Origin of the sequence: Rhizobium sp. WSM4643, from assembly GCF_025152745.1 — a bacterium.
In the GTDB taxonomy this organism is placed as follows: Bacteria; Pseudomonadota; Alphaproteobacteria; order Rhizobiales; family Rhizobiaceae; genus Rhizobium; species Rhizobium leguminosarum_I.
Genome location: NZ_CP104041.1, coordinates 230687 through 287703, shown reverse-complemented (window position 1 = coordinate 287703; position 57017 = coordinate 230687). Strand labels below are relative to the sequence as shown.

The window sequence follows — 57017 nt, the reverse complement described above, 5'->3', positions numbered from 1 at the left end:
CGAAAGCTTCATCGAGACGTTGAAGTCGGCTGAAGCGGCCGCGCCGAAATAGTCCGTGTGCGGATCGACCGAGTTTGAATAGGCGTCCATGAACGACTGGAAAACGTCGTCGCTTTTAAACTTGTAAGCGCGCTCGAGCGTGTTTTCATAACGTTTGTCGAGCGTTTCGCGAATAGCCGCATCGGTTTTGCCGCCCAGCTTCAGCCGCAACCAGTCGCTCTTGACACGCTTGCGCCAGAGCTCATTGCTCTCGGCTTCCGACTGTGGCCACGGTGCTTTATCGCGCAGCACCGAATAATTTTCCTGCGCACTGAAATCGAATCCCTGCTTTAGCAGGCCGCGCGCGTAGTTCATGCGGTCGACAACGCGCTGTTCATAGGCGTTGAAAATCGCGAATGGGATCTTCAAGTCCTTCCGTTCTATTGCATCGTCGATCTCGCTGCGGTCAGCCATGAACCTGTCGATATCAGTCTGCAGGAACAGCATGCGGTCCGGATCAAGTGACTTGATGAACGCATCCATGATCCTGGCCGACAGGGCGTCGTCAAGTGGAACGGGCTTGTAGCTATACCGCGAAAGAAATTGTGCGCTCAAATCCGCGGCTTGTGCCTGTCGCTTCAGCGGCGCCAAAACAGGCGGTGATGCGACTTCAGCATATGCGGACTGTGCAATTGCAAGAAATGCACCAAGGAAAACGTAGGCTATGCGCATTCAGCGTCGATCCAATTCTTAATGCCGAGTGTCGATATGCGATCTATGTGACGCAATCATGGTTTTTTGGCAACCGAGTGGCAAACGACATCGTTTGCAAAGTCGCGGAAACATATGCGGCGCATGGTCGGCGTCTCGGCAGCCGACGCTCAATCCGCCTGCACGTCTTGCCAGGAGTCGAATGTCGCAGCCTGACCGCGACGGCATCCGCTGCGGTCGACGAGATTCCAGACGATGGCCTTCTCGATATAGAAACGCCGTCCTGATTTGGCGATGCGAATTCCGCGATAGTCGGCGATAAAGCCATTCGTTGTTACGGCGCTCAACAGCCTGTCACGTTCGGCGCGATCGGGCGCCTCCGCCGACAGACGGGATGGCAAAGTGATGAACTCGTCCCACGAATATTCGAAGCAAGCCTGGGCCGCGCGGTTTGCATAGATAAAGCGCGGATCGGCGTCGGTGTTGTGGGCAAGGACAACTGCCGGCGACTGGTCGTATAGCCATTCAGCACCCTCGCCTTGCGGCGCCAGGCGGCGTCCCACACTTCGTTCGAAGCTTTCCGCCATCAACGCGTAAAACTGGAGATCGTAAGACAGGTCGAGTCCGGCGTCGTTATAATCGGCAATCATCCTGCACATCCTGGAATTGCGGCGAGAGATCCTCACTTCAAGGGGCTACAAAATCCTTTTGCGCTCCAGAAAATGCAAGCTCCAAATGCAACGCTGTAAAGCATGGCGCGCGAGACTTCAGGCGTCGTCCTGGAGGTAGCGTTCCGTAAGCCTTGCCCACATTGCCGCGCCAACCGTCAGGCTGGCATCGGCGAAGTCGTATTTGGCGCTATGCAGGACGGCGGAATTCATACCATTGCCGAGACGCAGGAAGCTTCCCGGCTTGTGCTCGAGAAAGTGGGCGAAATCCTCGCTGCCGGGGATGAGCGGGCAGGTCGCGACCTTGTCTTCGCCGACTAGTTCCGCCGCCACGATCCGGGCGAAATCCGTCTCGGCAGGCGAGTTGACGACGACAGGATTGCCGCGATCGTAGTCGATCTCGATCACAGCATCGTGACCCTCGGCCACAGAGCGGGCGAGCTTGGTGATGCGCTCCTGCAGGAGGTCGCGAATGCGGGGCTCGAAGGAGCGCACGCTCAATGCAAGCTTGGCATATTCCGGAATGACGTTGACTGCATCGCCGGCATGGATGGTGCCGACGGTGATGACAGCCGTTTGGGTCGGATCGAGGTTGCGCGAGATGATCGTCTGCAGCGAGACGACGAGATTGCAGGCCACGACCACGGGATCGATGGTCAGGTGCGGCCGTGAGGCATGACCGCCTTTGCCCCTGATAGTCATCTCGACGGTATCCGATGCCGCCATCATCGGGCCGGATCGCAGCAGGATGGTGCCTTCGGGAGCGCCGGGGTGGTTGTGGAGGCCAAAGATTGCGTCGAACGGAAACCGCTCGAACAATCCGTCGGCGATCATCGCCTGGGCGCCGCTATCCTTGCCCGCCTCTTCCGCCGGCTGGAAGATCAGTGTCACCGTTCCGCTGAAGCGACGGGTGCGGGCGAGATATTCGGCTGCGCCGAGCAGCACGGTCGTGTGGCCGTCATGGCCGCAGGCATGCATCTTGCCGGGGGTGCTGCTGGCATAGGGTAGCCCGGTTTCCTCGACGATCGGCAGCGCATCCATGTCGGCCCGGATGGCGATGCCCCTGCTGCCCTTGCCGGCGCTGAGCCGGGCGACCACGCCGTGTCCGCCGACATTGCGGGTCACTTGATAACCCCAGCCTTCCAGCTTTTCGGCGACGTAGCGCGCCGTCTCCGCCTCTTCGAAAGAGAGTTCCGGATGGGCATGCAGGTACTGGCGGGTCGCCTTCAGCTCCGCCTCCATCGCTTCGAAATCGGAAAGGCGGGCATAGGCATTGTCGAGCGTGGGCATGAAAACATCCAGTTTTGATCGAAAGGAACCATTGCTCCGGCCCGGAGGGTCGAAGCAGAAGCTGACACCAGTCAGAGAAAACGGGCGAGAAACGCCTGAGTTCGGGGATGTTGCGGATCGCCGATGACATCCTCGGGCTTGCCCATTTCGACGACATTGCCGCCGTCCATGAACACGACACGATCTGCCGCCTCGCGGGCGAAGCCGATCTCGTGGGTCACGACGATCATGGTCAGGCCCTGCTTGGCGAGATCGCGCATGGTGGAAAGAACTTCGCCGACGAGTTCCGGGTCGAGCGCAGAGGTGGGCTCATCGAACAGCATCAGCTTCGGCTTGATCGCCAAGGCACGGGCGATGGCGACGCGCTGCTGCTGACCGCCCGAGAGCTGGCGGGGATAACTGCCCGCCTTTTCCGACAGCCCCACCCGCTCCAGAAGCCGCATGGCGTTCTCGGTCGCGGCCTTGCGGCTTTCTCCGTGCACGCCGACCGGGGCCTCGATGATGTTCTGCAGCACCGTCATATGCGGATAGAGGTTGAACTGCTGGAACACCATACCGATCTTGCGCCGCTGGTGGGCGATCCCGTTGCTCGACAGCTTTTCCAGCCGGTCCTTGCGGAGGCGATAACCGATCTGTTCGCCATCGACTTCGATGAACCCCTTATTGATCGCTTCGAGGTGATTGATGCAGCGCAGGAAGGTGGATTTTCCCGACCCGGACGGGCCGAGCACCACGACGACTTCACCCGGCATGACGTCGAGGTCGATTCCTTTCAGCACCTCGAGCTGGTCGAAGGATTTGTGGACGTTGCGGGCTCTGACGAGAGGTTTTATGGTCTCGGCGGCGGTCAATGGTTTGCCTCCTGGACAACGGCCTCGGCCTTTGCGGCAGCGACACTATTGCGCCGTTCGCTGCGGCCGTAATAAGCCTCGATATAGCTCTGGCCGAGATTGAGGATCGAGGTGATAAGCAAGTACCAGAGGACCGCGACCAGCAGCATCGGTACGATCTCGAAGGTGCGATTGTAGATCGACTGGACGGAATAGAGCAGATCGGCCATGGCGATGACGCTGACGAGCGAGGTCGCCTTGATCATGCTGATCAGCTGGTTGCCGGTCGGCGGCACGATCGAGCGCATCGCCTGCGGAATGATGATCCGCCACAGCGCCCTCGCCTTGGTCATGCCGAAGGCTTCCGCCGTCTCGAACTGGCCGCGATCGACCGAGAGCAGGCCGCCGCGAATGATCTCGGCCATGTAGGCCGCTTCGTTCAAGGCCAGGCCGACGATTGCCGCTGTCATCGGCGTGATCACCGAATTGGTCTCCCAGCTTGCGAGCGTCGGACCGAACGGAATGGCGATCGAAAGTTCGGGGAAAAGGGTCGAGAGATTGTACCAGAAGATCAACTGCACCAGGAGCGGCGTGCCGCGGAAAAACCAGATGAACAGCGATGCCAGCGAACTTGCGAGCCGGTCATTCGAAAGCCGGGCGATCGCCAGCCCGAGGCCGAGCACGATGCCGATGGCCATCGCAACCACCGTCAGGCCCAGGCTGACGTAAAGGCCACTGATGACAGTCGGATCGAAGAAATAAGCCGCGACGACAGGCCAGCCGAAATTCTCATTATGGGCGACGATCCAGAGGAAGTTCGCGGCAATCAGGAGCACGACCACCCACAGGAGGAGCCGGCCGGTTTGAAAGGGCTTGTGGGCGTGGGCAACATCCCGGAAGTCCGCACCGCCAGACGGCGGTGCGGCAGTCGTGCGGTCATTGCTCATTTCGGCAGGGCTCCACCAAGATTGAGGCCGGGCTGCTTGATCATGTTGTTCTCAAGACCCCACTTTTTCATGATGGCGGCGTAGGCGCCGTTGTCCATCAACGCCTTGATCGAGTCGAGCAGAACGGGGCCGAGCGGCGAGCCTTTCGGCACGACGGCGCCCTGATAGAGATCGTCGAAGCCATTCTTCTGGCCGACGCCGCTCAGTTCCAGCTGGCCGTTTGCCTGAGACACGAAATAGGTCAGCGGCGCCTGCGAGGAGAAGAAGGCGTCGGCGCGTTTGGAGCGGACAGCCAGGATCGAGCTCGGCTGGTCGGTGTAGGATTGCACTTCGAGCGCAGGCTTGCCTTCTGCCTTGCACTTTTCGACCTGGGCCTGGATCACCTTTTCGGCGGAGCCGCCGGCCATGACGGCGATGCGATTGCCGCAGGCGCTGTCGAGCGAGCCGATGGCCTTCGGATTGCCTTTCTGAACGGAGAAGACCACGAATTCCTGAACCCAATCGACGAAATCATTAGCCTCCTCACGGGTCTTGAAGTCACCGATCGGACCGAAGGCGAACTGGTATCGGCCGGAATTGATGCCGGCGAGCAATGCGGTCAGTCCGCTGACGGTTTCATGGTCGATCTCGACGCCGAGCATCTGGCCGATCGCATCAGTCAGGTCGGCGCTGGCACCGCTCAATTTCGTGCCGGTGACGATCTCATAGGGAGGAAAGGAACCATTGTTGACGGAAACCATCTTGCCGTCGGTGCGGATCTTCTCCGGCAGGCGGGCCCGAAGCGCGTCATTGACGGTCTGCTTTGGTACGGCGGTTTCCTCAGCGAAGACCGACGTCGTCATCATCAGACCCAGCAGGGCGGCGGAAGCGATCAGTTTCGAATGCATGTCATTCCCCTTTTTTGGTTTGCGAAAGTGGGTGGTTCAACGATGAGGCCTCTGAAGGTTTCACCGGGTTTTGTTCATCGGGCCTTGGCGTGCCACGGAAACAGATCGGCGGGCGTCAAAAGGCGCGGCATGATCTTCTGTTCGTAGAGTTCCTCGGCAAAATCTGCGATCATCGCCTCGTTCGCGGCAAGCCCGCTGACGTTCCAGCTTGGCGGCAGGTCGGCCGCGCAGCGGCGCAGTTCGTCGATCATCCAGGGCGTGGTGTCGGCGTATTTCTCGCGCTTCTCCAGCCACAGACGCTGGGACTCGTCGATCAACTCGCTGAGTTCATCCATGACCCAGGGATGCTCCTTGACGATATCAGCCTTGAAGCCGATCAGATGCATGCCCGGGATGTAGCCGACTTCGTTGAGGTAAGCGACTTCAGCGGCGCGGAAGTCATCCAGCAGCTGGCGGAGCGGCGATTCCTGATCGAAGAAACCCTTCGGCATGAAAGGCGTGAACACGGCATCGAGCCCTCCATCCAGCAAAAGGTCGACCATAGGGCGCTCGCCGGGAGCAGCCTCGATGCGGCCGGGCCGCCCGAAACCATCGAGACGGTCGACGATCGGATGAGCCTCGGTCAGGCGCCCGGCATACCACATCGCATCCTCGACGCCGACGCCTTCCCGGCGCAAAGCGGCACGGGTCCAGGTATTTCCGGAATCGCGCCAGCCGGTCACGCCGATGTTCTTGCCGGCCAGATCGGACAGCGTGCGGAGCGGACTCCCCTTGGCGGTGATGATGCAGCGATGACGGAAGCCGCGCATGATGAAGTTCGGCATGCCCAGAACCCGATCATCGCCATCATGACGCATCTGCGAATAGCGGCTGAAGGACATTTCCGCGGCGTCATGCGCCTCATCATCGGCGAGGCTGGAGACCAGCGTGCCCACCCGATCCACTTTGATATTAAGACGGGAAGAGCTGACATCACCGAGCACAAGCGGTGTCATGTAATCCCAATCTCGAAGGGCGATGCGAAGCGGCACAGGCATGCAAAAAAACTCGCTGAAATGGCTCGACGAGGGGCAAATTAAATGTTCAAAATATAGAGTACAAATGTTATTACGTTATTGAACATTTAAAGTGAGAAAAATGGACGACACGGTCGAAGCCTCCTGGTTTGCCGAAAAAATAGCCGACCGCAGCATCCGGGGGATTGCTCTTGAAACCAGTGCGCTGATCCGTGCCGGTGTCCTGCCCATTGGGACGCGCCTGCCGGCGATCCGCGATATCGCTTACGAATTGCATGTCAGTCCGGCGACGATCTCCGAAGCCTGGAGCGAATTGCGGCGGCAGAAGATCATCAGCGGCCGGGGGCGCAACGGCACCTGGGTCAGCGGCGACCGCTTTGTCGCCAAGCCGGAACGCCTCGCCAGCTCGGGAAACTATAGGGCAGGTGTGCTCGACCTTACCTTAGCCGGGCCGGATGCAGCACTTCTTCCGCGTCTCGCCGAAGCAATGGCCTATGGCGCGTCCGTCGATGATCTCAACAGCTATGAGCGCAGCCGGATCGTCCCTGAGTTGAAGGACGCTATTTCCAAGCGATGGCCCTATGAGGCTGAAGCCTTTCTCGCCACCAATGGCGGTTACAACGCCGTCTATACGATATTGCATGCGCTGGTCTCCCCGGGCTCGTCGGTCGCGATCGAACATCCCACAGCCATGCGACTGCTCGATATTCTCGAAGATCTCGGCGTGAAAATCATCCCTGTCGCCTGCGACGGCGAAGGCCCCCTGCCGGATTCACTGCGCGACGCATTGCGGCAACGTCCGGCGGCTTTCCTGTTCCAGCCGCGGCTGCACTCGGTGACCGGCGTTGCGGTCAGTTCATCCCGCCTCGATCAGCTAGGAGATATGCTGGAAGACAGCGATACGCTTATCATCGAGGATGACGGCGTCGGCGACGTGTCGGCGGCAAATCCGCAGTCGCTCGGCGGCCGATTTGCGGAGCGGACGATCCATATCATCTCGCTCTCGAAAAGCCTCGGCCCGGATCTGCGTCTCGCCGTTCTGTCGAGTTCCGCGCCGATCGTCGACCAGATCCAGTCTTACCGCTCCTTCAGCGCCGGCTGGACCAGCCGCATCCTGCAAGGTGCCGCCGCCTGGCTGCTACGCGATCCGGCAACCTGGCAGCTTATCGGCGAGGCGCGCGAGGTCTATCAGCAGAGGCGGGACGCCCTTGCCGATGCGCTCAGCGAAAGGGGAATACCGATACCGGCAGGCCAGGGCCTGTGCCTCTGGGTGCCCGTCGTCTCCGAACCATTCGCAATGGTGACGCTTGCTGCGCGCAATATCGCCGTCAACCCGGGCAGCAAATTCTCCGTTATGCCAAGCAGTCATATTCGAGTGGCGACCAGTACGCTCAGCCATCGCTGCGAGGAAGCCGCCGATGCGATCGCGCTGGCTCATACGCCGTGAAAAGCAGGGGCAGCAGCCCAAGTCTCTGGTCCCCAGCCATTCCACCCAAGTCCAGAACTACTTTCCATCAAGCCATTCCTGCAGCTCTGCCTCAGCCCGCTCCAGAGCGCTGTAGTTCAGGAGTTTGCGCAGGAAAGCGACCGTGACGGCGCGGGCGCGCAGATTGAAGCGGCCATCCTCGTGGTCGTCGCCGGCGCTCTGGTAGACGTCGAGCTTGTCGTAGAGCTGCTGCAGACGGTTCTGAACGCTGCGCAGCGACAGGCCCCGGCGTTTGGCGATGGCCCGGTCGGTGAGGCCGAGAGCAATATCGACGAGGATCTCGTATTCGGAATCGGTGAAGCCGTTCGTCTGGCCGAGGCTCTTCTGCTGCAGGCCCCGCACCTCGCGGTCAATAACGCACTGGCTCTCGATGAAGATCGAGCGCAGTGCAAGCTTCAGCCGCTCGTCGGAGGCGGATTTCAGCACATAGCCATAAGCGGCGCCATCCGGCACGATGCGGGAGACGCCGCGCACATAGGCCTCGTCCGAATAATTCGACCAGAACAGGATGCGGGTATCGGGCCGCTCCTTCCAGATCGTGCGCGCCGCCTCGATACCATTGCGGCTCGCCATCTGCAGGTCCATGACGATATGCGCCGACTTGTGGTCGCGGGCGAGCTTCTCGCCGACGGTTCCGTTTTCTGCTTCGATAACCGTATCGCATTCCGGCAGAGCTGCGTTGACTGCCTCGTGCAGATAGGATCGGTGCAGCGGGTCATCCTCGACGATCAGAACCTTCATCATGCCCTTGTCCTCAGTTTGCCCCGATTGCCGGGTCGTGCGGGACAAGCGGTAGCACGACGCGCACCGCAGTCCCGTGATTGTTGCGACCGGGCCCGGTCGTGAACCGCGCCGAAATCAGCCGCGCACGGGTCTTCATATTGTCGATACCGCCGCCGATCCGCCCCCGCGCCTTGGCAAGCCCGATTCCGTCGTCGGAGATTTCGATCGACAGCCGTTCCTCGTCGGCCTCGAGCCGTACCGTGACCGCGAGCGGCGCGGCATGGCGCACCGCATTGTTGATCGCCTCCTGGGCGATCCGGAACAGCGCAACGCTGACGGTCGGTTCCAATCGCTCCAATGCGCCATGCGTCTCGTCGACAAGGCCCCACTCGATCCCCGATCCCGTGTCGCGGGTCGATCGGTCCAGATGATGCTCGATCGCCTGGGCGAGGCCGAAGAGCTGGAGCACGGAGGGTTTTGCCTGCTCGATGATCTGCCGCAGATCCTGCATGCAATGCTGCAGCGAACGGGAGATCGGCTCCAGCGCCTCGGGCGCCACCTCGCCATTGCGCGACAGCCGATCGATCCGGCGGGCGAGCCGCGTCAGATCGGCGAGGGTCTGGTCGTGCAGGTCCATGCCGATCCGCTGGCGTTCCTGCTCCAAGGCTTCGGTCAATTTCAGCGCACCTTGCCGCAAGCCCTCCTCGCGGGCGCGGGCCTCGGCCTCGACAATGGCCGAGCGTTGTGCCTGCTCGGCCGCCTGCAGCGCGAAGAAATAGGGCGTCAGCAGATCGGCGATGATGCGGGCGCGTTCGATATCCTCCATCGTATAGACGCCCGAACTGTGCGACGAACAGGAAAGTGCGGCGATGATCGTGCCCTGCACCTTCATTGGGACATGCAAGCGGCTCCTCAGCGACTGTTCGACGATCGGCCGCTTGAAGGCGCCCTCGAAGTGAAAACGCGGGTCGGTCATGGCGTCGTCCGCCAGCAGAAAATCCACCTCGCCCCAGAGCAGCGAGCGGATGGGACTATTGACAACAGGTGCGCCGGCGAGGTCGCCCCAGGCGGTCTCGATGCCCGTCTCGTAGGCCGTGTGGTAGTTGCCGCCCTCAAGCAACACGCAGACATCGAGATGGTCGTGCGGGATGATATGGGCGACCTCGGCCGCGACGGAACGGATAGCTGAGCGGAAGTCCAGCTGACCCGCGAGCAGCCGGGAAATGCCGAGATAATGGTCGAACATGGCTGCCGGTACGAGATGCAGCATCGTCAGTTCCTCCCGTGACGGCAGCAGGCTCCTCAACCTGCAGCGCCCCCTTCCCAGTAAGCGCCTGCGGGAGCGCCTCCGTCTTGCGTAAACCCGCAGCTTGTTGCGCAAATCCCGCAAACGGATTGCCGCCTTGCCCCTGTACAGGCCGATCGATCTCCCGCATCCTGCCCTTACTGAGAGGAGGAAGCTCAGTGCAAGAACAATTTTCACTCGGACCCAATTGGGCCGGCAGGAGTGAAACGATCCGCCGACCAGCGCGATCATCAGGGAGGAAGACATGACAATCCGTAAGATGCTTCTGGCATCGGCCGCTATTGCTTGCGCCGCGATGCCCGTTTCCGCCTTTGCCGATACTGCGGCCAAGAAAATCGCCCTTTCCAACAACTATGCCGGCAATTCGTGGCGCCAGGCCATGCTGACGAGCTGGGGCAAGGTGACGGGGGAAGCCGTGAAGGCCGGCACCGTTGCTGCAGCCGACCCCTTCACCACTGCCGAGAACCAGGCGACGGAACAGGCCGCGCAGATCCAGAACATGATCCTGCAGGGTTATGACGCCATCGTGCTGGACGCCGCGTCGCCGACGGCGTTGAACGGCGCGGTCAAGGAGGCCTGCGATGCCGGCATTACCGTCGTGTCCTTCGACGGCATCGTCACCGAACCCTGCGCCTGGCGCATCGCCGTCAACTTCAAGGAAATGGGCCGCAGCGAGGTCGAGTACCTGTCGAAGAAACTTCCGGAAGGCGGGAACCTGCTCGAGATCCGCGGCCTTGCCGGTGTCTTCGTCGATGACGAGATCTCGGCCGGCATTCACGACGGCGTCAAGCAGTACCCGCAGTTCAAGGTTGTCGGCTCCGTTCATGGAGACTGGGCCCAGGATGTGGCGCAGAAGGCTGTTGCCGGCATCCTGCCGAGCCTGCCCGATATCGCCGGCGTGGTAACGCAGGGCGGCGACGGCTATGGCGCCGCACAGGCGATTGCCGCGACCGACCGGAAGATGCCGGTCATTATCATGGGCAACCGCGAAGACGAACTGAAGTGGTGGAAGGAGCAGAAGGACGCGAAGGGCTACGAGACCATGTCCGTGTCGATCGCGCCCGGTGTCTCGACGCTCGCCTTCTGGGTGGCGCAGCAGATCCTCGATGGCAAGCAAGTCAAGAAGGACCTCGTCGTGCCCTTCCTGCGCATCGACCAGGACAATCTCGAAACCAACCTCGCCAATACCCAGGCCGGCGGCGTCGCCAACGTGGAATACACGCAGGCAGACGCAATCAAGGTCATCGAGTCGGCAAAGTAAATCTCCCGGCGACTGCCGCGCGGCCACAGATGCCGCGCGGCATTTTTTTGCAAGCAGGCATGGCGGGCAGCATGGATGACGTTGTGAAGGCGGTGATCGCCGTCGATGGCGCCAAGGTGAGCTTCGGCGCGGTCAGAGCGCTCGATGGCGTGACCCTCCGCGTTATGCCGGGCGAATGCGTCGGGCTTGTCGGACACAATGGCGCCGGCAAGTCGACCATCGTCAGCGTCATCAACGGCGGCCTCATGCCACACGAAGGAAGTGTGGCGAGCGACGGCGAGCGGCTGGAGCGCTATGGCATCAACGCGGCGCGTGCGCGCGGCGTGCGCTGCGTCTTCCAGGAGCTTTCGCTCTGCCCCAACCTTTCGATCGTCGAGAACACGCGCGTCATGCATCGCCATCTTGGAGGCTTCGGCTGGCGGAGGCGCGCCGCAAACATCATCGAGACGAGCCTCGACGCCGTCTTTCCCGGCCACGGCATCGACAGCAGCCGGGCAGTGGGGGATCTTTCGATCGCCGAGCGGCAGATGGTCGAGATATCAATGGCCTTTTCCGACGCCGGCATTGCGCCGCGGCTGGTGATCCTCGATGAACCGACCTCGTCGCTCGATGCAAGCCTTGCCCGGCAGATGCTCGACCATGTCCGCCGCTTCATTGCCGCGGGCGGGTCCGTCATCTTCATCTCGCATATCCTGCACGAGATCCTCGAAACCTCCGATCGCATCGTCGTCATGAAGGACGGCCGCGTCGTCGCCGAGCGTCCGGCGCGGGGCTTTGACCATCACGGCCTCGTCGAAGCGATGGGCACCGTTGCGAAGGAGGAAACCAAGCAGCGCTCGGCTCGCGAACAGTCCAGCGCTCCGCTCATTCTGTCCCATCAGGCGAAAGGCCTTTCCTTTGCGGCACGCAAGGGTGAGATCATCGGACTGGCGGGCCTGGCGGGCCATGGGCAGACCGAACTCTTGCTCGCCCTGCATGCCGCCCAGTCCGGCAACTGGCTGCCCGAGCGCGATCCGCTCGTCACCTTCGTCGCCGGCGACCGCCGCCTCAACGGCGTCTTCGAGTTGTGGAGCATCCTGCGCAATTTCTCCATCGCCTCGCTTGGCGACCTGTCCCGGCGCGGCCTCATCCTTGATAGTGAAGAGGAGACAAAGGGCGCCGACTGGAAGCGGCGGATCGAGATCCGCACGCCCGATATGGGCAACCGCATCCTGTCGCTTTCCGGCGGAAACCAGCAAAAGGTGCTCTTTGCTCGCGCGCTGGCGACGCGCGCGCCAATCGTGCTGATGGACGATCCGATGCGCGGCGTCGACGTCGGCACCAAGCAGGAGGTCTACGCGATCATCCGCGAGGAAGCGGCGCGCGGCCGCACCTTCATCTGGTACTCGACGGAGATGGACGAGGTCCGCCTCTGCGACCGAGTCTACGTCTTCCGCGAAGGCCGCATCACCACCGAACTCGCCGGTGATGCCGTCAACGAGAAGAACATCATCGCCGCCTCCTTCGAAGGGGTCGCCGCATGACGTTCCGGCTGTCGTCCGACGCCCTGCGTCTTGCCATTCCCGCCCTGTCGCTGACCCTGCTGCTCGCCGCCGTCTTCTGGCTGCAGCCGCGCGCCATGAGCTATGTCGGGCTCAACCTGCTGTTCAACCTGGCTGTGCCGATCGCGCTTGCGACGATCGCCCAGATGATCGTGATGGCGGTCAACGATCTCGATCTCTCGATGGGCGCCTTCGTCAGCTTCGTCGCCTGCGTCACCGCGACCTTTTTGCGGGATGCCCCAGTGACCGGCGTGCTGATCCTTGCCGGCGCGATCGCAACTTACGCGGGCCTCGGCGTCGTCATCTATCTGCGCAACCTGCCGTCCATTGTCGTGACCCTCGGCATGAGCTTCGTCTGGGGTGGCCTTGCCGTCCTGCTGCTGCCGGCACCGGGCGGGCAGGCGCCGGACTGGGTGCGCTGGCTGATGACCGTCAAGCCGCCGCTGGCGCCGATGGCGATTGTTGCCAGCATCGTCATCGCCTTGGTCGCCCATCTTCTCGTCATGCGATCGTCGCTCGGCGTGCTGATGCGTGGCATCGGCGGCAACCAGCGCTCGGTCGAGCGCGCCGGCTGGTCGATTGTCGGCGCGCGCGCTGCCGCCTATGGTCTTGCGGGCCTCTTTGCGGTGCTCGCCGGCATCGCTCTCGTCGGGCTGACCACCTCGGCCGATGCCAATATCGCGCTGCGCTACACGCTGCTGTCGATCGCCGGCGTGATCCTCGGCGGTGGCGAGTTCATCGGCGGCCGCGTCTCCCCGATCGGTGCCGTCATCGGCGCGCTGACGCTGACGCTCGCCGGCTCGTTCCTGTCCTTCCTGCGGATCTCGCCGGACTGGCAGATCGGGGCTCAGGGCGCGATCCTGATCATCGTGCTGGCACTTCGGCTGATGCTGAATCGCCTGGAGAAGCGGGAGAAACGCCGATGACCCGGCTCTCGCGCCTCTTCCGCAAACCCTGGATCTGGTCGTGGCTTGCCGCCTTTGTCGTCTGGTTCCTGACGATCATGGTCACACTCGGCGCCAGCACGCTCGGCCTGTCGCAGGCAGCCCTCACCTTCGCCGCCTTTTCGGTCATCGTCGGCATTGGCCAGATGTTCGTGATCACGCTCGGCCCCGGCAATATCGATCTCTCGGTTCCCGCCACCATGACGCTTGCCGGCACGGTGGCACTGAAGCTGATGAATGTCGAAAACGGCATGATCCTGCCGGGCCTTCTTGTCGCCATCGTCATCGGCCTTGTTGTCGGCCTCGGCAATTATGCGCTCATCAAGGCGCTGCGCATTCCGCCGATCATCGCCACATTGTCCATGAGCTTCATCGTCCAGTCCGCGGCGATCTGGACGAACCGGGGCTTGCGCATCAAACCACCGAGCGTGCTGGCGGAATTCACGACGTCGAACACGCTCGGCATGCCGAACGCGGCGATCGTCGCATTCCTCATCTCGCTCCTTGCCTGGTTCCTGCTCGAGAAGACGATCTACGGGCGCTGGATCTCGGCGATCGGCCAGAGCATGCCGGCCGCGCGCATGGCTGGCATACCCGTCGACGGCACGCGTTTCGTCACCTACCTCTTCTGTGCCGTGCTCGCCTCGGTCGCAGGCTATCTGCTTGCCTGCTTCTCCGGCGGCGCAGCGCTCAACATGGGCTCGGAATATCTGCTGATGTCGATCGCCGTCGTGGTGATCGGCGGCACGGCGGTTGCCGGCGGCGATTCCAATGTGCCGGGGATCTGGGGCGCATCGCTCTTCATGTTCCTGGTCGTCTCCATGCTCAACACTTACGGGTTCGGCGCGGGCATCCGCCTGATCTTGACCGGCCTCATCATCATCAGCGTCATCATGCTCGCCGGCGGTCGCCGGGCTGGCATGCGATAAACGGGAAGACCGCCATGGCCGAGGCCAGCATTTACGAAATCCACGACCCGCGCTTCCGGCAGATGATCGTGACCAGTGCCGCTCTCGACGAACTCTATTCCGGCTGCCGCTGGGCGGAGGGTCCCGTCTGGTTCAACGACGCCAACCAGCTGCTGTGGAGCGACATACCCAACCAGCGCATGCTGCGATGGACGCCGGAGAACGGCGTCTCCGTCTATCGCCAACCCTCCAACTTCACCAACGGCCATACGCGCGACAGGCAGGGGCGGCTGATCTCCTGCGAACATGGGACGCGCCGCGTCACGCGCACAGAGGTCGACGGCTTGATCACCGTGCTCGCCGACCGTTTTGACGGCGCCAGGCTCAATTCGCCGAACGACGTGGTAGTGAAATCAGACGGCACGATCTGGTTCACCGACCCGACCTACGGCATCATGTCGGACTATGAAGGCTTTCGCGCCGAGCCGGAACAGCCGACGCGCAACGTTTACAGGCTCGATCCGGTAACCGGCGCGCTTGCAGCTGTCGTCACGGATTTCATCCAGCCGAACGGCCTCGCCTTCTCACCCGACGAGACAATCCTCTATGTGGCGGATTCGGCAGCAAGCCATGACGAAAGCCTGCCGCGCCACATCCGCGCTTTCGACGTGGTCGACGGCAACAAGCTGACGAACGGCCGCGTCTTCTGCCTCATCGACATCGGCATCCCGGACGGCATTCGCACAGACGTGAACGGGAACCTCTGGTCAAGCGCGGCCGATGGCGTGCATTGCTTCGACCCCACAGGCAAACTGATCGGCAAGATCCGCGTCCCGCAGACCGTCGCCAACCTCACCTTCGGCGGGCCCAGACGCAACCGGCTGTTTATTGCAGCGACGCATTCGGTTTATTCGGTCTATGTCGCGGTGAGTGGGGCTCAGGTGCCGTGAGGTCTTGACTGTCGCCTTGGGTGAGATCGAGCTATCGACCCTGCAATCCGTATCACGTGGTGTTAGCCGATGTCGCCAGCGACATCCCGTGCATGATTGGTGATGCGATCGTCGAAACGAGGGCGACGAGATCGGCCTGACGTGCGGTGGAGGTCTTTGCATAGACCCGGCCAAGATGGGTCTTCAGCGTATTCTCGCTGATTGCCAGAGTTGCAGCACATTGCGCAGCGCTCAATCCTCTGCCGATCTGCAGGACGACCCGCGCCTCGGCCGGGGTCAGATCGTAAAGCGTGATCAACACCTCTTCCGGGGGAGGCGAAGCCGAAATGGTGGTTGATACGAACACGGCAGCGCATGCAGGCCTAAAGGCTGCTCGAGCCGTCCCTTCGCTCAACGGCAGGATATAGGCGACCGCCGGAGACTGGCCCGGAGTGGAAATCGGAAGGCCGATACCGCGCGACCCCAACAGCGCGTCCGCATGGGCTGCGGCCGCGATTGCTTCCAGCAAAGCACGTGAAACCATGGGTGTCTGGGCGTGAAGAACGCCGTTTCGCGAGCGCAGAAGTATACGCTCGTCAAGCAATTTTGCCGCATGGGCGTTGGCGTGAAGAACCGCCCCATCTGCCCCAGTGAGAATGACGGGAACTGCGAGGCTGTCGAGGACACCGCGATACATGCCGGTGGTGACGCGCGTCTGATCCAAAAGGTCGCCAATCAGGGAAGCTCGCCGCAGGTGGGGTGAAAGCAAGGCCAGAAAGCGCTGTTCTTCGGCGCTGATGGGCGGCCGGTTCGCCCACGTCGTCGTACTGAATAGTCCAATCCGGTCGGCAGTATGGACGAACTTCGTCGTACACGCCTCGCGTAGGCCTTGAGGCTTTGCCCATTCTTGGAAGAATGCGGATTGCTCCAGTTCCCCTTCGCTGACGAGAGACAATGTCCGCTGCGGCAGATCAATGTCGCCAATGACCGCGGCCCTCAGGCCCGGTATCGCGTCGAGTTCATAGTCCTGTAGCGCTCTCAACTGCTCGGCGTCCCAGGGAGACTGAGCCGCAAATCTACCTCGGCTATCCGTGACGCTAGTGAGTGCAATCGTCGTATAGGCCGCGTCGATGGTGCTGGTAATGCGGGTCATGACACCCGTCCAGCCTTCCGGGCTCAAAGCGCAATCATAGATATCGCCGATTATCGAAGACAGTATTTCGTCACCCAGCCTACTCATGCGGTCCCCTGCGCAATCACTTCTTCCACCTCTGCCAGCCAGACACTGGCAGGAATACTGGGAGATATGCAATCGAAAGCTTTCGTGGCGCAAGCTCTGCGGGAGACAAAGCTTAAGACGTCATACTTGCGGGTGACGACGGCGCCGGGAGGGTCCTTTAGACGTCGTTGCTCAAGGCGCGACGCGCTCTTTCATAGAACTTCGATCTCGAGACCTTCCATGGATCCGCCACTATCAACTGCGCCAACGCGCAAGAGCCGTTGCGGTATTTATTGTGATCGTGTGGCCATAATGATCGCAACATTTATGAAACTGGCTGTTGGCGCTCTGCTCTTTTGCGCGGCGTTCGCGAGCTCTTCGCTTCCGGCTGCGGCCGCGGCGTCGCCGCCGGAGCGGATCGAGAAAACCGAGGTGGTCGGAACTGCGTTCCGATTTACCTTCTCGAGCGGCAAAGTTCTTCAGGGCAAGGAACTCGTTGGCGCAACCCTGTCGCTACGCTTGTCCGGCGATGCTGTTGCCCACCGTGTCCGCATTGATGACATCGTGACCGACAGCCGTGATCCCGACGGCGAGGTGCTCCTGCACAAAGTCACCGTTGTCGACGGGCGAACACCGGTCGAACTCTGCGACCCTGATCCTGATGGAAATCGCTGGATGTTTCCGCTCAAGGGGCAATGGAATTCGGAGGGAAAGATGATTTCGCAGTCCGGTTTTACCCTTACATGTTCAGCCGGAGCACAGGGGAAGTGCGTCCGCTTCGGTTACAAGCCCTGGAAAACCCTGTCCGACGGGACGGATCTGGCGGAGTATCACCGCGCCTGCGTCAATATGGTCCGTGCCGACTATTGCGGCGATCGCGGCACGACCCGAACGGGCATGAAGATCGACATCTACGACGATCGCGGCATCCAACGCGAGGCCGAGAGTTCCGGGAGCGATGAGCTGAGTTTCGAAGCGGGATGGAGTACCGCGGGTGCTGTCTGCGTGGCTCATACCCGTGTCCCGGACAGGATGACGCTCGACGGTCTGCAGCGCTCCTGTCCCCGCCTCGCCAACCGCCTCGGCTCGGTGCTTTGCACGGCACAGAACGCCAAAAGCGGACTGTTCGGCAAGGCGTTGATTTTCAACCGCTCCCACTAGCGGCAACACCGTTTCCTGTCTTCAAATCCTTGAAGCGCAGGAATTTCAAAACCGCTGGATTGTCCTCGGTTCTCTTCAACCAAAGGAAATGATCATGAAAATCCGCCAACTCGTCGTTGCCGCACTTCTCACCGCGTCAGCAGTTCCGGCATCTGCGGAGACCGTCAGTAATGCCATCACTGCAAACGCGATAGCGGCAAATGCCATTACCGCGAATGCCATCACGGCGAACGCGATAACGGCCAACGCCATCACCGCGAACGCCATTACGGCCAATGCCCTCAACACGAACGCTCTTTCAGCCGCGACTGTCGCACCCGTCGGAGAGACCGGCGCCGGTAGTGTCGATGACGTCATTAGCGTGGAACTGCCGAGCGGCAAGACGATCACGAAATGAGCCAGGGAGGGGCGAACGCTGTTCGCCCCTGCTCTCGGGGCGAAGGCGATGTTTTGACTTGGTTGGATTGCATTCCTCGATGCAGACGGCGATGGCGTCGATCAGCGCTCCAGATCGATCTGCTTCAGCCTGGTTCCGGGCAACAGAACGCCCGCCAGAATATCCTGCAGCATAAGGTCAGTCACATCTGCGTTTCGGAAGTCTCCTGCGCCGTTCCTTTCGATCGCCCACCCTACTGCGCCGGCTCCAGCATTGCGCAATCTTCCCCGTCGGTGCACTCTCCCGAAAGTGTACGCTGACCGAGCGCGATGATAAGGACGGTGGCGGCCCCGGCCGCCGCAGACACCCAGAACCCGCTCTGGGGACCGTAGGTGTCGACGACCCAGCCCGAGACAAAGGCGCCGAGCGCCATCCCGATGCCGATGCCGGTCATCACCCAGGTGACGCCTTCCGTCAGCACCGATTCCGGCACGCGACGCTCAATCAGTCCGAAGGCCGTTATAAAGGTCGGCGAGATCGCGATGCCGCTGACGAAGACGGCGATAGCAAGCAGGGTTACCGAGCTGCCGGCGACGAGCAGCGGCAGCGAGGTCAGTGCGAGGATCGCAACAGCGATCAGCAACTGACGGTGCAAGGGGATGCGCAGATTAAGCGCGCCGAGGGTCAAACCCACTAGGAAGGAACCGAGGGCATAGACACCGATGACAAGGCTTGCCGCATTCGGCTGACCAAGCTCCTTGGTGATGGCGACAACACTCACTTCAGCGGTTGCGAAGATCGCGCCGACAAAGATCAGCGCGAGTGTGATGATCTGCACCGGACGCTGGCGGATCGCGGAGCCAACCGAAGCCGCGCCGGCGACATGACGCACCTTCGGCTCGGTGCCGCGCTGCACGATGAAGGCGGCCGTCCCGAGCGCCAGAAAAGCCGTGCTCACCATCATGCCGGCTTCCGGGAATAGCGCCACGGCCAGCCCGACCGACAGCGAGGCGCCGGCGATATAGACCAGTTCGTCCGCGGCACTTTCGAACGCGAAGGCCGTGTTGAGCTCGGGCCGGTTGCGAAAGAGTTCCGTCCAGCGGGCCCGCATCAGCGCCGGAATGCTTGGCATAGCCGCCGCGAGGAAGGCTGAGGCAAAGAGGGTCCACACCGGCCATTTCTGATTGGCCGCGGTGATCAGGGCGATGAACGCCAGCACCGATACGACGGTTGTGGGAACGACCACTGCCGTCTGGCCCAACCGATCGACCGCTCGCGAAATCTGCGGCGAGACCACCGCATTGGTGAGTGCATAGGTCGCCGATACGGCGCCTGCCAGCCAATATTCGCCATGTGCCTGGGAAAGCATGGCAACGATGCCGATCGGCGCCATGGCGATGGGCAGGCGTGCAAAAAAGCCGGCTGCGGAGAAGCCCTTGGCCCCAGGTGCCGCGAATATTTGCCTATACGGATTTGACATGGGACGATCCTTCCAGCTATCGGATAGAACACTTATATACGGAGCGTATGTGTTCAGAAATAATGCATACGCTCCGTATGTCAATGAAAAAGATACGCGGCGTATGCCAATGGAGAAGCCATGCGCAAACCGCGCCGGGAGATGATCGCAGAGACCCGCGGCAAACTTATCGCAGCCGGGCGGCGTGCCTTTGGCACGATCGGCTACGCGGAAGCCTCGATGGACGATTTCACCGGCGAAGCGGGATTGACGCGCGGGGCCCTCTATCACCACTTCGGTGACAAGAAGGGTCTGCTGCAGGCTGTCATCATGGAAATCGACGCTGAGATGACGGAGCGGTTGAACGAGGTCTCGGCCGCCGCTCCGACACGCTGGCAGGGCTTTGTCGACGAGTGCTCCGCTTATATCGAAATGGCGCTTGAGCCGGAAATCCGGCGTATCATGTTTCGCGATGGCCCGGCTGTCCTCGGCGACATCTCGCAATGGCAGAACACCCCCGGCTGTATCGCCGCCCTCTCCCGCAGCCTCGACCGTCTCAAGGCCGATGGCGAGATCATCGACATCGACACCGAAACCGCCGCCCGCCTCATCAATGGCGCCAGCAGCCATATGGCGCTTTGGATCGCCAATGCCGAGAATCCGGAGGGGGTTTCGAAGCGGGCGGTCGCGGGATTCAAGGCTATGCTGGAGAGCCTCCGCAGGCAGCAATGAGGTGTTTGATTTCCTATTCAGGCGCAGTGGCACCAGGTCGTTCCATGACGATCGTGTTCCCGCCTCTGTGTAGCCGCCACACTCCGATACTTTTTCGGCATTTCTTGAAACATGCCAGATACGCAGACCCGTCAGACATCACTCCGTCACGAAATGTCGCCCCTGGGCGACAACAACATGGAGTGCCTCATGAAGAAGATAGACAATATTCTCGCCTGGCGCCGCCTTGCCCGCGGAGCAATGGTGATGGCGGTTGGACCAATGTTGCTGTTTTCAGCCGGCTACCTTGTGCCAGCGAGTGCCGCCGACCTCACATCGGACGGGGCGGCGACGCCGATCGGGGCCGACGAAACGATCCGTCCGTTCCAGATCCTTGTTCCGCAGTCACAGCTTGACGATCTGCGCAGGCGCATTGCCGAAACGCGATGGCCAGACAAGGAGACGGTGAGCGACGCCTCGCAAGGCATTCAGCTTTCGCGTGTCCAGGATCTGGTGCGTTACTGGGGCACTGATTACGATTGGCGCAAAGCCGAGGCTGAGCTCAATGCACTTCCGGAATTCATCACGACGATCGACGGGGTCGATATCCAGTTCATTCATGTACGATCGCGCCATCCCAACGCCCTTCCGGTCATTCTGACCCATGGCTGGCCGGGCTCGACCTTTGAGTTCATCAAGGCGATCGGCCCTCTTACAGATCCGACTGCTTATGGCGGTAAAGCGGAGGACGCATTTGATGTCGTCATCCCTTCCATCCCCGGCTATGGCTTTTCGGGTAAGCCGACGGAGCTTGGCTGGGGGCCTGACCGCGTTGCCCGAGCATGGGACATCCTGATGAAGCGGCTCGGCTACGCGCACTACGTTTCCCAGGGTGGCGACCACGGCTCCGTTATCTCCGACGCGCTGGCGCGCCAGGCACCCAAGGGCTTGCTTGGTATCCATCTCAACATGCCGGCGACCGTTCCGGGCAATCTCACGAAGGCGATCAACAGCGGAGACCCGGCTCCTGCGGAACTGTCAGCGCCCGAGCGGAATGCCTATGAATCATTGAGCACCTTCTTCGGCCGGAATGCCGCCTATGGCGCCGTGATGGTGACGCGTCCGCAGACGATCGGCTACTCGCTTTCCGACTCGCCGTCCGGCCTGGCTGCATGGATCTACGAAAAATTTGCGCAGTGGAGCGACAGTGAGGGCATTCCTGAACGCGTTTTTTCGAAGGACGAAATGCTGAATGACATCACGCTGTACTGGCTGACCAACACTGGGGCATCCTCGTCGCGGTTCTATTGGGAAAACAACAACAACAATTTCAGCGCAGACGCCCAGAAGACCAAAGAGATCAAGATCCCGGTGGCCATCAGCGTATTCCCAAAGGAGATCTACCAGGCGCCGGAGAGTTGGAGCAAGCAGGCCTATCCCACGCTGCATTATTACCACCGTGTCGATATGGGCGGTCACTTCGCCGCCTGGGAACAGCCCAAACTCTTCGCTGAGGAATTGCGAGAGGCGTTCCGGTCGGTGCGTTGATACACCGGCGGTAATACCCGTCCGGCGTGTCGACGTCGAGCGGGGCCGCGTCGCCAATCTCGACATCGAGCACGAGCAGGCCCGATGTGGCGATGGCGTTGCGCTGCCGACGCAGCCCTTACAATCCAGTGGGCGGTTTCGCCCACTGGATTGTGATCCTACTTCGCTGTAGAGCGAGGAAGGTATTTTGATGCCAAACCCATCCCTTTTAGGTGCGATTTTATGACAAAAAAAGTTTATCTCGCCGGTCCGGAGGTCTTCCTTCCCAATGCCCGTGAAATGCTCGACCGCAAGGCGGCACTTGCCCGTGAGGCGGGACTTATCCCGCTGTCGCCCGGCGATCTGGAAATCCCGCACACAAACTCGAAGCGCGAGCGGGCGGCTGCGATAAACGCGGTGGACGAGAAGATGATGATTGAGGCTGACGCCATCATCGCCAACCTGACGCCCTTTCGCGGCATTGCGGCCGATACAGGGACAGCCTTCGAACTCGGCTTTATGTGCGCAAGCGGTAAGCCTGTATTCGCCTACACGAATGTGGCTCGCGATCACAGCGGGCGAGTGAGCGATCTTTATGGCGGGGCCATCGCCTATGATGGCGACGGTCGATTGCGAGACCCGAATGGAATTGCGGTCGAGGATTTCGGCCTGGCCGACAATCTGATGCTGCACGCCGGGATCGAGCGGCGCGGTGGTGTCCTCATCGTCGGAGACGCGGCGCGGGATGCGCTCTATACGGATCTTGCCGCGTTCAAGGCCTGTCTTGCCGTCGCCGTTGAAAAACTGCGCTCAGGCGCTCAATAAGCTGTAGTCGCTCGGTCGACGGCTTGCAGCCCGCTTCACGCCGCCCGAGGGGGTCGCCGCTCCAGTCGCGCGTTGTGTGGGTGGACAAGTTTGAGAGTTAGCCGGACGGCGGCCAATGGTCGGTATCATGGTCAGGATGCTGATGATTGGTGCTGCTGATCCGGTGCAACATCTGGGGATCGTCGGCGTAGGTCGGTCGCTCGCCCGGCACTTGGGCCAGGTTGGCGTACCAGGATACCCGGCTCTCGTTGCCATATTGGTTTTCGGGCGGCGCCCGATCGGGCTCATCGAGGGTACCGACCAAAACTCCGATGTCGTCACCATCGGGATAATCGAAGGTGAGTGGGGTGCCACAGTCACGGCAAAAACCACGTCGGCCGACGTCCGAGCTGCGAAAATAGCTGATTGCGCCACGCGTCAGGCGAAAAGCGGGCTTCATCACCGGGCAGATGATCGCGAACGGACCGCCCACAGCCTTCTGGCACATCCGGCAGTGGCAGATATGGACGTTTTGCGGCGGCTCCTCCAGCGCGTACCGCACGGCGCCACATTGGCAGCCACCCGTTAGAACGACGGTCTGCATGCGGACAAACCATGGAAAGATCGCGCTGGCTCGCGTTGTATTGGCGGAGTACGTGTCACCTGGGGGCGAAATGGTTGAAACGGTGCCCCCGTTTGGTAAGGGTGTGTGTCCAGGGCGGAGGCGCCTTGCCGGCACCAAAAAGTAGCGTCTTCAGTGAGCATAGAGCCGGTCCTCACTTCTCCATTGCAGCAGGTTTTTCACACCTGCAACCGGGTCCTCAATAACAATTATTTCGCGGGATCGAAACCCGTCTGTGACGACGTGTTCTGACGGACGTCAACGTCACCTGTGAATAAACATATCTCGACCCACCTTTAGCCGTGGTGGTTCCAGACCGAATGCAACCGCACCATCTCGCTGCCTTGTCCGCGAACTAGTTCTTCATTGCGCCACCGGCGGCCACGATATCGTCCGGCGTATCGACGTCGAGGCAAGCCGCATCGCCGACATCGACATCGAGCACGGGCAGCCCTGACGTCGCAATGATATCGCGCGCGCCGACGTCGCCCTCAAGTCTCAGCACTGCCTGTTTGAGAGCACGCGGCAGAATAACGGGATTGCCGGGCTTGCCGCGTGAGACGGCGCGCACGGCAGCCTCGCCGCCCGCATTGCGAAATGCGAAAATCAAGGCATCGAGATGTGCGGTGGAAAGGCCGGGCATATCGGCCAGCATGACGAGAATGCCGTCGGCGCCGTCGGCCCACTTTGATGAGACACCTGCCATCAGCGAACTCGCCATGCCGCTGGCGTAGTCGGGATTATCGATGAAAGTCAGATCGAGCCCATCGAGCGCGGCCTCGATCTCGCTCCTGCGATGGCCGGTGACGACAATGACGGATCCGGCATCCGCACCGAGCGCGATCAATGCCGACCGCCTCACGAGCGGCACGCCGTCGAATTCGGCCAGCAACTTGTGTTTCCCGCCCTCACCCATCCGGCTTGCCTTGCCGGCAGCGAGAACGACGATCGCGACCGACGCCTTAGGCATAAGCCACCAGTCTTGCCGCGGCGATATCAGCCAGAACCGACAGGGCGAGCGACGTTGCATCCCGTGTCGGGCCGAACATCCCGATAGGCGCCTTGATGCGAGCGATGTCGTCCCGTCTGAAAGGCATGGCTCTCAGCCGCTCGACACGTCGACGATGCGTCCGGGTGCTGCCGAGCGCGCCGATGTAGAACCCAGGCGAGGCAAGTGCGGTCTCGAGAATGGCAGCTTCGGCGTCAAGCTCATGATGCAGGAGCACGATGGCCGTGAAGGGATCGATGATGTCGGCAACCGGCCGGACGCCGCCCGGCGGCACGGCAATCACGTCGTAGCCGGAAGCCTCGGCCAGTCGTACGACGGCTTGCGCTTCGATCGTCTGCCCGGAAATGAGGACGCGGGTACGGGGACGGTAGACGGTCAGGAAATCTCGTTCGAGCCAGCACGTCCGTGGCAGCGGTTCTACCGGTTCGAGCGCCTGGCGCTCTGGCGAATATGCAAGGCCGGCTGCCTGCCTGCGTTCGAGACGCTCCAGCACATGCCGCAAAGCTGCGACATCTTTCAGGACATGGATTGCGACAGAGATTCCTCCACCACAGGGAAGGACGATGTCGAAGAAGGGCGAGCCGTCGCCGAACTTGACCATGCGGTCGCGCCCTTGCGCCATTGCCAGAAGCGCTTCGGAAGCGACGGCGGCTTCGACACATCCGCCGGAGACATAGCCGCAGAACCGCCCGTCTGCGGCGACCACCATATGAGCGCCGAGCGCGCGTGCAGCCCCGCCCCGGATGTCGACGAGGGTGGCAAGTGCCGCCGCGCCAAGACCATGGGCGTCTATCGCGAAGCGAAGCAGTTCCGCAGGGTCGTCGGTGGACGAGGCTCTGACGGGAATTGGCGCCGTGACGGGTGCAAGTGTCTGATCCATGGGAAATCCTACAGGAATTAACGACGGTCCGGCTTTCGCACCGCCGTCGACATAATCACGCCACGTCCGGCAGGCCGCCGATCAGCTTGTCAAGCCTCAGCGGGTAGTGCCGAACCCTGACGCCGGTCGCATTGTAAACGGCGTTGGCGATCGCTGCCGCAACGCCGCAAAGGCCGAGTTCGCCGACGCCCTTGGCCTTCATCGGCGAGGACATCGGATCGGTCTCGTCCATGAAGATCACCTCCTGGTGCGGAATGTCGGCATGCACCGCGACTTCGTAGCTGGCGAGGTCGTGATTGACGAAGAAGCCGCGGCGGGTATCGACCGCCAATTCCTCCGACAGCGCTGCGCCGGCCCCCATCGTCATCGCGCCGATGACCTGGCCGCGGGCAGTGATCGGGTTGAGGATGCGGCCCGCCGCGCAGACTGCGAGCATCTTGCGGATGCGGCTCTCACCGGTGGCAATGTCGACGCCAACCTCCACGAAGTGCGCTCCGAACGTCGATTGCTGATGGGTCTCGGTGAGCTCACCCCACTTGATCGTGTCCTCGCCGACAAGGCCATCCGGACCGGCAGCCTCGGCAAGGGGCACCGAACGATTGCCCGAGCGGACCTCTCCGTTCTCGAAGACGACGTCTTCGGAATTGAAGCCGAGCTTCTTGGCAATGGCTTCACGCAGCTTGACGCAGGCTGCATAGACGCCAGACGTGGAAGAGTTCGCACCGAACTGTCCGCCGGAGCCTGCCGAAACAGGAAAACGCGAGTCGCCGAGCTGGACGGCAACCTTGTCGATCGTGACACCCATCATTTCGGCGGCCGTCTGGGCGATGATGGTGTAGCTGCCGGTGCCGATATCGGTCATGTCGGTTTCAACCGTCACGACGCCTTCTTGGTCGAGCTTCACCCTTGCTCCGGAAGGAAGCACGAGGTTGTTGCGGAAGGCAGCGGCTACGCCCATGCCGACCAGCCAGTTTCCCTCCCGTTTGGAACCTGGTCTTCCCCGTTGACCCCAGCCAAACCGCTCTGCACCGAGCGTGAGGCAGCCGATGAGATTGCGCTGGGAAAAAGGCCGCTCCGGCTTCTCCGGATCGACCTGCGTGTCGTTGACGATCCGAAACTGCACGGGATCGATCTCAACTTTTTCGGCAATCTCGTCGATGGCGATTTCGAGCGCCATCAGTCCGGGGGCTTCGCCCGGAGCGCGCATGGCGTTGCCCTCTGGAAGGTGAAGTGTTGCCAGCCGCATCGCGGTCATGCGGTTCGCCCCGGCATAGAGAAGACGGGTCTGATTGACGGCGGTCTCAAGCTGACCGCCGGGTTGGTCGCCGGACCAACTTTCGTGCGCAATGGCGGTTATCTTGCCGTCACGCTCGGTTCCAATACGGATCCGCTGGATTGTCGCCGGCCGATGAGTTGTGTTGTTCGGCATGAGCGGTCGTGGAAGAGCGACTTTGACCGGCCGCCCGACCGCCTTTGCTCCGAACGCGGCAAGCACGGCGTCGGCTCGCAGGAAGAGCTTGCCGCCGAACCCGCCGCCGATGAACGGCGACATCAGATGGACCTTTTCCTTGTCGATGCCGAGTGTGGTCGCCAGATCCGTGCGCCACCAGTCGATCATCTGACTTGACGTCCACACCGTCAGTTCATCGCCGCTCCAGGCAGCGATGGAAGCATGCGGCTCCATCATGGAATGGGATTGGTCGGGCGTCGTGTAGGTCGCGTCCAGAGTGACGGGCGCTGACCTGAAGGCAGCCTCGAAATCGCCGACTGCGGTATCGGGCTGCTGCGATTGGTCCGGCTTGACGGCTTTATCCTTTGCCTGGCCGAGATCGTACACACCCTTTTCTTCGGCGTAGTCGACCTTGACCAGAGCGGCTGCGGCACGCGCCTGCTCGAAGCTCTCGGCAACGACGACGGCGACTGTCTGGTGATAGTGCTGAACCTCGTCGCCGCCGAAGAGCTTGGCGGTGTTGAACTTGCCCTTCTTCCGTTCGCCGACGTCGAGTGTCGTCACGACGGCAAGCACACCCGGAGCCGTCTTGGCGGCGGAAACGTCCATGGAGGTGATGCGGCCCTTGGCGATGGCCGCGCCAACCGGATAACCATAGGCGTAGCGCATATTCGGATCGTGCCACTCATAAGCATACATTGCCCGCCCGGTCGTCTTGAGCTGACCGTCGATCCGGTGGATCGGCTGTCCGACGACCTTCAGATTGTCGATCGGGTTGGTTGTCGCTGGCGTATCGAACTGCATGGCTCAACCCCTTGCTTCGGCAATGACGGCGCCGAGCGTGCGCTCGACCAGATCGACCTTGAAACGGTTCTGTTCGGTCGGATGGGCATCGGCAAGAAGAACGCCTGCCGCCGCCCGCGCGCCTTTCGGCAGCTCGGCTTCGGCTGCCTCGATGCGCCATGGCTTGTGGGCGACGCCGCCGACGGCGATCCGTCCTGTGCCGTCCGATTGGATTACGGCTCCGACCGAGACGAGTGCGAAGGCATAGGAGGCGCGGTCTCGGACTTTACGATAGATGTGCTTGCCGCCGATCGGGGGCGGCAGCAGGACCGCCGTGATGAACTCGCCGCGCTCGAGAACGGTCTCCAAATGGGGCGTGTCGCCGGGCAACCGGTGAAGGTCGGCAATCGCAATCGCGCGGCGACTGCCGTCGGCCTTGACGGTTTCCACAACAGCATCGAGCGCCCGCATGGCGATGGCCATGTCACTCGGATGCGTGGCGATGCAGGATTCGCTGGTGCCGACGACGGCATGCTGGCGGCTGAAGCCGCCGATGGCGGAACAGCCGCTGCCGGGCTGCCGCTTGTTGCACGGCTGGTTCGTGTCATAGAAATAGGGACAGCGCGTGCGCTGCAGAAGGTTGCCGGCCGTGGTTGCCTTGTTGCGCAATTGCCCGGAGGCGCCGGCGACCAGGGCCCTGGAGAGCAGGCCGTAGTCACGGCGAACGGTCTCATGGGCGGCAAGATCGGTGTTGCGGACCAAGGCGCCGATGCGCAGCCCGCCCTCCGGCGTGGGTTCGATCTTGTCGAGGCCGACACCGTTGACGTCGATCAGATGCGTCGGCGTCTCGATCTCGAGCTTCATCAGGTCGAGGAGATTGGTGCCGCCGGCGATGAACTTGGTCTCAGGATTTAAGGCGGCCGCCTTGGCCGCGGCCTCGACGGACGAGGCGCGTTCATAGGTAAAGGCTCTCATGCTCTTATCCCCGCGACTTCCGAAATGGCATCGAGAATGTTGGAATAGGCGCCGCATCGACAGATGTTACCGCTCATGCGTTCGCGGATCTCGGCCGCAGTGACAGCCGCCTGAGCCGTAAGGTCGCCGGTGACGTGGCTCGGTATGTTCGCCTTGATCTCCTCGAGCACGGCCACGGAGGAACAGATCTGTCCCGGCGTGCAGTAGCCGCACTGGAAGCCGTCATGCTTGACGAAGGCCGCCTGCATCGGATGAAGGTTTTCAGGCTGGCCGAGGCCTTCGATCGTGGTGATTTGATCGCCTTCGTGCATCACCGCCAGCGTCAGGCAGGCGTTGATGCGGTGGCCGTCGACCATCACGGTGCATGCACCGCATTGGCCGTGGTCGCATCCCTTTTTCGTGCCTGTGAGATGCAGGTGCTCGCGCAGCGCGTCGAGCAGCGACGTTCTGTTGTCGACCTCGAGATCACGGTTCTCGCCGTTGACCGCGAAAGAAACTTTCGATGTATAGGCCATTTCATTTCCTGGGGACTGTGCCGCTGCGGGCGCGACGGCTCCGGTGACCGCAATCGCTGCGGCCGACGAGATAAGTAGATCTCGACGGGAAAGTTCCAGTTGTGTCTGGCTTGGCATGAAGTGTTCCACCTTGCTCGTTGGACATAGGCGCGCGTCGACGCCGTCTGCTGAGGTAGTGCAACTCCGCCGTCTGATTAGTCCCTTTCCGTTGCATACGGTTATCGATCTAGCTCATGAATTCCCCGAGCCGCGCTCGTATGATGCTGCGAGCCACATATTCAGTAAAGTCGGATTGGATGCTGAAGCGCCCGCGGAGTAACGGCCGCCGATGCGCGCGAAAAAAAGCAGCGCCATGCGCAAAAAATGATGCTTTTCCGGCTTATCTTTATTCCCTACTCCCTATCGAAGCAGGTGACGAAAAGGGATGACCGCATGCCCACGCCGTTTTACTGGAACGAGCTCAACACATATGATTTTGCCGGCCTCTCCCCCGAGACCACGATTGCTATCCTGCCTATCGCCTCGACCGAACAGCACGGCCCGCATCTGCCGGTCGCAACGGATGTCGCGATCGCGACCGGCATGCTGGCGGAGTTGAAGCGGCAGCAGCCGGAGGATCTGGATATCCTGGTTCTTCCGACACAGGAGATCGGCAAGGCCAACGAACACATCTACGGCCCCGGCACTCTGTCGCTCAGTGCCGAACTGCTCATCCCCGTCTGGACGGCGATTGGCGCAAAGGTTGCCGAAGCCGGGCTGCGGAAGATGGTGATCGTCAACTCCCACGGCGGCAATGTCGACATCATGAGCATCGTCGCGCGCGAACTGCGCGTGCGCCATCAAATGGCGGTGGTCTCCACCCAATGGGGCCGTTTCGGTCATCCGGAAGGCATGGTCAGCGATCACGAGAGCAAATACGGCATCCACGGCGGTGATGTCGAGACGTCGTTGATGCTCAACTTCCGCCCCGAACTGGTGCGCATGGACAAGGCCCAAAACTTTGCCTCGAAGGCCGAAGGGATGCGAGAGCAATCGAAATTTCTTCAGCCTCTGCCGCCGCATTCGCTGGCCTGGATCGCGCATGACCTCAATCCCTTCGGCGTGGTCGGCGATGCCTCGATCGCCACAGCCGAAAAGGGCGAGGCGATCTGCCGCCATCAGGTCAAGGGGTTTGTCGAGCTGCTCCACGATCTCAAGGCCTATCCGCTTTCGAATCTCTATGTGAAATAGGCTCAGCCGCGGGTTTCACATCCGGTGGGATATGACCCTTGGCCTGCAATTCCTGCACCAGGCCGAGCAGTTCGGCGAGCAGATATTCGACGAAAAGGCTGGTGGCCGCGTCGAGGGGCGCGCGGGCACGCGCAAACAGCTTCATCTGCTGGTAACGCGCATGCGGCTCGGCGATCGGCCGGAAGACAAGTTCACCGCGCCGGCATTCGGTGATGACGTCGAGCGGATTGAGCAGCGTCAGCCCTGTGCCGCATTTGACAAGCTGTTTCAGCATCTCCGATGCATTGGTTTCCAGCACCGGCTCGACCGAGATGGGCAGGCGCGCAAAAGCAAGGTTGATCACCTCGCGCAGGCTGGTGCCCGGCTGCGCCAGAACCAGTTTTTCCTGGGTGACATCGGCAAGGTTGATCGGCCCGGGGCCGATCAGCTGATGCCCCGGCGGCAGCACGACACCGATCGGGATATCGAAATTTCCGAGGGTGCGGATGCCGGGCATGGCGGGGATGTTGAAGCCGAGACCGATATCCACCTCGCCTGATACAACAGGGTTGGCCGTCGTGCCGCCGGTATCGTTGCGCAGCTGGACGAAGACGCGCGGATGCTCTGAAAGAAAGCGCGCGATGATTTCGGGCAGCGGCCCGGCGGCAAGCCCAACGGTCGTCACCATGCGCACCTTGCCTGCCTGCTGCATCTTGAGGCTGCGGATGCGCCCCTCCAGGCGCTCATAATTCTTCAGCACGTCCCGAATATGCTCGATGCAGAGTTCGCCGGCAGCCGTGAGCCGCAGGCCACGCGGCAGCCGCTCGAAAAGCGGCGCCCCGATCTCCTCCTCCAGCGCCAAAATCTGCCTGTTGACCGCCGACGACGCCACGTTGAGGCGCGCGGCCGCCTTGCGGATCGAACCGCAACGGGCGATCTCGTTGATGTAAAGAAGGCGTCTGGAGTGCAACATGATCTCTCCAATGCATAAATTTTGCGCATGGCGCACAAATTATCTTCAGCTTTCCCAGAGATGCCGAAAAGGCATCAATGCGCACGAATTTTGATGCTTTTCAAAGCGCATGGCAATGGCTCAAATTCCCTCAAAAGGGGGCTGAGCAAGGCTTCCCTCGGCTCAAAAAGGGAACTGCCAACCATGTTGAAAACACAGACGAAGATGCAATTCCTGCGCTGCCTCGGCCTCGCCTCGGTGCTTGCCGCCGCCTCGCCGGCGCTCGCCCTCGACAAGGTGAGCTACGGGACGAACTGGCTTGCCCAGGCGGAACATGGCGGCTTCTACCAAGCCGTCGCCGACGGCACCTATGCAAAATATGGCCTCGACGTCACCATCGTGCAGGGCGGCCCGAATGCTGCAAACAGCGCGCTGCTGATCTCCGGCAAGCTCGATTTCTACATGGGCGGTCCGCAGGGAGAGGTATCCGCCGTCGAACAGGGCATTCCGCTGGTCGATGTCGCCGCAATCTTCCAAAAGGATCCCCAGGTGCTGATCGCCCATCCGGATAACGGCATCGACAAGTTCGAGGATCTCGCCAAGCTGAAAACGTTGTTCCTCAGCAAGGACGGCTACCTCACCTATTTCGAATGGATGAAGGCCAACTTCAAAGGCTTCAAGGACGAGCAGTACAAGCCCTATAACTTCAGTCCCGCGCCCTTCCTTGCAGACAAGGACTCAGCTCAGCAGGGGTACCTGACCTCCGAACCCTACGAGATCCAGAAGCAGGCAGGCTTCGAGCCGAAGGTCTTCCTGCTCGCCGACAACGGCTACTCGCCCTATTCGACGATGATCACGACGACGCAGACAATGATCGACGGCAAACCCGACGTCGTGCAGCGCTTCGTCGATGCCTCGATCGAAGGCTGGTACAACTACCTCTACGGCGACAACGCCAAGGCGAACGAACTGATCAAGAAGGATAATCCTGAAATGACGGATGGCCAGCTCGCCTACTCCATCGCCAAGATGAAGGAATACGGGATCATCGAATCCGGTGATAGCCTCGACAAGGGCATCGGCTGCATCACCGATGCGCACTACAAGACGTTCTTCAACGAGATGGTGGCGATCAAGGTCTTCAAGCCGGAGACGGACTACACCAAAGCCTTTACGACGAAGTTCGTCTGCAAGAGCACCGGCGTGGCACTGAAGAAGTAGGCCGACTGACGGCTCTCCTGGTCCGCCATCGAGGATGTGGCGGGCCGTATCCTCCCGCATGAACGAGACAGCAATGCTCTCAGCAAACGCCCAGGCGGTATCCCCGAAAGAGACGCGCAAGCGGCCGCTTGTTGTCATGCAGTCGGTCTCGAAGGTCTTTTCCAGCGGCACTGCCGCGCTTTCGAACATGTCGCTCACGGTCGAAAGCGGCGAGTTCGTCAGCCTGCTCGGCCCTTCCGGATGCGGCAAGTCGACGGCGCTGCGCATCATAGCCGGTCTCGGCGATGTCACCTCGGGAACGATCGACTGGCCGAGTTCTCGCATCAATTCCAGAGGTCTGCCGGAGGGCGATATCGGCTTTGTCTTCCAGGAGCCGACGTTGATGCCCTGGAAGAACGTGTTCGACAATGTCCATCTGCCGCTGAGGTTGAGGGGCGTTTCGAAGGCAGCCGCGCATGATCAAATCATGGAAGTGCTGACCACCGTCGGCCTTCAGGATTTTGCCAAGGGCTATCCGCGCGAACTTTCCGGCGGCATGAAGATGCGCGTCTCGATCGCCCGTGCGCTGGTGACGAAGCCGAAGCTGCTGCTGATGGATGAGCCTTTCGCCGCGCTCGATGAGATCACCCGCCAGAAGCTCAACGACGACGTGCTGCGGCTATGGAAAGCGACCGGCATTACGGTGATTTTCGTGACGCATTCGGTCTTCGAGTCCGCCTATCTCTCGAACCGCATCGTCGTGATGAAGGCAAGGCCCGGGCGCGTGCATGCCGACGTCCCGCTGATCACCAGCCTCGAACGCGACGCCCACTACCGCACCTCGGAGGAATACCGCAAGGCCTGCGAAACGGTGTCGCATTCGCTGATCGGGGCGATCAATTCGGCAGGGGATCATTGATGAGCGACGAAACAGACACATCGCCGCTGCTCGTTAAGGGTACCGCAAGCGCAAGGCGCCGCGATCTTGCGCTGCGCATCGCCATCCCCTTCCTCGTCATCGCCCTGATGATCCTCGTCTGGTACGCCTATGTGAAATTGTCGGGCGTGCCGCCTTATATCCTGCCAGGACCGGCCGCTGTGGCAAACGCCTTCGTGACGGATTGGGCTACGCTTGCCCCTGCCCTCTGGGTCACCACCAAGATCACCTTCATCTCACTGATGCTGGCGCTTGCCGGCGGCGTCGGCTTTGCGATCTTTCTCGTGCAGTCGCGCTGGGTCGAGCTTGCCTTCTATCCCCTTGCCGTCATCCTGCAGGTAACGCCAATCGTCGCCATCTCGCCGCTGATCCTGATCTACGCGCCCTCCACGCAGGTTGCGCTGCTGATCTGCGCCTTCCTCGTCGCCTTTTTCCCGATCCTGTCGAACATGGTCCAGGGCCTGAAGAGCGTCGACCACAATCTGATCAACCTCTTTGAGCTCTACGGCGCCTCACGCTGGCAGACGCTGCTCTTTCTCAAACTGCCTGCCGCCCAACCCTATTTCATGACCGGTCTTCGCATCGGCGGCGGCCTGGCGCTGATCGCCGCCGTCGTCGCCGAATTTGCCGCGGGCTCTGCCGGTGCCGGCTCCGGTCTCGCCTTCCGTCTGCTGGAAGCGCAGTACCGGATGAACATACCACGGCTCTTTGCGGCACTGTTGATGCTCTCCATGCTTGGGGTGGCGATCTTCGGCCTCACCACCTTCATCGCCTGGCTGAGCCTTCATCGCTGGCATGAAAGCAGCATCAAACGGGAAAACTGATGACCTATTCCTTCATATCCCCGCCGAATGCGGCCCGCTTCGTGCTGAGCAATGCGACGGTGCCCGCCGTCACCGTCGAGCATGTCGACGTGCCGGTCACGGAAGGTCTGGCCACGGTCGATATCGTCATCAGCGACGGCACGATTGCCGCCATCCGGCCGGCCGGCGCCGCACCCGCCGATTACGCCAGGACCGATCTTAAGGACGGTATGGTCTGGCCGTGCTTTGCCGATGTCCATACCCATCTCGACAAAGGCCATATCTGGCCGCGCCAGGCCAATCCCGACGGCAGCTTCATGGGCGCGCTCGATGCCGTCAGGGCCGATCGAGAGGCCAACTGGTCAGCCGCGGACGTCAAACGGCGCATGGAATTCTCGCTCCGCTCCGCCTATGCCCATGGCACCAGCCTGATCCGTACGCACCTGGATTCGCTTGCGCCCCAGCATCGCATCTCCTTCGAGGTTTTTGCCGAAATCCGGGATGTCTGGAAGGACAGGATCGCGCTGCAGGCGGTCGCCCTCTTCCCGCTGGATGCCATGGCAGACAGCGCCTTCTTTGCCGATCTCGTCACAACAATCCGACAGAACGGCGGCCTGCTTGGCGGCGTCACCCGGATGGGGCCGGAGCTTGTCTGGCAGCTCGACACGCTCTTCAGGACTGCCGCAGAGCAGGGCCTGAATGTCGATCTGCATGTCGACGAGACGGATGATCGCGGCGTGGAAACACTGAAGGCAATCGCCGAGGCCGTGCTGCGCAACGGGTTCGAGGGCAAGGTGACCGCCGGTCATTGCTGCTCGCTCGCCCGCCAGGACGAAGACACCGCCGCGCGCACCGTCGAGTTGGTCGCCAAGGCAGGCATCGCGGTCATTTCACTGCCGATGTGCAACATGTATCTGCAGGATCGCTCTTCCAGCCGCACCCCGCGCTGGCGCGGCGTCACGCTGTTCAAGGAACTGGCCGCCGCCGGTGTCGCGACCGCGGTCGCATCCGACAATACCCGCGACCCGTTCTATGCCTATGGCGATCTCGATCCGGTGGAGGTCTTCCGCGAGGCCGTGCGGATTCTGCATCTCGACCACCCGCTCGATACCGCCGCCCGTGTCGTCACCACCTCGCCCGCCGCCATCGTCGGACGGCCGGACAAGGGCCGCATCGCCGCCGGCGATCCGGCCGATCTCGTGCTGTTCAGCGCGCGGCGCTGGAGTGAATTCCTGTCCCGTCCGCAGTCTGACCGCGTCGTGCTTCGCCGCGGCAAGGTGATCGACCGCAGCCTGCCGGATTACCGTGAACTCGATAACGTCGTTGGAGCCTGACATGGCCGATTATCAGAAGATCAAAAAGGAACTCGAAGGCATCGCCGTTGAGGACAATCCGGCGCTGGTTCGCCAGAAGAGCCGGGATTTCTATTGGTATTCGCCTGTACTCAAAGCTCAGCTCGACAATGTGACGGCCGATCTCGTCGTCACGCCGAAGACCGAGGAAGAGGTCATCCGGACGCTGAAGGTCGCCTATGCCCATGGCGTGCCGGTGACGCCGCGCGGTGCCGGCACCGGCAATTACGGCCAGGCCATGCCGCTTTCCGGCGGCATCGTGCTGAACCTTGCAGCCATGGACAAGATCAAGGAGATCAATCCCGGCCGCGTCATCTGCGAACCGGGCATCGTGCTTGCGCAGCTCGACAAGCAGACCAAGACCCATTCCGGCCAGGAGCTGCGTTTCCACCCCTCCACCGCGCAGACGGCGACGGTCGGCGGCTTCATCGCCGGCGGTTCCGGCGGCGTCGGCTCGATCACCTGGGGCGGCTTGCGCGACCTCGGCAACATCCTGCGCCTGCGCGTCGTCACCATGGAAGCCGAACCGCGTGTCCTCGATCTCACCGGCTGGGATCTCCAGAAGGTGAGCCACGCCTACGGCACCAACGGCATCATCACCGAGATCGAGATGCCGCTTGCACCTGCCTATGACTGGGTCGATGTGCTCGTCGGTTACGACGACTTCATGGAAGCGGTGCGCTTCTCAGACGCACTGGCGAAATGCAACGGGATCCTCGTCAAGGAGATCGCACCGATTGCCGCTCCCATTCCTTACGACTATTTCACCCGCCACAAGCCCTACATCCGTCAGGGCCAGTCGATCGCCGTGCTGATGATCGCGCCGCACTCCATGGATGCTTTTCTTGCCTTCACAGCGGCGCAGAAGGGCGAGATCATGTTCCGCTCCGACAAGGTGGAAAGCATGCGCGGGATCCCGCATGCCTATGAGCTTGCCTGGAACCACACGACATTGCGTGCGCTGAAGGTCGACCCGAGCTTCACCTATCTGCAAGTGCAATATCCGGGGCCGGATCATGTCGCCAAGGTTCGGAAGATGGTCGAAATCTTCGGTGACGAAGTTCCGGGTCATCTCGAATTCATCAAATTCGACGGACAGATCCAGTGCTCCGGGCTGCCGCTGGTGCGCTATACCACCGAGGAGCGGCTGGAGGAGATCATCAAGATCCACCAGGACAATGGATGCCCGATTTTCAACCCGCACCGCTATACGCTGGAAGAAGGCGGCATGAAGCGCACCGACGCGGTGCAGCTCGCCTTCAAGCAGGAAACCGATCCGAAGGGCCTGCTCAATCCCGGCAAGATGATCGCATGGGATAATCCCGATTTCGATTTCAACGCCGGCAAGAACTATCTCTTCCCCGGCCTGGCGGCCCTGATGGAGGCCTCATGAGGGTTCTCGTCCTCCACTCTCACCCGGTCGAGGAAAGTTACGGCAAGGCGCTTTACCGGCAAACCGTCGAGAGCCTTGAGAAGGCCGGGCATGTTGTGGATGGCTGCGACCTCTATGAAGAGCGGTTCGATCCGGTGCTCTCGCGCCACGACCGGCTCGTCTATCACGACTATCCGGAAAATCTGAAGCTAGTGGAATCGCATGTCGAAAGGTTGAAGGCGGCCGAGGGGCTGGTGATCTGCACCCCGATCTGGAACTTCGGCTTTCCGGCAATCCTGAAGGGATATTTCGACCGCGTCTGGCTGCCGGGCGTTTCCTTCGAGCTGGTCGACGGCAAGGTGGAATCGCGGCTACGCCACATCCGCAAGCTCGCAGCCGTCCTGACTTATGGCGCAACGCCCTTCCGGGCTTTCGTCGCCGGCAACCCGCCGAAGAAAATCGTCAAGCGCGTGCTGAGGGCGCAGATCAATCCGCTGAGGCCGGTGACGTTCCTAGCCCATTACGACATGAACAATTGCACGCCGGAGACGCGCGCAAAATTCCTCGACCGCGTCGGAGACGCGATGAAGCGCTTTTAGAAGATTTTCGCAGCCGTCACCTCGACCTCGACGAGAAACTCAGGGCGGGTAAAGCCGCCGATGACGAGCAAGGTGGAAACCGGCTTCGGATCGAGCGTATAGCGATCTCGTACAGCCATATAGGCTGGGAAATCCTCGCGGCGGGTGACGAAGCCCGAAATGCGGATGACGTCGGCAAACCTCATTTCCGCCTCTTCGAGGATCGCCTTGATCGCCTTGAAGCAGAGTTCCGCCTGAGCAGTGATGTCGCTCGGAACAGTATCGTCGAGACCAATACCAAGCTGGCCCGACGTGACGAGCAGCGCGGCGCCGGGCGGCACCAGCAGGCCGTGATTGTAATTTCCGAAAGGCCGGCGCACCGAGGCCGGATTGAAAGTTTTTTTCATCGATCTGAAATTTTCCGAGGGCTGCAGACATCGAGCCTACAGGATGCGGCGGGATATGAGAATATCGCTGCGTCCATAATGTTTTGCGACAGAAAGCAGGACGACCGCCTTGAAGGGAATCGAACCTGCGGCCCATTTTCATCGACACCGTCGGAATTTCAGGAATGCTCGCGTCTGGAGATTGAAGCGAAATTCCCAGGCGTTAATGCCACAACGCCGAAATTGGCACGGCTGATAGGCGTTCGCCGAATGGAATCACCTTGTTATGATCGTACAAGACAATGCCTGAAACAAATTGTTCTCCACATGCTTCGGCCAAAATTCGCAATCCGGAAAAATCGGAACTCGAGACGGATGCTGCCGCTTTTATCTCAATACCGACAACCCTCCCTCTTCTGTCTTCGATGACGATATCGACTTCGTTCAGCTGCTTGTCACGAAAATGCAGGCGCTGCTGAAGCTGTCGCGGCGGTCACCGGAACTGACCTGGCTGATCCTCAACGGAGGGGTACCTGATCAGGAGAGAAGCGAAAGCAAATTTGTGTATATTTCCATCGCACCGCCAAGCCGACCGGGGTGCGCATCCTCCGCGACTATCTCGTGGTCCATGGCTTCCTGACCAACGAGGGCGAACAGTATCGAATGACGCCTCGATTGGGCCGCAGTGTTGGAGCTGTCGAGGCAGAATGCGGAAAAAGCCGGCGTGGCTGACCGGTATCGGACGATAGCCGGCAGTCGATGTCGCGACTACCAGGACAAAACAGATCCAGGGCCACATGCTGGATCAATGCAGTAATCAGAAACCAACCCGTCGGCATCGAAATAGCTCTGGCCGGTGCTCAAGGAACGAACGCGACTGGAACCGCCGGCAGGGTTGTCTCATGTAAGTGATTTGAAGTCGGTTACGCGTCATCTTTGCGTCACGCGCCGCGAAGCGACCAAGTGGATGGGCCTGTTGCCTTCAAAGGTCCGTTCGCTGCGCTGCCCGTCCGCGCTTTTGTCGCCGTCCAATTGAAACTGGTTGACCAGATCCCGCAGGCGGCCTGCCTCGGAGGACAATGAGGCGGCGGCAGCCGTCGACTGCTCGACCATCGCCGCATTTTGCTGGGTCGCCTGGTCCATTTGATTGACTGCTGTGTTGATCTCGGCAAGTCCCGTCGACTGCTCGCGCGCCGATGTGGCAATCGCATCCATGAGTTGGTTGATCTGCACGACATACTCGCCGATCGACTTCAGCGATGTTCCGGTTTCGAGGACCAGTTTCACGCCATTTTGCACGTCAGTTGACGACTTTTGAATAAAGCCTTTGATTTCCTTGGCCGCTTGAGCGGCGCGCTGGGCAAGCTCACGGACTTCCTGTGCGACTACTGCAAAGCCCTTGCCCGCCTCACCCGCACGGGCAGCTTCAACGCCGGCATTCAGTGCCAAGAGGTTTGTCTGGAAGGCGATTTCATCGATTGCACTAATGATGTTTGAAATCTGCTGTGAACTGTCCTCGATGCGTCGCATGGCCTGTTCCGCCTGCGAGACGACAGTTGCCGACTGCTGGGCGCTGATGTCGGCTTCCTTGGCGACATTGCGCGCCTCGTCGGTGCGTTTGGTCGACATCGTCACATTCGAGGTGATCTCGTCCAGGGCTGCAGCCGTCTCCTCGAGAGAGGCTGCTTGTTGTTCGGTACGCTTGGAAAGATCCTGCGCGGCAGATGCAATTTCACCGGTACCATTATCGATGCTGTGCACCGTTTGAAGCACTGCGCCGATCGTCGCGCCCAATTGCCGGAGCGAAGCGTTGAAGTCTTCGCGCAAGGCTTCGTATTCGGCCGCAAATTGCTCCGAAAGCTGGAAGGATATGTCACCCGCTGCAAGCCGCCGGAGGCCTTCGCCCAATGTCGTGGTCGCGAAGCGCAACTGTTCCGCCTCGCGTTCGGTGCGCTGCTGGGCTGCGGCGCGCGCTGCCTCGCTCTCGCTGCGGGATTCGGCCGCTTCCTTCTCGAGCCTGACGACGTTGAGGGCATTCTGGCGGAAGATTTCAACCGCACCGGCCATTTCGCCCACTTCATCGGCGCGACCGGCATAGGGAATATCACTGTCAAGATCGCCATCCGACAAGCGCCTCATGGCGGAGGCGATGCTCCGGATTGGGTTGGCTATCCCCGATATCGCAAAGAAGATGCCGGCTATGGCAAGAAGCACGGCCAGCCCTGCGATCGTGGCCGTCAGCAGGAAAGCGGATTGTGCGGAATCTCCACTCGCGGTCACAAAGCCTTCGGCCTGGTTGAGAATGAAAGCGACTAAATCCGCCACCGCCTTGTTCACCAGCTCGGCTTGCGGCTCCATATCTTTTTTGAAAAGGCCGATTGCTTCAGGCCTCCTCCCGTCATTTTCAAACGCGATCATTTGCTCTGCCAGCGCGCGATATTTGGCGAGTTCCGGCTTGATCTGATTGATCAGTGCGCGACCACGCTCCGTGCGGACGCCCTTTTCGTATTCGCCGACAACCGTGTCCAGATCAACGCCAGCCGCGTCGATCTCTTGCTGTCCGGCCTTCTTTTGCTCCGCCGTGTCCACGAGAAGGTATTGTCCATAGACCAATTTCAGCTCGAGGAAGTTATCCTTGATCTCGCGAGCCGTCACCAGCCGCTGCATCCAGAAGGTCCCGATCTGCTCCGTGTTGGCACGAAGTGTCGAAATCGTGGTCAGCGAGATATAGGACAGGCCGACCATGAACAGACTGATGACCGACAGCTTTAAGATCAGGGCTTGCTTGATACTCGGGCGTTTCATGCGGGTCTCCTCCAAGGTACTGCGACGACCGGTGTGCCGGCTGATGCAAGATCTCGCGCCAGATTCAATAATTTAGTATTAACTAAACAATGATCCTGTTCCATTTCGGCAAATCTTCTGAGCTGACCAATACTTCCGCGATCAATTAGACGCGTTGCTACCCTAAGTTCCTGGAAAATCAAACAAATAGCAGCCATCGCGAGCGAAAATGTCATCGAGATCAGGTCTCGATACCAAGAAGGATTCGGTCGACATTGACCCGGCTTTGGACATTGAGCCTGATGAAGGGAGCAGATCAGCACGTCATCTTCGCCATGGAGAACGAGTCCTGCCGTCGGACACCGGCAACATTGGACCTTCCGGACATCACGAATGCTTCCGGCTCACCCGTATGCTCGTTGCGGACGAGCGAAAGCCGGTCGATCTCCAGCTGCAGCCCGATGCGGTGCACGAACATGTGGACGCTGGACGCGATCGTCAGCATGCTGAAATAATGGAGCGTCCACATGGAGACGAGCGCGCGACGGTCGCTGCCAGGAAATTTTTGCGTATATCGGCCAATGATCTCCTCGAAGATCGCTCGGTCGCAAAGATCCCTGCAGGAAACGACGATGCCCGTCTGCGGGGGAGCGCTGAGCAGCTTGCCGCGGCAATAAGAGAACGGTCCGTCGCCCACCACTAGACCGTCGAGGTCGACGGCCTGGTGGGCGACAGGATAGTCAGCGATCAAGGTCGGGCGCTGGAACATCCCGTTTGTCTCCATTGCCGCGCCTTACCACCGGTATTTCAGGGTGCCGGTCATGTTGCGGCCTTGGCCGAGATAGCAAAATCCCTCTTCGCAAACTGTTTCGCGCTCATCGGCGATGTTGCGGATGGCGAAGGCTGCCGTCAGGCCCTCGTATTTCTTGTCGACCGCGCCGAAATCATAGGAGGCGGATGCATCGACATAGAAGGTCGCAGGATTCTTCGAGGTATTGGCCACATCCGTCCAAGTCTCACCGATGTAGCGCACGCCCGCGCCAACCGACAGACCGTTGAAGGGATTGCTTTCCTGGAAAGTGTAGTTCGCCCACAGGCTCGCAATGTGGGTAGGGGTGATGGCCGGAGTATTTCCGACGTTGTCGCCCCCGGTAACTTCGGAGTCGTTATAGGCGTAGGCCGCAATGATATCGAGACCGTCGGCGATAGCCGCGCGGGCTTCAAGCTCGATACCCTTTCCAGTCACCTCGCCCTGGGAGTCGTAGGCAAAGGTTAACGGATCGGCAAGCCTCGGCTTATTCTGCTCGACGATGTGATAGGCAACGGCCGATAGCAGGATGTCGGAGCCGGGAGGCTGGTACTTCACGCCGAGCTCGTATTGCTCGCCCTTCGTCGGCGGAAGAATTGTGTTGGTGGCCGATCGGTTGGTGACTGGATCGAAGGAGGTCGCGTAGGAAATGAATGGCGCGATGCCGTTGTCGAAGAGGTAAAGGGCGCCGGCCTGTACAGAGAAGGCATTCTTATCGACCTCCTCCGAGCTGACCGAGGGCAAGGTCGCATCTCGCGTCTGGTTCACCCAGGTCTGTCGGCCGCCGAGGTTGAAACGCCAGTTTCCGACCTCGATTTGGTCCATGGCGTAGATGCCGACCTGCCGCAAATCGGCATCGGAAGCCAAGAAATTATAGTCCGGCGTAGCGCTCGAGACTCCATAGGTCGGGTTGTCGATATCGAAGTCGAATGCCGGATCGGCGGCTCCGAGGCCATAGCCAAAGCTTGACTGCAGATTGGTGTAGTCGAGCCCGAACAGCATCGTGTGGGCAAGCGGGCCGGTATCGAACTTCGCCTCGAGCTGGTTGTCGACCTGGAAGACATTCATCTCGTCGCGGATCGAATTCGGGTACCGATGCGCAACAGTGTCCGTCCAACTCAAAACGCCGAGGTAGCGAGCCCTGAGATCGAGATGCGAATAACGCAGGTTCTGCCGGAACGTCAGGCCATTGTCGAATTCATGCTCGAACTGATAGCCGAGCTGCTGCTGCTTGACCTTCTGATAGTCATAGTCGGGATCGCTCGCCCTAATGTCGAGGATCCTCCCGTCCGAGGTCGTGATCGCGCCGACATTAGAGTCGGTCTCGTCGGCCTGCACCAGACCGTACAGCGTGAAGGTCGTGCCCTCGTCAGGCTTCCAGGTAAACGACGGCGCCAGGAAATAGCGATCGTCGGCAATATCGAAATTGGTGTCGCCACGGCGGGCAAGGCCGACGATGCGATAGAGGAAATCGTCGTTGTCTTCGCTGATCGGCCCGCCGAAATCGAACATCGCCTGAGCTCGATCCTTGGTGCTGTATGAAACACCCACCTCGCGGATCGGCTCTTCGGTCGGAAGCTTCGATATCTTGTTGACGAGACCGCCCGGCGATCCCGAGCCGTAGAGCACGGATACCGGCCCCTTAATTACCTCGACGCGCTGCAGTTGATAGGGATCGGTGCGGAACATGCCGTAATTGATGTAGGGCTGGCGCAAGCTGTCACGATAGTCGCCGACCGTCGTAACGTTGAAGCCGCGAATGAAGATCTGGTCGAAGCGCGGATCGAAGCCGTTCGGTCCGGTCGTCACGCCGGCCGAATAGCGCACGGCCTCGATGATGCTCTGGGCGCCATGCTGCTCGATTTCCTTTTCGGTGGTCACCGAGACCGAACGCGGCATCTCGACGAGCGGCGTGTTGATCTTGGTCGCGGCCGAACTGTTCTTGGCGGCAACGGACGTCCGGTCAGTCTTGCTATCGGAGGATGCACCTTGAATGACGATCGGTTCCAGCGTTGTGGCACCGGCATCTGCGGATGCACTCTGGGCTGAAGCCGGCGATGCTGCAATGCCAATCAGGGCGATCGCTGTCGCGACAAATAGGCTATCTCTATAAATTCGCGATACATTATTAGAAACATTCAAAAAAACACGCGCCATTGCTTGGTCCCTACGTCACGGATGCGGGCGGAACCTATGGAGCGAAATTGGCCCTGTCAACATAAGATGATTATTTTAGTCACCTTTTAATCGATAAAATTGCTGCGTTCGACGCTCCCGATCAGGTTGCACACAGCATCGAGGCCCGAAAGGCATCGCGGCAATGCCGAGCCGTAACTCAGCTACTGTAATCGCCGAAACAAATAGCAGTTTCGACTGCTTGAGAATCGATCGACGCCAGCACCTGATTATCGGGTGTGGGCTTTCATGGCTCCGAGATGACGTTGGTATCGATTAGGATCATTCGAAACTCATAGTTTCCGCAGGCGCCTTATCTCGGACGAGCTGCAGACTATCCACGTCGTTGTTGGAAAGGCCTGCCTCGCGAATTATGGGATGAGACCCGTGGTCCGATAGGCCCGTATTGTCCGGTCATAGATGCCGATGTCCCGGCAACCGCGCGCGACCAGCTGGGCCCCCTCAATGGCTGCGAAGATCGCCATGGCGTGTTCTCGCAGGTCCTGCTCGCCTGCCGAAGGCCTTGCCCGTGAGAGCACCTTGGCAAGCCAGCCGACGTTCATTGCGGCGAATTTGTCCACCTCGGCGCGGACCTCCGCAGGAAGGTCGTCAAGTTCCGCACTCATGATGCCGCACAGGCACATGCGATTATCGTTGGCCAGGGCCGTGCGGAAGATCTCCGTGTATTTGTCCAAGCACCAAGTCGCGTCTTCCGGCGTCGCCAGAAGCTCCGCCAGATAGGCTGCCCCTTCTTCTGTGTAGCGACGCGCCAAGGCGGCGCCGAGGTCACCCTTGGTCGGGAAATGATAGTGCACGCTGGCGCTTTTGATGCCGACCTCTTTCGCAAGCTCACGAAAGCTGAGCGCATTGTAACCATGCGACTGCACCGTCGCTTTTGCGGCCGCCATGACCGCCTCGCGCATATCCGTCTTTGTTTTTGCCATCGTCGCTCCGTACCTATCACTCGATAGATAGTTGTTGACGTCGAAAAAGGGAAGAGCTATCTGGAGGTGCAATCTATCTATCGATAGACAGACAACAAAGGAGTCTCTCATGAAAATCTTCGATCGCCCCGGTTTCCCAAATCCTGCCCGCATCCGCATCGTGCTCGCCGAGAAGGGGCTCGAACCGCAGGTCGAGTTCGTCTCCGTCGACCTCATCGGCGCCGAACACAAGCAACCGGCTTTCCTCGAAAAGAACCCCTCGGGCGTGCTGCCGGTCCTCCAGCTCGAGGACGGCACCTACATCGCGGAGGCCACCGCCATCACCGAATACCTCGACAATCTCGACGGCGATCCACGGCTCACCGGCAAGACGCCGAAGGAAAAGGCCGTCATCCACATGATGCAGAAGCGGGCCGAGACCGAGCTGCTCGATGCCGTCGGCAACTACTTCCATCATGCGACGCCGGGCCTCGGCGCCGAACTGAAGGTGTTCAAGAGCCCGGAATGGGCTGGCCGTCAGGACTGGGGCAACCGCCAGCGCAATAAAGCGCTCGCCGGCATGAGGTATTTCGATATGGTGCTGCAGGACCGTTCGTTCGTCGCCGGCGATGCATTCTCGATGGCCGACATCACGGTGTTTGCCGGCCTGATGTTCGCGGACGCCGCCGGCATTGCCATCCCTGAAGATCATTCCGCGCTGAAGTCCTGGCGCGTAAAGGTCTCCGAACTGCCGAGCGTCAAGAATCGCAGCGGCCAGATGTTCGTCGCGGAGGATCTGCGCAGGCTCGGCTTCTAAGCCCCCGCACGAAAAGCGATGCAAACACCGCACCGACGCCCAACCACAGTCGCCAATCGCGCCGCCCATGCGGCATAATTCTCACGCGTTGGTCCCTGTGTCACTGTCAGCATCGGACTAGCGATATCGATGCAAAACGGTGACCTCCTGTCAGCCGAGCACATGCAGCGCCAAGCGGATGCGGCCCTCTACCTTGCCAAAAAACCGGCCGCAACCGCCTAGTTGTCCACTCTCCAGAGATCGATCAAAGCATCCAATGAAGTAATTCCAGCAAAAGTACGCTGCTCCTGTTGCGCTCAAACGGCTTCGAGCCGGTTCGGTGTCAGTCGTCCAGGCTGCACATTTGACAGATATCCTACAAGTCGATATGTAACATTCGTCTTATCGGCGATGCGGGAAAGTGACCGGGGCATGACATTGAAATCGATGAAGCCGCTGACACGCGCCCCGCTGTTGCATGTCTCCGTGCAGGAAAGTCTTCGCGCCTATATAGATGACAATGGTCTTGCGCCTGGAACCCTGCTTCCGGCAGAGGGAGAGCTCGCCACTCAGCTCGGCGTCAGCCGCAATTCGCTGAGGGAGGGCATCAAGGCGTTGGAATCACTCGGCGTGCTGGAGACGCGGCGCGGCGTCGGCATCTTCGTGAAGGCCTTTTCCTTCGAGCCGCTTCTCGACAACCTCGCTTATGGCCTCGGCGGCGCCCTGCGACAGATCGAGGAGGTCCTCGAAATCCGGCGTACGCTGGAAGTGGGATTGATCGGCAAAACGATCGACGTGATCGGCGAGGAGGACGTCGCCGAGCTCCGCGCCACCGTCAATCGGATGCGCGCCCATGCCGAGCGGGGCGAGACCTTTGCGCAAGACGACCAACTGTTCCACCGACTGCTGTTTCGCTGCCAGGACAATGAAACGCTCGTGCGGCTGATCGATGTCTTCTGGCTCGCCTTCTACAAGGCATCGGATTTCGTCAATCTTGAAAATGCCGATCCGATGGCGACGTGGCGCGACCATGCCGCGATCGTCGATGCGATCGAGGCAAAAGATCTAGAGGAGGCGCGCAGACGCCTGGATCGTCACTACGAGGGCATTGCCCGGGTGATTGCCAACAACAAGACGAGTTCAAACGTGGGAGGAACACATGAAAAGACTGTCTAGATTATCGGCTATTGCGCTTGGCGCCCTGCTGTCGACGGCTGCCGTCCCGGCTCTTGTCGTTTCCGGCGTTGTAACAGACGCTCAGGCGGCCACTCTGTCCGGCGGCTTCGATGTCGGCCCCGGAGGCTTCCAGGGCAACTTCAATCCGCTCGCCGCGACCGCCGGCTTCACCTGGCTCAGCATCTACTACGAACCGCTGATCACCTATGACGAGAAGCTGCAGAAGGTCGTCGGCGCGCTGGCAAGCTCCTACGAGGTCAGCTCCGACCAGATGACCTACACGTTCAAGCTGGGGGACGCCAAATGGCATGACGGCAAACCGTTCACCGCCAAGGACGCAAAGTTCACCATGGGCCTTGCGATGGATGCGAAAACCGGCTCGGTGCTCGCTGCCCGGCTGAAGGGCATATCGTCGGTCGAGACGCCGGACGATCACACTGTCGTTATCAAGCTCAGCGCGCCGAGCAGCAGTTTTCCCGACACGATGACCAAAGTGATGATGCTGCCGGAGCACGCGCTCTCCTCGATTCCGGCCGACCAGTTGGCGAAGAACACGTGGTGGTCCACAACTCCGATCGGCACTGGTCCGTTCAAATTCACCAAATACGTTTCGGATCAATATGTCGAACTTGCCGCAAACACCGATTATCGCGGTGGCAAACCCGCACTGGAACGCGTCATCAACCGCTATTTCGCCAACCCGGCCGCAGCGATCGCGGCGCTGAGAGCCGGTGAAATCCAGTTCACCTATGTCGATTCCAACGATGTGCCGACCTTCAAGGACAACAAGGATTTCAAGGTCATCGAAGGCAACTCTTTCGTCGTCAACTATCTCGGCTTCAACCACGATTCCCCGCTCTGGAAAGACGTGCGCGTCCGCCAGGCGGTGATGTACGCGATCAATCGCGACGCCATCATCCAGAGCCTCTATGGCGGTGCGGCCAAGCCAGCCAATTGCGCCTATGTCGCCGACCAACTGATACCCCAGGGCATCGACACCTATGCCTACGATCCTGAGAAGGCAAAGCAACTGCTGACCGAAGCCGGCTGGGACCAAATCAATGGCGCCAAGCCGATCACCCTTCTGACCTATTACACCACGCCGCTGGCAACCAACGTGCTTGCCGCAGTCCAGGCGATGCTTGCCCAGGTCGGCATCAACATCGTCCCGCGCGCCGTCGATGCGCCGACCTATAACAGCATCGTGCTCAATGCGACGCCTGACATTGCCCAGTTCCAGATGGTTTATGCCGGGCTGCAGAACGGGCCGGATGCCGGAAGCATCAATGTCGGCCTTAACGAGAAGCAGATCCCTCCGGCCGGGCCGAATGTCGCCAGGGTTCGCATGCCTGACCTCACCAAGGCGCTCGATAGTGCCTTGGCCGAGCCTGACAGCACCAAGCGGGATGCCGCCTACCAGGACGTCTGCAAGGTGATGAACGCGAACCTGCCCTGGGCGACGCTCTGGGTGGCAAACCGCTACGGCATCGTCTCGACCAAGGTGAAGGATTTCGTCTGGACGCCGGCGCCGGGCGGCGGCCCCTACCAAGCCAACCCGCAGAAATGGTCGATCGCCGAATAGGCGTTTTCCGGGAAAGCCTTGAGGGTGGCTTCGGCCACCCTGACAAGACGGCCTGACAAGACGGCCCGACAGACGGATTGCCGATGCTCCAATACAGTCTCAGACGCCTGATCATAGGAATAGGCATGCTCGTCGCCCTGAGCATGCTGATTTTCCTGCTGCTGCGGCTGACGCCCGGCGATCCGATCGACGCCTATATCGATCCGAACCTGCCGATGTCGCCGTCAGACCTTGCCGATCTGCGCAGAAGCCTCGGGCTCGATCAGCCCTTGCCGGCGCAGTATCTCGGCTGGTTGCAGCAGGCGCTGACAGGCAATCTCGGCTATTCGATCAAGCGTCTCGATCAGCCGGTTCTGGGTTTAGTGCTGTCACGGATCGGCCCGACAGTGCTGTTGATGGGCACCGCACTTGCCTTTGCCATCGTCGCAGGCATCACCTTCGGGGTGATCGGCGCCGTCCGCCGCAATTCGCTGACCGATCTCTCCCTGTCGGTGGTTGCGCTTGCGGGGATTTCCAGCCCTGCCTTCCTCAGCGCGCTGATCGGCCTTTATATCTTCTCCGTGCGCCTGCACTGGATGCCATCCGGCGGCATGCTGACGCCGGGCGAGGAGTTCTCGGTGGGCGATCTCCTCCACCATCTGATCCTGCCGGCGGCACTCCTGTCTGTTGCGCAAGCCGCATTGATCATGCGCTACATGCGCGCTTCGCTGCTCGAAGTCCTGAACCAGGATTACGTGCGCACGGCCCGCGCCAAGGGCGTTCGCGAGTTCTGGGTCATCAGCAAGCATGCCTTGCGCAATGCGCTTCTTCCGATTGTGACGCTGATCGGCTCCACCATCGGGCTTGCCATCGGCGGCGCCATCTTCATCGAGAGCGTCTTCAACTGGCCGGGCATGGGGCTTTTGCTCGTCGATGCCGTGCAGACCCGCGACTATCCCGTCATCATGGGCGCGACGCTCGTCATCGGTACCTGCGTTATCGTCGTCAATCTTCTGACCGATCTCACCTATGCGGTCGTCAACCCGCGCATCAAGGTGGGCTGATCATGCTGGCACGCTCTTCAAAACGCCGGAGCCCCGGACCACTGGCCCGCGCCTTCAGTCGGTTTCTGCTCAATCGCGCAGCCGTTGCCGGCGTCTGCATTGCCATTCCGATGCTGCTGTTGATCCTCTCCTATCCGCTATGGTGGGCTTTCCGGCCGAACGACATCGATCTTCTGGCGATGAATAGCGGCCCGACGGCAACGCACTGGTTCGGAGCCGATGGCGTCGGTCGCGACGTCTTCGCGCGCGTGCTTGAAGGCGGCAGGATTTCGCTGCTGGTCGCCGTGGCATCGACCGCGCTTTCCGCGGTCATCGGTTTTCTCTTCGGGGCAATCTCGGCGCTTGCAGGACGTTGGACGGACGCCGTCTCGATGCGCTTTGTCGATCTGGTGATGACCCTGCCGCCCGTCATCTTCCTGCTTGTGCTCGCCTCGATTGCCGGCACCGGCATCTGGCCGACCGTGCTGGTCATCTCGCTGCTCTCCTGGCCGTTGCTGGCGCGCATGATCCGCTCGCGGCTGCTGGAATTGCGTGAACGCGACTTCGTCATGGCCGCCCGCGGCATGGGCGCCGGCATCGGACATCTGCTCTTTCGCCACGGCCTGCCGAACTCGATCGATATCCTCGTGGTCTATGCAACGCTGCAGATCGCCAATGCCATTCTGCTTGAGGCGGGGCTGTCCTTCCTCGGTCTCGGCATCGCTCCGCCCGCGGCTAGCTGGGGCAACATGCTGAACGCGGCCCGCTCGACTGCCGTGCTCGAACAATATCCGTGGCAATGGCTCTTCCCCGGCGCCGCGCTGATCCTTGCCGTCCTGGCAATCAACTTCATTGGCGATGGCCTCAGAGATGCCTTCGACCCGCGTGCCGAACTGAACTGACAATCGAAAGAAGCGAAAATGACCAAATTCAAAGGTGTCGTCCCTCCCGTCGTAACACCGCTCAATCCGGATCTCACCGTCGACTACCCATCCTATACACGCGTGCTCGAGCATCTGATCGATGCCGGTTGCCATGGCGTATTCGTGCTCGGCTCGACGAGCGAGGTGATCTTCCATGATGAAAAGACCCGGCGGGACATCATCGAACATTCGGCCAAGGTGGTGAATGGCCGGGTGCCGCTGATCGTCGGCGTCATCGATCCGACCACGGATCGCGTCATCGCCCATGCGAAGGTCGCAAAGGCCGCCGGCGCCGATGCGGTCGTGGTGACGGCGCCATTTTATACGGTCACCAGCCAATCCGAGATCCTCGACCACTTCCGTTATATCCGCGACGCGGTGGACGTTCCGCTGATCGCCTACGACATTCCCGTCTGCGTTCATATCAAGCTGCAGCGCCAGACCGTGGTCACGCTTGCCAGGGAAGGTGCCATTATCGGCCTGAAGGATTCCAGCGGCGACGACGGCAACTTCCGCTATGCGCTCCTCGATCTTGCCGAGCATAGGGACGTCTTCCTGATGACCGGCTCCGAGATCGTCGTTGACACCGCCCTTTTGATGGGCGCCGATGGCGTTGTCCCCGGTATCGCCAATGTCGATCCGCACGGCTATATTAGGCTTTGGAATGCTGCCCGGCGCGGCGACTGGGTCGCCGCGAGGAAGGAGCAGGAGCGGCTTTGCCGCCTCTTCGAAATCGTCTGGGTCGCGCAGGGCCGCGTCAGCGGCGGCGCAGCCGGCATCGGCGCCTTCAAGACCGCCATGCGCAGCCTCGGCATCATTGATTCCGCGGTCATGCCACGGCCGCGTGCCTACCTCAACGAAGCCGAAACCGCCCGGATCGACGAGATCCTGCGTGCAACCGGCCTGCTGAACTGAGCCGGCTGATGGAGCAGACCGCCGAACCCGTACTCGACATCAGAGGATTGCGAACGATCTTCCGCATCCGCGGCAGCGAGATCACGGCGGTCAACGATATCGACCTTACCATCGCCGCCGGCGAGACGCTCGCGCTCGTCGGCGAATCCGGCTCCGGCAAGTCGGTCACCAGCCTGTCGGTCATGCGGCTGCTCACCCGCAACATCGGCGTGATCGCCGCAGGCAGCATCCGCCTTGCAACGGGCGACGGTGTGAACCGCGATCTCGTCTCCCTCGATGAAGAGAGCATGCGCAGGATCAGGGGGGATGACATCGGCATGATATTCCAGGAGCCGATGTCGAGCCTCAATCCCGTCTTCACCATCGGCGACCAGATCGCCGAGCCGATCCGCATCCATCGCGGTGCCGACCGCAAGGCGGCGATGGACGCAGCCGTCGCGTTGCTTGAAAGCGTCGGCATACCGGACGCCCGACGCCGCGCCGGCCAATATCCGCACGAACTGTCGGGCGGCATGCGCCAGCGCGCGACGATCGCCATGGCGCTCGCCTGCAATCCGGCGTTACTGATCGCCGACGAGCCGACAACGGCGCTCGACGTGACGATCCAGGCGCAGATTCTCGACCTGCTCCTCAAGCTGCAGCGCGAGCGCGGCATGGCGATGCTCTTCGTCACCCACAATCTCGGCGTCGTCGCCGAAATCGCCCATCGCGTCGCGGTGATGTATGCCGGCCGGATCGTCGAAGAAGGGCCGGTCGGCGAGGTTTTCCGCAATCCCAAGCATCCCTACACGATGGGCCTTCTCGCCTCCATGCCGCGCCTTGGCGATGCCGCGCGGATGAAACAGGCCGGCGAAAAGCTCGCCGCCATTCCCGGAATGGTCCCGAGCCTGATGAACATGCCGAGCGGCTGCGCCTTTTCCCCGCGCTGCAAATTCGCGATCGAAGCCTGTCGCGCTGCCGTTCCCGCGCTCGAACAGGTCAATCCGCAGCATCGCAGCCGCTGCATCAGATGGCAGGAGATCTAGATGAGCGCACCGCTGCTTTCCGTCCGCGACCTTTCGAAACATTATACCTCCCGCGGCACGCGGTTGAACATTCTCCAGGGCATCTCCTTCGATATCGGCAAGGGTGAGGTCGTCGGGCTTGTCGGCGAATCCGGCAGCGGAAAGACCACGATCGGGCGTTCCGTCCTTCGCCTCGTCGAACCGTCGTCCGGCAGCGTCCGTTTCGACGGGACGGAACTCACAGCGCTTTCCGCCTCGGCGCTCAGACAGCAACGGCCGCGCATGCAGTATATTTTCCAGGACCCCTTCGCCAGCCTGTCGCCGCGCATGACCATTGGCGAGATCCTGACGGAAGGCCTGAAGATCCAGGGGATCGGCACCGCCCGCGACAGGCTCGAACGGGCGCAGTCGGCCTTGACCCAGGTCGACCTGCCCGCCGATGCGATCAATCGATATGCGCATGAATTTTCCGGTGGCCAGCGCCAGCGCATCGGGATTGCCCGGGCGTTGACCTTGTCGCCCGAATTCATCGTCGCCGACGAGCCGGTTTCGGCACTCGACGTATCGATCCAGGCGCAAGTGATCAACCTGCTGCGCGACCTCCAGCAGCAACTTGGCCTGACCATGCTGTTCATCTCGCATGACCTCGCCGTCGTCGAATATATCTGCGACCGGGTGATCGTGCTCTATCTCGGCCGCATTATGGAAATCGCGCCGAGTGCCGATCTCTATGCGAGACCGCAGCATCTCTATACGCGCGCGCTGCTCTCGGCGATTCCGTCGCCCGATCCCGATGCCCGCCGTAACAGGCAGATCCTGAAAGGCGATATTCCAAGTCCGGCCAATCCGCCGAGCGGATGTGTTTTTCGCACGCGCTGTCCGAGCGCGCTCGAGGCCTGCGCCGGCACCGTTCCGCAATTGCGGGAAATCGCACCTGGCCATTTCAAGGCCTGCATCCGCGACGACCTCAACTGATCCGTCATCCATCGGAGAAACAAGAGATGAATGCAAAGACGCCGCATCCCGCCATCGGCGGAAATTGGGCGAGCCTGCTTCTGCCGATCGCAGCCGACGACAGCATCGAATTCGACAAGCTCGGCGAGGAGATCGACATCCTCATCGATGCCGGTGTCGATGGTATCTATTCGAACGGCACTGCCGGCGAATTCCACAATCAGACGGAGGCGGAGTTCGACACGATCCAGGCAATGCTGGCCGAACGCTGCAAGGCTTCCTCTATGCCGTTCGTGATCGGCGCCTGCCAGCCCGACCCGCTGATCATGCTCAATCGCGTCCGCCGCGCCGCCGCACTCGATCCCCACGCCCTTCAGGTCATATTGCCGGACTGGTGGCCGCTTACCGATGCCGAAGCGATCGATTTCCTGAAACGAGCGGCCGAGGCTGCCGACGGTATTCCGCTCATCCTCTACAATCCACCGCACGCAAAACGCGTACTGGCGCCAAAGGAGTTGGGCGCGGTCTGCGCGGCGGTGCCTGAGGTGATCGGCATCAAGCTCGCGGACGGCGACGGTTCCTGGTATGCCGAGGCACGCCTGTATCTGTCAGGGCTTTCGCTCTTCGTCCCCGGCCATCATCTCGCAACCGGCACGAGGGAAGGTGTGGCAGCAGGCTCTTTTTCCAACGTAGCCTGCCTTAATCCCCGCGGCGCTCAGATCTGGACGGTCTCGATGCGAAACGATATCGACGCCGCACTCGATCTGGAGCAACGCATCCGCACGTTTATGGACGCGCATATCGTCCCGTTTCGGCAGGATTTCGGCTATTCGAACGCCGCTCTCGATAAGCTTCTGAGTGCGATCGGCAATTGGGGACCCGTGGGCACCCGCTTGCGGTTTCCCTATCGCTCGATAGACATGGCAGACGCGGTCAGGTTGCGACGCATCGCACGTTCCGAACTCCCCGATCTTTTCCCCTGAGTTTGCTGCGAGCAGTCTGCGCTTGGGCTTGGCACGAAAGCAACTTTCGTTGGCTGGCAGAAACGAGAATTGTCCCGAGATGGAGCAATCTCCCAGGCCAGTTGCAACACATTGGGGCTCTCGGCGTTCTCCCAAGATATGCGGCAAAGGATAAGGTCGCGACGGCTCTCGGCCGTCGAGCTGCACGGTTTCGGCGGTCCCTCCCGGAGCGAACTGGCGTGAGATTTCGATGTAAATGAACGCGACACGCCGATCGCAGTCGATTTTGATGGGATGATTGCTGAGCCCGCGCAAGGAGAATGGGATGGCGGATATCAATGATGCAGAACAAGTCCTGCAGTGCATGACAACGGAGCATTTCGTGCTGCAGACTGCCCGTGCAGCCACTATCCAGGAGGCCAATCAGCGCGCCAATCTGTTCCTGACATCGGTTTCGAGCGGCACGATCGCTCTGGCCTTCGTCGCGCAAGTCACTCAGATGGGCACGCCTTTCGTGCTGTTCAGCCTGATCCTGCTGCCCTGCCTCTTCTTCATCGGTCTTGTCACTTTCGTGCGCACTGTGCAGGTCGCCATCGAGGACATGGTGCACGCCCGCGGCATGGCCCGGATCCGGCATTATTATGCCGAGTTGGCGCCCGCCATGCGGAAGTACCTGATCCATTCCACCCACGATGATCGCTCGGCCGTGCTCGTCGACAAGGGACTGAGGCCGTCGCCGTGGCAGTTCTTCGTAACGACGGCCGGAATGGTAAGCACGATCGATGGCGCAATCGCAGGCGTCTTCACAGGCATAGCGGTCACATCGCTCATCCATGCAGGGGTGGCTCTCGGCGTGGTTTCCGGAGTTTCTGTTTTCGCCCTAAGCGTCTTGCTTCTGCGGCGCTATCACGTTCGAGCTTGGGCAGCGGCCGAGCACAGATTGAAGACGCTGTTTCCGGGCGAAGCCGGGGAATAACGTCCTCGCGCCGTCCGGGCGAAGGAATTGCGGGAACTTTGAACAGCACCCGGCGTTCGTGACGAAACACATGCGCCCATCCGCCGATCCACCAAAAAGAGGGTCTATTGGTCAGTTCACACGCATGGAGTGCGTAATGGCTTCAGCAGAATTCGAGTTCAGAGCGCTTTTGGACAGTCGAGTCGAGGCATGCCGGACAAAGGATATCGATCGACTCATGTCGCTCTATTCCCCCGAGATTGTCTACTTCGATGTCGTGCCGCCTCTCCGCTTTATCGGATTTGAGGCGGTCCGGAGTAATTTTGTGCGGTGGTTCAATGAATATAAAGGCCCGATCGGCTTGGAAACCCGCGATTTGAAGATCGCCATAAACGCCGATGTCGCCTTTGCGCATATGCTTCACCAGGACAAGGGCAACACCAACTTGTCGGGACCGCAGGAATTTTGGCTGCGTTCGACCGTCTGCTGCCAACGTTCAAACAGCGAATGGCTGATCACGCACGAACACATCTCTTTGCCCGTCGATTTTAGGAGCGGAACTGTGCTCATGGACCTTGCCCCCTGACATCTTCGATCGAGAAGACGAAGCGGAGGACCGGCGGATCCTAGGCATTTCCACTTGGCGAAGATGCCGTTGGGGCGCCTATTTTTGAAAACGCGGCCTTTAGATCGGGCGCAAATCCGCAATGTCGACACCGCGATCGTACAAGGGGCGATGCGCGGGTAAAGCCGCAAAAACCAGTGAGTTCTGGCAACGGACCGCTTCGGGCAGCGAGAACTCGGTCAGAGAGGCGCGATCTTCGACGCTGCCCCCTTCCTCCTGCTAATGTGCATGGGCGCCGCCCGGACGGGAAACTTTTTTCAATCCGGCTCCCGCGGCGGCGGTGTTCGCCAAGGAGGCGTCGCCGAGCGAAATGACGCCGGTTAGGCGTTTGTCACGATTGACGACGGGAAGGCGGCGGACCTGGACCTGCCCCATGTTGCGCGTCACGTCGTCGACATCGTCGTCTTCGAAGCAATATTTGACATCGCGGGTCATGACTTCGCGCACCTTTGCATCGCTCCCTAATCCGTCGGCAAGCCCGCGCACGACGAGATCGCGGTCGGTGATGGTTCCAACGAGCCGGTCGTTGTCGCCGACCGGCAGGAAGCCGATCTGCCTGTCGGCCATGCATCTCGCGATTTCGGCTATCGTCTGATTAGGGTTGGCGATTTCTACGTCGCGCGACATGATCTCTGACACTTTCATGGTCTTTCCTCCTGCCTTTTGCGGTTAATGGACGTCGAATGTTCCGGTGAGAGTCGTTTCCGAAACGATGTGGTTGCGGCTCCTGCCACTCTCTCGAGGCCCTAATGGCGAATATCCGCATCCGGCCAGAGCGCCTGGACTTCTGCCGGCAGCCCGTGGCGCACTTTCCGCACCTCGCCCGGATCGATATAGTGGGAAAGCACCCGGAAAACTGACCGCACGGCCTCCTTCGCGTCTACCGGACGCGTCGATGAAAGCTCCTCGTTCACCTGTTCCAGGAACTCATCCAGAGAACGAGAGCGAACGGGTTGTTTGGAAGGATCGTATCGATCGTAATAGGCGCCGCGCACGAGGAGTGGCAGCTGTGCCGACAGGTGCGCAGCCAGATCGATCGGCAGACGATCTCTCAACGTATGAAGAACCGCGCCAAGTACATGCCAGGCAAGCTGCCGATCAGGTCCCTGGTTGGCCATCAGATCGTCGAGCCACATATTTGTGGTTTGCAGCGTCTTATCGAAGACGGCGACACCCGAAGCGCTCATGGCTTCACCTCCATGATGATGGTTCGAATCTGTTGAACCACTCAGGGAGATGAAAGTTCCGGAAGGCATCGTTAAATGCACCGGCCGCTTCGTCAAGAATCCGACGTGCCCTCCTCCTCCACGAAAATTCCCCAAGCGGCGATGAAGAGAGCGGCTATCAACGGCCCGATCACAAAGCCATTGATGCCCACGAGAGAAATGCCGCCAATGGTGGAAATGAGGACGACATAGTCGGGAAGCTTGGTCTCCCTGCCGACCAAGAACGGCCTCAGAAGATTATCGACAACACCTATGACGAGGGCGCCGACCGCAACCAGCATTAGCGCCTTCACCCAAAAACCGGCCAGGGCTAGGTAAATGGCCGTGGGCAACCAGATCAATGCGGCGCCGACCGCAGGCAGCAACGACAGGAAGCTCATCAGCACGCCCCACAGCAGGGCTGGCTCGACGCCGAGGGCCCAGAAGGCGATGCCGCCGATCGAACCCTGGATGATGGCGATGATAATATTGCCTCGCACGG

The 57017-nt window shown here is 60.8% G+C and carries 54 protein-coding genes and 4 pseudogenes (2 of these 58 running past the window's edge); 30 read left to right on the top strand and 28 right to left on the bottom strand.

Translation table 11 applies throughout. The features are described 5' to 3' along the window. The 7 genes from N1937_RS25260 to N1937_RS25230 form a co-directional block, all read right to left on the bottom strand. Window positions 1-711, bottom strand: the start of a protein-coding gene (locus N1937_RS25260) for a carboxy terminal-processing peptidase (protein ID WP_260059681.1). It extends 1404 nt beyond the left edge of the window; the window shows 711 of its 2115 coding nt (coding positions 1-711); its start codon is at window positions 709-711; its stop codon lies off the left edge, out of view. A 149-nt stretch (window positions 712-860) separates the two neighbouring features. Further along, window positions 861-1340, bottom strand: a complete 480-nt coding sequence (locus N1937_RS25255; RefSeq protein ID WP_260059680.1) for an MEKHLA domain-containing protein — start codon at window positions 1338-1340, stop codon at window positions 861-863. A gap of 117 nt (window positions 1341-1457) precedes the next feature. Continuing rightward, window positions 1458-2648, bottom strand: coding sequence for a M20 aminoacylase family protein (locus tag N1937_RS25250; protein ID WP_260059679.1), 1191 nt, complete (start codon window positions 2646-2648; stop codon window positions 1458-1460). A 71-nt stretch (window positions 2649-2719) separates the two neighbouring features. Then, complete coding sequence (locus tag N1937_RS25245; protein WP_170259482.1) at window positions 2720-3499, bottom strand: amino acid ABC transporter ATP-binding protein; 780 nt, start codon at window positions 3497-3499, stop codon at window positions 2720-2722. Next, window positions 3496-4425 (bottom strand): amino acid ABC transporter permease, encoded by a 930-nt coding sequence (locus N1937_RS25240; RefSeq protein WP_260059678.1) that lies wholly within the window; start codon window positions 4423-4425, stop codon window positions 3496-3498. Before N1937_RS25240 ends, N1937_RS25245 begins: the two co-directional genes overlap by 4 nt. After that, window positions 4422-5312, bottom strand: a complete 891-nt coding sequence (locus N1937_RS25235) for an ABC transporter substrate-binding protein (protein WP_162115812.1) — start codon at window positions 5310-5312, stop codon at window positions 4422-4424. The genes N1937_RS25240 and N1937_RS25235 overlap by 4 nt, the downstream gene beginning before the upstream one ends. Before the next feature lie 74 nt (window positions 5313-5386). After that, window positions 5387-6349 carry a nitrate ABC transporter substrate-binding protein gene (locus tag N1937_RS25230; RefSeq protein ID WP_170276108.1) on the bottom strand — a complete coding sequence of 321 codons (963 nt, stop codon included), beginning with the start codon at window positions 6347-6349 and terminating at the stop codon, window positions 5387-5389. A gap of 100 nt (window positions 6350-6449) precedes the next feature. On the opposite strand from N1937_RS25230, the gene N1937_RS25225 reads away from it, so the two are divergent. After that, on the top strand, window positions 6450-7775 hold the full coding sequence (locus N1937_RS25225) for an aminotransferase-like domain-containing protein (protein ID WP_222295228.1): 1326 nt from the start codon (window positions 6450-6452) through the stop codon (window positions 7773-7775). A 57-nt stretch (window positions 7776-7832) separates the two neighbouring features. Here N1937_RS25225 and N1937_RS25220 read toward each other — a convergent pair whose 3' ends face one another. Together N1937_RS25220 and N1937_RS25215 are read right to left on the bottom strand one after the other, a co-directional pair. Further along, a complete protein-coding gene (locus N1937_RS25220; protein WP_026154519.1) occupies window positions 7833-8555 on the bottom strand; it encodes a response regulator transcription factor in 723 nt (240 codons plus the stop codon). Between the two features lie 13 nt (window positions 8556-8568). After that, window positions 8569-9807 (bottom strand): GAF domain-containing sensor histidine kinase, encoded by a 1239-nt coding sequence (locus N1937_RS25215; protein WP_222295227.1) that lies wholly within the window; start codon window positions 9805-9807, stop codon window positions 8569-8571. A gap of 280 nt (window positions 9808-10087) precedes the next feature. On the opposite strand from N1937_RS25215, the gene N1937_RS25210 reads away from it, so the two are divergent. From N1937_RS25210 to N1937_RS25190, 5 genes are all read left to right on the top strand, one after another. Beyond that, complete coding sequence (locus N1937_RS25210; RefSeq protein WP_222295226.1) at window positions 10088-11104, top strand: ABC transporter substrate-binding protein; 1017 nt, start codon at window positions 10088-10090, stop codon at window positions 11102-11104. Between the two features lie 71 nt (window positions 11105-11175). Beyond that, the gene (locus N1937_RS25205; RefSeq protein ID WP_222295225.1) at window positions 11176-12627 is read left to right on the top strand and encodes a sugar ABC transporter ATP-binding protein; all 1452 of its coding nucleotides are present in this window, start codon (window positions 11176-11178) and stop codon (window positions 12625-12627) included. Then, window positions 12624-13571 carry an ABC transporter permease gene (locus N1937_RS25200; protein ID WP_162115818.1) on the top strand — a complete coding sequence of 316 codons (948 nt, stop codon included), beginning with the start codon at window positions 12624-12626 and terminating at the stop codon, window positions 13569-13571. The genes N1937_RS25205 and N1937_RS25200 overlap by 4 nt, the downstream gene beginning before the upstream one ends. After that, window positions 13568-14518, top strand: a complete 951-nt coding sequence (locus tag N1937_RS25195) for an ABC transporter permease (protein ID WP_017967688.1) — start codon at window positions 13568-13570, stop codon at window positions 14516-14518. The genes N1937_RS25200 and N1937_RS25195 overlap by 4 nt, the downstream gene beginning before the upstream one ends. A 14-nt stretch (window positions 14519-14532) precedes the next feature. Further along, window positions 14533-15447: an SMP-30/gluconolactonase/LRE family protein gene (locus N1937_RS25190; RefSeq protein WP_222295224.1), complete on the top strand. Its 915-nt coding sequence runs from the start codon at window positions 14533-14535 to the stop codon at window positions 15445-15447. Between the two features lie 52 nt (window positions 15448-15499). Here the strand turns inward: N1937_RS25190 and N1937_RS25185 are convergent, their stop codons facing one another. After that, complete coding sequence (locus N1937_RS25185) at window positions 15500-16579, bottom strand: LuxR C-terminal-related transcriptional regulator (protein ID WP_260059676.1); 1080 nt, start codon at window positions 16577-16579, stop codon at window positions 15500-15502. A 306-nt stretch (window positions 16580-16885) separates the two neighbouring features. Between N1937_RS25185 and N1937_RS25180 the strand changes: the two genes are divergently transcribed. Both N1937_RS25180 and N1937_RS25175 read left to right on the top strand, forming a co-directional pair. Beyond that, complete coding sequence (locus N1937_RS25180; protein WP_222295223.1) at window positions 16886-17806, top strand: ADYC domain-containing protein; 921 nt, start codon at window positions 16886-16888, stop codon at window positions 17804-17806. Between the two features lie 94 nt (window positions 17807-17900). After that, window positions 17901-18203 carry a hypothetical protein gene (locus N1937_RS25175; RefSeq protein WP_222295222.1) on the top strand — a complete coding sequence of 101 codons (303 nt, stop codon included), beginning with the start codon at window positions 17901-17903 and terminating at the stop codon, window positions 18201-18203. A 232-nt stretch (window positions 18204-18435) separates the two neighbouring features. Here N1937_RS25175 and N1937_RS25170 read toward each other — a convergent pair whose 3' ends face one another. Next, window positions 18436-19662, bottom strand: coding sequence for an MFS transporter (locus tag N1937_RS25170; RefSeq protein ID WP_222295221.1), 1227 nt, complete (start codon window positions 19660-19662; stop codon window positions 18436-18438). 120 nt (window positions 19663-19782) lie between these two features. Here N1937_RS25170 and N1937_RS25165 point away from each other — a divergent pair, with 120 nt between their 5' ends. The 3 genes from N1937_RS25165 (at window position 19783) to N1937_RS25150 (ending at window position 22704) form a co-directional block, all read left to right on the top strand. Next, window positions 19783-20373 carry a TetR/AcrR family transcriptional regulator gene (locus N1937_RS25165; RefSeq protein WP_222295220.1) on the top strand — a complete coding sequence of 197 codons (591 nt, stop codon included), beginning with the start codon at window positions 19783-19785 and terminating at the stop codon, window positions 20371-20373. A 189-nt stretch (window positions 20374-20562) separates the two neighbouring features. Then, complete coding sequence (locus N1937_RS25160; RefSeq protein WP_222295219.1) at window positions 20563-21900, top strand: epoxide hydrolase family protein; 1338 nt, start codon at window positions 20563-20565, stop codon at window positions 21898-21900. Between the two features lie 222 nt (window positions 21901-22122). Then, window positions 22123-22704, top strand: coding sequence for a nucleoside 2-deoxyribosyltransferase (locus N1937_RS25150; protein WP_170255588.1), 582 nt, complete (start codon window positions 22123-22125; stop codon window positions 22702-22704). Window positions 22705-22801: 97 nt separating this feature from the next. On the opposite strand, the gene N1937_RS25145 is transcribed toward N1937_RS25150, so the two are convergent. The 6 genes from N1937_RS25145 to paoA all read right to left on the bottom strand — a co-directional run bounded on the left by N1937_RS25145 (window position 22802) and on the right by paoA (window position 29046). Continuing rightward, window positions 22802-23287, bottom strand: a complete 486-nt coding sequence (locus N1937_RS25145; protein WP_170255587.1) for a GFA family protein — start codon at window positions 23285-23287, stop codon at window positions 22802-22804. Between the two features lie 373 nt (window positions 23288-23660). Beyond that, a complete protein-coding gene (locus tag N1937_RS25140; protein WP_260059674.1) occupies window positions 23661-24275 on the bottom strand; it encodes a nucleotidyltransferase family protein in 615 nt (204 codons plus the stop codon). Continuing rightward, window positions 24268-25194, bottom strand: a complete 927-nt coding sequence (locus N1937_RS25135; RefSeq protein ID WP_260059673.1) for an XdhC family protein — start codon at window positions 25192-25194, stop codon at window positions 24268-24270. Before N1937_RS25135 ends, N1937_RS25140 begins: the two co-directional genes overlap by 8 nt. A gap of 55 nt (window positions 25195-25249) precedes the next feature. After that, on the bottom strand, window positions 25250-27448 hold the full coding sequence (paoC, locus tag N1937_RS25130) for an aldehyde oxidoreductase molybdenum-binding subunit PaoC (protein WP_260059672.1): 2199 nt from the start codon (window positions 27446-27448) through the stop codon (window positions 25250-25252). A gap of 3 nt (window positions 27449-27451) precedes the next feature. Further along, window positions 27452-28402, bottom strand: coding sequence for an FAD binding domain-containing protein (locus tag N1937_RS25125; protein WP_260059670.1), 951 nt, complete (start codon window positions 28400-28402; stop codon window positions 27452-27454). Continuing rightward, entirely contained in the window at window positions 28399-29046 is a 648-nt protein-coding gene (gene paoA, locus N1937_RS25120; protein ID WP_260059669.1) for an aldehyde dehydrogenase iron-sulfur subunit PaoA, read from the bottom strand. The genes N1937_RS25125 and paoA overlap by 4 nt, the downstream gene beginning before the upstream one ends. Window positions 29047-29280: 234 nt before the next feature. Here paoA and N1937_RS25115 point away from each other — a divergent pair, with 234 nt between their 5' ends. Beyond that, on the top strand, window positions 29281-30147 hold the full coding sequence (locus N1937_RS25115) for a creatininase family protein (protein WP_260059668.1): 867 nt from the start codon (window positions 29281-29283) through the stop codon (window positions 30145-30147). On the opposite strand, the gene N1937_RS25110 is transcribed toward N1937_RS25115, so the two are convergent. Then, entirely contained in the window at window positions 30110-31099 is a 990-nt protein-coding gene (locus tag N1937_RS25110) for a LysR substrate-binding domain-containing protein (protein ID WP_017967704.1), read from the bottom strand. The two genes, N1937_RS25115 and N1937_RS25110, sit on opposite strands and share 38 nt — an antisense overlap. Window positions 31100-31282: 183 nt before the next feature. On the opposite strand from N1937_RS25110, the gene N1937_RS25105 reads away from it, so the two are divergent. The 6 genes from N1937_RS25105 (at window position 31283) to N1937_RS25080 (ending at window position 37341) form a co-directional block, all read left to right on the top strand. Next, the gene (locus N1937_RS25105; RefSeq protein ID WP_260059667.1) at window positions 31283-32299 is read left to right on the top strand and encodes an ABC transporter substrate-binding protein; all 1017 of its coding nucleotides are present in this window, start codon (window positions 31283-31285) and stop codon (window positions 32297-32299) included. A gap of 73 nt (window positions 32300-32372) precedes the next feature. Next, window positions 32373-33197 carry an ABC transporter ATP-binding protein gene (locus tag N1937_RS25100; RefSeq protein WP_260059666.1) on the top strand — a complete coding sequence of 275 codons (825 nt, stop codon included), beginning with the start codon at window positions 32373-32375 and terminating at the stop codon, window positions 33195-33197. After that, window positions 33197-34039 carry an ABC transporter permease gene (locus N1937_RS25095; RefSeq protein ID WP_260059665.1) on the top strand — a complete coding sequence of 281 codons (843 nt, stop codon included), beginning with the start codon at window positions 33197-33199 and terminating at the stop codon, window positions 34037-34039. Before N1937_RS25100 ends, N1937_RS25095 begins: the two co-directional genes overlap by 1 nt. Next, window positions 34039-35352: a cytosine deaminase gene (locus tag N1937_RS25090; RefSeq protein ID WP_260059664.1), complete on the top strand. Its 1314-nt coding sequence runs from the start codon at window positions 34039-34041 to the stop codon at window positions 35350-35352. Before N1937_RS25095 ends, N1937_RS25090 begins: the two co-directional genes overlap by 1 nt. A 1-nt stretch (window position 35353) precedes the next feature. Then, the gene (locus N1937_RS25085) at window positions 35354-36763 is read left to right on the top strand and encodes an FAD-binding oxidoreductase (protein WP_260059663.1); all 1410 of its coding nucleotides are present in this window, start codon (window positions 35354-35356) and stop codon (window positions 36761-36763) included. Beyond that, the gene (locus N1937_RS25080) at window positions 36760-37341 is read left to right on the top strand and encodes an NAD(P)H-dependent oxidoreductase (protein WP_260059662.1); all 582 of its coding nucleotides are present in this window, start codon (window positions 36760-36762) and stop codon (window positions 37339-37341) included. Before N1937_RS25085 ends, N1937_RS25080 begins: the two co-directional genes overlap by 4 nt. Here the strand turns inward: N1937_RS25080 and N1937_RS25075 are convergent. The 7 genes and pseudogenes from N1937_RS25075 to N1937_RS25045 all read right to left on the bottom strand — a co-directional run bounded on the left by N1937_RS25075 (window position 37338) and on the right by N1937_RS25045 (window position 44417). Further along, the gene (locus N1937_RS25075) at window positions 37338-37727 is read right to left on the bottom strand and encodes a RidA family protein (protein WP_260059661.1); all 390 of its coding nucleotides are present in this window, start codon (window positions 37725-37727) and stop codon (window positions 37338-37340) included. The genes N1937_RS25080 and N1937_RS25075 overlap by 4 nt on opposite strands. A gap of 202 nt (window positions 37728-37929) precedes the next feature. Further along, window positions 37930-38172, bottom strand: a pseudogene (locus N1937_RS25070) (ATP-binding protein); the annotation flags it as partial. A gap of 464 nt (window positions 38173-38636) precedes the next feature. Beyond that, window positions 38637-40511, bottom strand: coding sequence for a HAMP domain-containing methyl-accepting chemotaxis protein (locus N1937_RS25065; RefSeq protein WP_260059660.1), 1875 nt, complete (start codon window positions 40509-40511; stop codon window positions 38637-38639). Window positions 40512-40857: 346 nt separating this feature from the next. Then, a pseudogene (locus tag N1937_RS25060) lies at window positions 40858-41274 on the bottom strand (siderophore-iron reductase FhuF); the annotation flags it as partial. Window positions 41275-41283: 9 nt separating this feature from the next. Next, a complete protein-coding gene (locus tag N1937_RS25055; protein ID WP_260059659.1) occupies window positions 41284-43455 on the bottom strand; it encodes a TonB-dependent siderophore receptor in 2172 nt (723 codons plus the stop codon). Between the two features lie 117 nt (window positions 43456-43572). Further along, window positions 43573-43699: pseudogene (locus N1937_RS25050) on the bottom strand (VapC toxin family PIN domain ribonuclease); the annotation flags it as partial. Between the two features lie 145 nt (window positions 43700-43844). Next, on the bottom strand, window positions 43845-44417 hold the full coding sequence (locus tag N1937_RS25045; protein ID WP_170259449.1) for a TetR/AcrR family transcriptional regulator: 573 nt from the start codon (window positions 44415-44417) through the stop codon (window positions 43845-43847). A 109-nt stretch (window positions 44418-44526) separates the two neighbouring features. Between N1937_RS25045 and N1937_RS25040 the strand changes: the two genes are divergently transcribed. The 12 genes and pseudogenes from N1937_RS25040 to N1937_RS24985 all read left to right on the top strand — a co-directional run bounded on the left by N1937_RS25040 (window position 44527) and on the right by N1937_RS24985 (window position 55271). Beyond that, complete coding sequence (locus N1937_RS25040; RefSeq protein ID WP_260059657.1) at window positions 44527-45213, top strand: glutathione S-transferase family protein; 687 nt, start codon at window positions 44527-44529, stop codon at window positions 45211-45213. A gap of 81 nt (window positions 45214-45294) precedes the next feature. Continuing rightward, window positions 45295-45473, top strand: a pseudogene (locus N1937_RS25035) (GGDEF domain-containing protein); the annotation flags it as partial. A 151-nt stretch (window positions 45474-45624) separates the two neighbouring features. Next, window positions 45625-46368 (top strand): FadR/GntR family transcriptional regulator, encoded by a 744-nt coding sequence (locus N1937_RS25030; protein ID WP_170259447.1) that lies wholly within the window; start codon window positions 45625-45627, stop codon window positions 46366-46368. Further along, window positions 46352-47950 (top strand): ABC transporter substrate-binding protein, encoded by a 1599-nt coding sequence (locus N1937_RS25025; protein WP_260059655.1) that lies wholly within the window; start codon window positions 46352-46354, stop codon window positions 47948-47950. The genes N1937_RS25030 and N1937_RS25025 overlap by 17 nt, the downstream gene beginning before the upstream one ends. Before the next feature lie 83 nt (window positions 47951-48033). Beyond that, window positions 48034-48993 (top strand): ABC transporter permease, encoded by a 960-nt coding sequence (locus tag N1937_RS25020; RefSeq protein WP_260059654.1) that lies wholly within the window; start codon window positions 48034-48036, stop codon window positions 48991-48993. Between the two features lie 2 nt (window positions 48994-48995). Continuing rightward, window positions 48996-49874, top strand: a complete 879-nt coding sequence (locus tag N1937_RS25015; RefSeq protein ID WP_170255557.1) for an ABC transporter permease — start codon at window positions 48996-48998, stop codon at window positions 49872-49874. An 18-nt stretch (window positions 49875-49892) separates the two neighbouring features. Then, window positions 49893-50810, top strand: a complete 918-nt coding sequence (locus tag N1937_RS25010; RefSeq protein ID WP_260059653.1) for a dihydrodipicolinate synthase family protein — start codon at window positions 49893-49895, stop codon at window positions 50808-50810. 8 nt (window positions 50811-50818) lie between these two features. Beyond that, on the top strand, window positions 50819-51835 hold the full coding sequence (locus N1937_RS25005; protein WP_260059652.1) for an ABC transporter ATP-binding protein: 1017 nt from the start codon (window positions 50819-50821) through the stop codon (window positions 51833-51835). Then, window positions 51836-52789, top strand: a complete 954-nt coding sequence (locus N1937_RS25000) for an ABC transporter ATP-binding protein (protein WP_260059651.1) — start codon at window positions 51836-51838, stop codon at window positions 52787-52789. It abuts the gene before it with no gap. 26 nt (window positions 52790-52815) lie between these two features. Continuing rightward, window positions 52816-53751, top strand: a complete 936-nt coding sequence (locus N1937_RS24995) for a dihydrodipicolinate synthase family protein (protein ID WP_260059650.1) — start codon at window positions 52816-52818, stop codon at window positions 53749-53751. A gap of 304 nt (window positions 53752-54055) precedes the next feature. Then, window positions 54056-54706, top strand: coding sequence for a hypothetical protein (locus N1937_RS24990; protein WP_260059648.1), 651 nt, complete (start codon window positions 54056-54058; stop codon window positions 54704-54706). A 136-nt stretch (window positions 54707-54842) separates the two neighbouring features. Next, on the top strand, window positions 54843-55271 hold the full coding sequence (locus N1937_RS24985; RefSeq protein WP_222295201.1) for a YybH family protein: 429 nt from the start codon (window positions 54843-54845) through the stop codon (window positions 55269-55271). Window positions 55272-55529: 258 nt separating this feature from the next. Here the strand turns inward: N1937_RS24985 and N1937_RS24980 are convergent, their stop codons facing one another. From N1937_RS24980 to N1937_RS24970, 3 genes are all read right to left on the bottom strand, one after another. Next, a complete protein-coding gene (locus N1937_RS24980; protein WP_170255550.1) occupies window positions 55530-55955 on the bottom strand; it encodes a CBS domain-containing protein in 426 nt (141 codons plus the stop codon). Between the two features lie 101 nt (window positions 55956-56056). Continuing rightward, window positions 56057-56497, bottom strand: coding sequence for a DUF2267 domain-containing protein (locus N1937_RS24975; RefSeq protein ID WP_260059705.1), 441 nt, complete (start codon window positions 56495-56497; stop codon window positions 56057-56059). 92 nt (window positions 56498-56589) lie between these two features. Further along, window positions 56590-57017: the 3' end of an AI-2E family transporter gene (locus N1937_RS24970; RefSeq protein ID WP_222295200.1), read on the bottom strand. It continues 622 nt past the right edge of the window; only the last 428 of its 1050 coding nucleotides appear in the window; the start codon falls outside the window, past its right edge; its stop codon occupies window positions 56590-56592.

Coding starts and splice junctions, on each gene's coding strand:
- N1937_RS25085 (WP_260059663.1), top strand. CDS start 35,354: ATGGCCGATTATCAGAAGATCAAAAAGGAACTCGAAGGCATCGCCGTT.
- N1937_RS25075 (WP_260059661.1), bottom strand. CDS start 37,727: ATGAAAAAAACTTTCAATCCGGCCTCGGTGCGCCGGCCTTTCGGAAAT.
- N1937_RS25205 (WP_222295225.1), top strand. CDS start 11,176: ATGGATGACGTTGTGAAGGCGGTGATCGCCGTCGATGGCGCCAAGGTG.
- N1937_RS25055 (WP_260059659.1), bottom strand. CDS start 43,455: ATGGCGCGTGTTTTTTTGAATGTTTCTAATAATGTATCGCGAATTTAT.
- N1937_RS25015 (WP_170255557.1), top strand. CDS start 48,996: ATGCTGGCACGCTCTTCAAAACGCCGGAGCCCCGGACCACTGGCCCGC.
- N1937_RS25140 (WP_260059674.1), bottom strand. CDS start 24,275: ATGCCTAAGGCGTCGGTCGCGATCGTCGTTCTCGCTGCCGGCAAGGCA.
- N1937_RS25125 (WP_260059670.1), bottom strand. CDS start 28,402: ATGAGAGCCTTTACCTATGAACGCGCCTCGTCCGTCGAGGCCGCGGCC.
- N1937_RS25135 (WP_260059673.1), bottom strand. CDS start 25,194: ATGGATCAGACACTTGCACCCGTCACGGCGCCAATTCCCGTCAGAGCC.
- N1937_RS25150 (WP_170255588.1), top strand. CDS start 22,123: ATGACAAAAAAAGTTTATCTCGCCGGTCCGGAGGTCTTCCTTCCCAAT.
- N1937_RS25005 (WP_260059652.1), top strand. CDS start 50,819: ATGGAGCAGACCGCCGAACCCGTACTCGACATCAGAGGATTGCGAACG.
- N1937_RS25185 (WP_260059676.1), bottom strand. CDS start 16,579: ATGACCCGCATTACCAGCACCATCGACGCGGCCTATACGACGATTGCA.
- N1937_RS25180 (WP_222295223.1), top strand. CDS start 16,886: ATGGATCCGCCACTATCAACTGCGCCAACGCGCAAGAGCCGTTGCGGT.
- N1937_RS25220 (WP_026154519.1), bottom strand. CDS start 8,555: ATGAAGGTTCTGATCGTCGAGGATGACCCGCTGCACCGATCCTATCTG.
- N1937_RS24980 (WP_170255550.1), bottom strand. CDS start 55,955: ATGAAAGTGTCAGAGATCATGTCGCGCGACGTAGAAATCGCCAACCCT.
- N1937_RS25165 (WP_222295220.1), top strand. CDS start 19,783: ATGCGCAAACCGCGCCGGGAGATGATCGCAGAGACCCGCGGCAAACTT.
- N1937_RS25080 (WP_260059662.1), top strand. CDS start 36,760: ATGAGGGTTCTCGTCCTCCACTCTCACCCGGTCGAGGAAAGTTACGGC.
- N1937_RS25225 (WP_222295228.1), top strand. CDS start 6,450: ATGGACGACACGGTCGAAGCCTCCTGGTTTGCCGAAAAAATAGCCGAC.
- N1937_RS25175 (WP_222295222.1), top strand. CDS start 17,901: ATGAAAATCCGCCAACTCGTCGTTGCCGCACTTCTCACCGCGTCAGCA.
- N1937_RS25215 (WP_222295227.1), bottom strand. CDS start 9,807: ATGCTGCATCTCGTACCGGCAGCCATGTTCGACCATTATCTCGGCATT.
- N1937_RS25255 (WP_260059680.1), bottom strand. CDS start 1,340: ATGATTGCCGATTATAACGACGCCGGACTCGACCTGTCTTACGATCTC.
- N1937_RS25025 (WP_260059655.1), top strand. CDS start 46,352: ATGAAAAGACTGTCTAGATTATCGGCTATTGCGCTTGGCGCCCTGCTG.
- paoC (WP_260059672.1), bottom strand. CDS start 27,448: ATGCAGTTCGATACGCCAGCGACAACCAACCCGATCGACAATCTGAAG.
- N1937_RS25250 (WP_260059679.1), bottom strand. CDS start 2,648: ATGCCCACGCTCGACAATGCCTATGCCCGCCTTTCCGATTTCGAAGCG.
- N1937_RS25195 (WP_017967688.1), top strand. CDS start 13,568: ATGACCCGGCTCTCGCGCCTCTTCCGCAAACCCTGGATCTGGTCGTGG.
- N1937_RS25115 (WP_260059668.1), top strand. CDS start 29,281: ATGATGCTTTTCCGGCTTATCTTTATTCCCTACTCCCTATCGAAGCAG.
- N1937_RS25200 (WP_162115818.1), top strand. CDS start 12,624: ATGACGTTCCGGCTGTCGTCCGACGCCCTGCGTCTTGCCATTCCCGCC.
- N1937_RS25230 (WP_170276108.1), bottom strand. CDS start 6,349: ATGCCTGTGCCGCTTCGCATCGCCCTTCGAGATTGGGATTACATGACA.
- N1937_RS24985 (WP_222295201.1), top strand. CDS start 54,843: ATGGCTTCAGCAGAATTCGAGTTCAGAGCGCTTTTGGACAGTCGAGTC.
- N1937_RS25100 (WP_260059666.1), top strand. CDS start 32,373: ATGCTCTCAGCAAACGCCCAGGCGGTATCCCCGAAAGAGACGCGCAAG.
- N1937_RS24995 (WP_260059650.1), top strand. CDS start 52,816: ATGAATGCAAAGACGCCGCATCCCGCCATCGGCGGAAATTGGGCGAGC.
- N1937_RS25105 (WP_260059667.1), top strand. CDS start 31,283: ATGTTGAAAACACAGACGAAGATGCAATTCCTGCGCTGCCTCGGCCTC.
- N1937_RS25160 (WP_222295219.1), top strand. CDS start 20,563: ATGAAGAAGATAGACAATATTCTCGCCTGGCGCCGCCTTGCCCGCGGA.
- N1937_RS25000 (WP_260059651.1), top strand. CDS start 51,836: ATGAGCGCACCGCTGCTTTCCGTCCGCGACCTTTCGAAACATTATACC.
- N1937_RS25040 (WP_260059657.1), top strand. CDS start 44,527: ATGAAAATCTTCGATCGCCCCGGTTTCCCAAATCCTGCCCGCATCCGC.
- N1937_RS25065 (WP_260059660.1), bottom strand. CDS start 40,511: ATGAAACGCCCGAGTATCAAGCAAGCCCTGATCTTAAAGCTGTCGGTC.
- N1937_RS25045 (WP_170259449.1), bottom strand. CDS start 44,417: ATGGCAAAAACAAAGACGGATATGCGCGAGGCGGTCATGGCGGCCGCA.
- N1937_RS25170 (WP_222295221.1), bottom strand. CDS start 19,662: ATGTCAAATCCGTATAGGCAAATATTCGCGGCACCTGGGGCCAAGGGC.
- N1937_RS24990 (WP_260059648.1), top strand. CDS start 54,056: ATGGCGGATATCAATGATGCAGAACAAGTCCTGCAGTGCATGACAACG.
- N1937_RS25110 (WP_017967704.1), bottom strand. CDS start 31,099: ATGTTGCACTCCAGACGCCTTCTTTACATCAACGAGATCGCCCGTTGC.
- N1937_RS25095 (WP_260059665.1), top strand. CDS start 33,197: ATGAGCGACGAAACAGACACATCGCCGCTGCTCGTTAAGGGTACCGCA.
- N1937_RS25235 (WP_162115812.1), bottom strand. CDS start 5,312: ATGCATTCGAAACTGATCGCTTCCGCCGCCCTGCTGGGTCTGATGATG.
- N1937_RS25240 (WP_260059678.1), bottom strand. CDS start 4,425: ATGAGCAATGACCGCACGACTGCCGCACCGCCGTCTGGCGGTGCGGAC.
- N1937_RS24975 (WP_260059705.1), bottom strand. CDS start 56,497: ATGAGCGCTTCGGGTGTCGCCGTCTTCGATAAGACGCTGCAAACCACA.
- N1937_RS25030 (WP_170259447.1), top strand. CDS start 45,625: ATGACATTGAAATCGATGAAGCCGCTGACACGCGCCCCGCTGTTGCAT.
- N1937_RS25020 (WP_260059654.1), top strand. CDS start 48,034: ATGCTCCAATACAGTCTCAGACGCCTGATCATAGGAATAGGCATGCTC.
- N1937_RS25010 (WP_260059653.1), top strand. CDS start 49,893: ATGACCAAATTCAAAGGTGTCGTCCCTCCCGTCGTAACACCGCTCAAT.
- N1937_RS25090 (WP_260059664.1), top strand. CDS start 34,039: ATGACCTATTCCTTCATATCCCCGCCGAATGCGGCCCGCTTCGTGCTG.
- N1937_RS25190 (WP_222295224.1), top strand. CDS start 14,533: ATGGCCGAGGCCAGCATTTACGAAATCCACGACCCGCGCTTCCGGCAG.
- N1937_RS25145 (WP_170255587.1), bottom strand. CDS start 23,287: ATGCAGACCGTCGTTCTAACGGGTGGCTGCCAATGTGGCGCCGTGCGG.
- N1937_RS25210 (WP_222295226.1), top strand. CDS start 10,088: ATGACAATCCGTAAGATGCTTCTGGCATCGGCCGCTATTGCTTGCGCC.